A 49,806-nucleotide genomic window follows, 5' to 3' on the forward strand; every position below is an offset into this window, starting at 1 on the left:
GTCGTCGCACCCCTCCCCCATGTCCGCGGACCGGGGCTTCTTCGGCTCGCGGCCGTTCAGCCGCGTCAACGAGCTGCTGCTGCGGCAGGGCGCCCAGCCCGTCGACTGGCGACTGCCGTGAGCTGGGTCCTCGGCGTGGACTCGGGCGGCTCCGGACTGCGCGCGGCGCTCACGGACGCCAGGGCGCCCCGGCACGCCGAGCCGGTCTCCTCGAGCGGGCCGGTGCGCACCGGCACCGCCGGGATCGACGCGGAGCATCTGATGGAGCAGCTGCTCCCCATGGCGCGCGACCTCATGGAGAGCGCCGGGGCCGACCGGTTGTCGGCCGTGGTGATCGGCGCGGCGGGCATGGGCACACTCGGTGCCCGGCTGCGGGCCGAACTGCCCTCGGCGCTGGAGGACGCGCTCGGGGTGCGGCAGCTCGGCCTGGCCGCCGACGGTGTGACCGCCTACGCGGGCGCGCTCGGAAGCCGGCCGGGGGCCGTGGTCGCCGCGGGCACCGGAGTGATCGCTGTGGGCACCGATCTGGCCTCCTGGCGTCGCGCGGACGGCTGGGGGCATCTGCTGGGCGACTGCGGCAGCGGCGCCTGGATCGGCAGGGCGGGGCTCGAGGCCGCCCTGCGGGCCCACGACGGCAGACGGGGCGGCTCGGCCGCCCTGCTGGGACGCATGGAGGCGGTGTTCGGCACGGCTCCGGAGCTGCCAGAGCTGCTCTACCCCCGCTCCGACCGGCCCGCGATGCTCGCCTCCTTCGCACCGGAAGTCGCCCGGTGCGCGGACCACGACCCGGTGGCCGCCGGCATCCTCGCGCGAGCCGCAGAACACATCGCCGAAGCGGCCGCGGCCGTGTGCCCGGCACCGGGCGAGACGCCGGACGGCTGCGACGTGGCCCTGACCGGCGGGCTGCTCAATCTCGGCGAGCCGCTGCTCGAGCCGCTGCGCGCACGACTGGCCGGACAACTGCCGCACGCCCGCCAGGTCTCCGCGGACGGCGATCCCCTGTTCGGGGCACTGCGTATCGCAGCCGCACTGGCGGCCGGAGAACTGCGCCTGCCCGCGCATCCGACCCTGCTGCACATTCCCGGCGGACCAGGGCGGGACGACCACCGGAGCCCAACCGGATAAATCGGGATGGACGGTACTCCACCGCCCCCTCCCCGAACAGCCTGACAGACAAAACCAGTAGCATGCGGCGCCATGAGCTCCTCCACAGGGCCCGCACCCGGCCTGCCTGTACGAATGCCGCGACCCCGCCAGTCCGGGCGACACCGTCGTCCGGAACCCGTGGCGGCTCCTGAGGGCGCTCCTGCTCTCGTTCTCGCCGTGCCAGGCGCCACTGTGCCCACGACGCGCAGCCTGGCCGAAGAGGTCATCAGCATCGCCCGTTCCGAGCTGCCCGGCCTGGAGGTCGGCATCGGTTACCTGGAGGGCGACGACGCCGAGTACCCCTCGCTGGAGACCGTGCTCGCGCACACCGCCGCCCGCCGCACCGAGCGGTACGAGATCGCCAGGGCCGCCGGACGTGAGGTGGCGGAGCCCGAGGGTCCCGCCGCCGTCGTGGTGCCGCTGCTGGCAGGCCCGGACAACGCCCTGATGCGTCGCATCCGGCAGGCGGTCATGGACAGCCGCGCGGCCGCCGAGCTGACCGACGTCCTCGGCCCGCACCCGCTGCTCGCGGAGGCCGTGCACGTCCGCCTCTCCGAGGCCGGTCTGGCCCGCGCCGACCGCGCCCGGCTGTTCACGGTGGCGACCGCCGCCGACGGCATCATCCTCGCCACGGTCGGTGGCGAGGAGGCCGTGCAGGCCGCTGGGATCACCGGCATGCTGCTCGCCGCGCGCCTCGCCGTGCCGGTGATGGCCGCCGCGATCGACGAGGAGGGCTCGGTCGCCGCGATCGCCGAGCAGCTGCGGGGCTCCGGCTCCGTACAGCTGGCCCTCGCGCCGTACCTGGTGGGACCCGAACTGCCCGAGGGCCTGCTGGAAGCGGCGGCGAAGGACGCGGGCTGCGCGGCGGCGGAGGCGCTGGGCGCGTACCCGGCGATCGGCAAGCTGGTGCTGACGCAGTACACGGCCGCGCTGGGCATCGCCCCGCAGTCGCAGGGCGCGCAGCCCCGCTGACGTCGGCCGAGCGGCCGCAGCCGCCACGGATGCGATGAGGGGCATCGACATCACAGGGCCCGTGCCGGGCGACGCGTTCGCCGGCACGGGCCCTGCCTCGTCCGCGGGCGTTTCCCGGCGGCCTCGGGGCGGAAGACCGCCGCGATGTGGTGCCGTCGCTGCCGCAGCCGTACGAGCTGGATGCCATCCGTACGAGCTGGATGGCGGGATGGCGGGATGGGCGACGGGACGGTGATGTCGTACGTCTCCTCGCCGGCCGCCTCGAGCAGCAGGATGCGGCGCGGGCCAGGAAGACCGTCCTCCGGTCCGCACAGGGATCGGACCGCCGCCCGCGTCCCGGAGCGCAGCGGGACCGTGGCGGGCCGGGCTCGGCCGGGCCGCCGGCCCTCGCCGTGGGGGCACGGACCGCCGACCGCGGGTCCTGACGGCATGGTCCTCGGCCTCTGGAGGGCGAGCTCGAGCGCCCGGCGGGATGCGGGGCCGGCCGGACAGAAGGCGCCCGACAGGGCAGCGCCCGGATCCGGTCGCCGGCCGCGGACGTGTTCGCGTCGGTGATCGCAGTCAGGCTCCCGCGCTGCCGGGAACCGCGGTGTACGGCCCCGCCGGCTGTCCGGACCAGCACGGTCCGGCCGCGTGGCGCCCGATGGCCCCGTGGTCAGGCGAAGACGACGCAGGACGCCGCCGGGACGGGGAAGGAGCCGACGGGGCCGGGGATGCCGGTCTCCGGGTCGAGGGCGAACCACGTCACGTCGCCCGACCGCTCGTTCGCCGCGTACAGACGACGGCCCGTCGGATCGAGGGCGAGGTCACGGGGCCAGTGGCCGCCGCATGGGACGTTGGCGACGAGGGCGGCCCGCTCGCCCGTCCCGTCGAGGGACAGCACGGCGATGCTGTCGTGCCCGCGGACCGCGGCCCACAGGTGGCGGCCGTCGGGCGAGACGACCAGCGCCGACGGATACGCCGGGCCCGTCGTGCCCTCCGGCACCACCGCGGTCTCGGCGACGGGTTCCAGGAGGCCGGCCGCCACGTCCCATCGGCACACGGTCACTTCGGGCTTCAGTTCGCCCAGTACGTAGACGTGGCGCCCGTCGGGGTGGAAGGCGAGTTGCCGCGGTCCGGTACCGGGACGCAGCGCCGTCTCGTGGTGCGGCGTCAGGGCGTCTGCCGCGGTGTCGAGCGCGCAGATCCGTACGGAGTCGGTGCCGAGGTCGACGCTGAGGACCCAGCGCCCGGTCGGGTCGGGCAGCACCTGGTGGGCGTGGGGTTCGGCCTGCCGGTCACGGACCGGGCCGTCGCCCTCGTGTCGCATGACTCCTCCGACGGGCCCCGGCGCGCCGTCGGTCCCCACGGGCACGACGCTGACGCTGCCGGAGCCGTAGTTGGCGGTGAGCAGGTGTCCCTGGGAGACCGAGATGTGCGTCGGGCCGGAGCCGCCGACGGACATGCGCCGGCCGATGGGGCGCGGCGCCGCGCCGGTGGCGTCGAAGGCCGCGACCCCACCGTCCTCGGTCTCGGAGACCGCGTAGAGGACGGGGCCGGCGGGCGTGGCCACGGCGGCGAGGTACGAGGGATCGGCGACGGCGTCGGTGACACCGGTCTCCGTGAGCGCTCCGGTCGCGGGGTCCACGGCAGCGGTCACGATTCCGCGCCCGCCCGCCGAGGTGAAGGAGCCGATGAATGCCCGCCCCGCCCCTGCGCCCGTGTCCGCCATGGTGCCGTCCCCTCGTCACGTCGTCGGACGGGACGTTAGCAGTTCTGGTGCAGACCAATCGCTGCTCGGTCCGGATCGGGACGGTTCAGGCCGGAACGAGCGGGGCCCGGGGCGACGTCCGCACTGGAGCGGCCAGCTCGGCGAGCGCTCGTTCCAGGCTGTGCAGGTGTCCGAGGGCGGCCTCGGCGCCCGGGTGGTGCTGGAGCGCGGGCGGGGCGAGGTCGGCGGCCGCCGGGGTGGAGGGCGGCGCGACGAGCGAGTGCACCGCCGCCTCCACACGGCGGCAGGCCGCCGCGAGCCGGGCGTCGTGGGAGGCCTGCGGGTCCGCCGCCACGGCGGCGAGGCCCCGCACCTCGCGGGCGCAGTCGTCGAGGAGCGCGAGGACCCGGCGGGCCCGTGCCTTGCGGGCGCGCAGCGGTGACAGGGGATGCATCAGCGGCGCTAGCGACAGCCGGACCCGGGCGAGCAGACCTTCCAGCTCCGCGACGTGCGGCGCGGGGTCGGCGTCCGGCGAGCCCGCGAGGCGCACGGCGGCCTCCGCGGTGCAGCGGTGCACACAGCGCACGGCCTGCTCGATCCAGGCGTGGGTGGTGGCGTGCGTCGTGACGGGCAGCACGAGCAGCACGGCGAGCATCGCGCCCAGCGCGCCGACGGCCGTCTCCACGAGCCGGAGCACCAGAAGGGCGGGCTCGAGGAAGCCGAGCAGCCCGTACAGCAGGCTGACCAGGACCGTCACGGCGAACATCATCCAGCTGTAGGACACCGCCGCGGTGTAGAAGATGCCGAAGACGCACACGGCGACGAGTGCCGCCGTGGGTCCGGCCGCACCGTGCAGCGGAAGGGCGACGAGGACGCCGACGAAGCCTCCGGTCAGCGTGCCGAGGACCCGGCGGAAGCCGCGGACCAGCGTTTCGCCGCGCGAGGCGGTGTTGACGAAGACCCACCACGCGGCTCCGACGGCCCAGTACCAGCGGTCGCCGGACACGATCTGGCCGACGACCAGTGCGAAAGCCCCGCCGGCCACGGCCTGGACGGCCTGCCGCGTGGTGATACGGGCCAGGCCCGAGCCGCCGGGGAGCACCGGAGCGACCGGGGCGGGCAGCCTCCGCTCGTAGCACCAGACGCCGAAGCGGACGGCCGAGGACGCGGCGACGGCCAGGAGTACGGCGGCGCAGACCTCGGGCAGCTGGCGGGGGGCAGTGTGCAGGAACTGGGAGACGAAGAACGTCATGAAGGCGAAGGTGCCGAGCGCGTGTCCACGGGGCCCCCATCGCCGGGCGTACACCCCGGCACCCGCGACCGCGAGGAAGGCGAGGTCCCGGACCACGGCGTGGTCGTGCAGACCGGCGGCGAGAGCCAGTACGGGGAGACCGGCGACGGGCAGCAGCGCGGTCGTGACCGCCTGGCCGCCGACCGTGCGGTCCGTGACGGTGAAGAGGGCGAGCAGCGCCGCCAGGCCGCCGGTGACGACCGCGGGCAGTGTGAGCCCGGCGAGGCCGCACACGGCGACGGCCAGACCGATGCCGACCACGGACCGTGCGGCGCTGCGCAGGCGCAGACGCCCCGGATCCGCGGCGACGAACATCCTCTTCAGCACTGCTTACCGCCCCCGCTTCCTGAAAGGTTCTTCCGGCATGAAAAAGGCGCCGCGGAATCCGCAGCGCCATCGACGGCTCTATGACACCACCCTCGTGCCCAGTGGCTCAACCGGCACTCGGCCCGCTGGGCCATTGGCCCATCAGGGCACCCGTCCGGGGAGCCGATAGCCCGCCATTGGCGCACCGCCGCGGACACGATCACGTGCGCGCGGGCTCGCGTACGCGATGGTGTCCGCGACGGTCGGTGGGTACCCGGGACCTGCCCCGGGACGGCGCGCCGCGCAACGAGGCCACGACGCCGCCGCGGACGGGAGCACGGGAGGTGCGGTCCCATGGCCACGGCAACCGAAACGGTGACCGTCAGAACCGGCGAGGTCGCGCTGACGGGCGACCTGGTGGTGCCGGACGCCGCCAGGGGCATCGTTTGCTTCGCCCACGGGAGCGGGAGCTCCCGGCACAGTCCCCGCAACCGGGAGGTGGCCGCCACTTTGCAGCGGGCGGGTCTGGCCACGCTCCTCGTCGACCTCCTCGGCGAGGAGGAGGAACGCGTGGACCGGGTGACCGCCGAGCTGCGCTTCGACATCCCCCTGCTGGGTGGGCGGGTGACCGCGGCCGTGGACCAGCTCGCCGGCCGGCCGGACACCCGGGACCTGCCGCTGGGGCTTTTCGGCGCGAGCACGGGCGCCGCCGCGGCGCTGGTGGCGGCCGCGGCCCGGCCCGAGCGGGTGCGTGCCGTGGTGTCCCGGGGCGGGCGCCCGGACCTGGCCGGCCCGGCGCTGGCCGCGGTGCGGGCACCGGTCCTGCTGGTGGTCGGCGGCGAGGACCGGCAGGTGCTGGAGCTGAACGAGGAGGCGGCCGAGCGGCTGACCGCCGAGTACCGGGTGCACGTGATACCGGGAGCCACCCATCTCTTCGAGGAGCCCGGAACCCTGGAGGCGGCAGCGGACGCGGCGCGGGCCTGGTTCCTCGGTATGACTTCCTCCACGTGACGGCGGGCCCCGGACCCGAAGCCCGTCCCGACCCCGAAGCCCGTCCGCCCACCGGCCCGGAAGCCCGTCCGCCCACCGGCCCGGCGGCCGGGCCCGGCCGCCCGTCCGACTGTGCCCGTGCCCGCGTGGCCCCGTGCCCGTGGTCCCCTGCCCAGGGCCCCTGCCCCCGTGCCGCTTGCCCCAGACGCGCGAGCCGCGGCCCGTCCCCGGCCCGTATCCGTACGAAGTGTTAGAAAAGAGGCATGACCGGGCTGTTTCCTCGGTCCACTTGGCGGCAGGCTCTCCCCGTCGGCACGTCCGCCCGGCGCCGCCGCCCGGGCGCCGGGAGTGGAGCGCGATGAACGAGCACAGGCTCGACGCCCCCCGGCGCCCGCCGGGGGCACGGTCGCTGCTGGGCGCCCGCACGGTCGCCGGGCAGGTGTTCCTCCTGCAGGTCGTGGTCGCCGTGCTGCTGATCACGGCCGCGGTGATCGCCCTCGTCCTGCAGGCGCGGCACGACAGCGAGCAGGACGCGAAGAACCGGTCGCTCGCCACCGCGGCATCGCTCGCCCGTGCCCCGGGAGTGGCCCTGGCACTGAGGTCGCCGGATCCGACCGCCTCGCTGCAGCCGCGTGTCGAAGGCGCCGGCGAGGCCGCCGGCGTCGACTTCGTCACCGTGATGGCCCCGGACGGGACGAGATACGCCGACACCGATCCCGGACTGATCGGCCAACGGAGCGTGGGCATCGAGCGGGCCATGGCCGGGGAGGCGTTCACCGAGATCCACGAAGGTGCTCCCGGCCCCGCGGCCCGGGCGCTCGTCCCCGTCGTCGATGCCGACGGCAAGGTCATCGGCCTGGTCCAGGCGGGTGTCGGGATCGAGAACGTGGGCAACGCCGTGGACCGGCAGCTTCCGGTGGTCCTGGTCAGCGCGGCCGCGGCGCTCGCCCTGGCGACGGTCAGCGCCGCCCTGGTGAGCCGCAGACTGCGCCGCCAGACACGCGGCATCGGCCCCACCGAGATGACCCGGATGTACGAGCATCACAACGCGGTTCTGCACGCCGTGCGCGAGGGGGTGCTGATCATCGGGGGTGACGGCCGGCTGGTGCTGGCCAACGACGAGGCCCGCCGGCTGCTGCGGCTGCCGAAGGACGCCGACGGACGCCGTGCCGAGGATCTGGGGCTGGACCCGGGCGTCGCCGCGCTGCTGGTCTCCGACCGTGCGGTGACCGACGAGGTGCATCTGGCGGGGGACCGGCTGCTGGCCGTCAACACCCGGCCCACCGCGCCGTACGGCGGGCACTCGGGAACCGTGGCGACGCTGCGGGACACGACGGAACTGCGTGCGCTGTCCGGCACGGCGGAGACCGCCCGGCAGCGTCTGAGGATCCTCTACGACGCCGGGCTGCGGATCGGGACGACGCTGGACGTGGTGCGGACCGCTGAGGAGCTGTCGAGGGCGGCCGTCCCGCGATTCGCGGACTTCGTCACCGTCGAACTGCTGAACACGGTGCTGCACGGGGACGAGCCGTCGGGCGTGCCGACGGAGATGCGCCGTGCCGCGTTGACCGGCATCCGCGAGGACCACCCCTTCCAGCCGGTGGGTGACGTGATCCGCTTCCTCGCTCCCGCCACTCCGATGGCCGCGGCCCTGGCCGGCGGTCACGCGGTGCTCGAGGCCGATCTCACCGTCGCGGACGGCTGGCGGGCGCAGGACCCCGAAGGGGCGGACAACGCTCTCGCCTACGGCGTCCACTCACTGGTGACGGCCCCGCTGCAGGCGCGCGGAGTGGTGCTCGGCATGGTCAACTTCTGGCGCTCGCAGCGGGTGGAGCGCTTCGGGGACGAGGATCTGTCCTTCGCGGACGAGCTGGCCGCACGCGCCGCTGTCGCCATCGACAACGCCCGCCGCTTCACCCGCGAGCACACCATGGCGGAAACCCTCCAGCGCAGCCTGCTGCCGCATGTGCTGCCCGGTCAGAGCGCGCTGGACGTGGCCTACCGGTATCTCCCGGCGCAGGCCCGGGTGGGCGGCGACTGGTTCGACGTGATCCCGCTGCCCGGGGCGCGGGTCGCCCTGGTCGTCGGCGACGTCGTCGGCCACGGACTGCACGCGGCGGCGACGATGGGCCGGCTGCGCACCGCGGTCCACAACTTCTCCTCCCTGGATCTGCCCCCGGACGAACTGCTGGCGCGTCTGGACGAACTGGTCGGCCGGATCGACCTCGACGAGCCCGGCGAGGGCGGCGAGGGCGGCGACGGGATCACTGGGGCCACCTGCCTCTACGCGATCTACGATCCGGTCTCCGGCCTGTGCACCCTGGCGACGGCAGGACATCTGCCGCCGGCGCTGGTGACTCCGGACGGGAACGTCGACTTCCTGAAGGTGCCGGTGTCCCCTCCGCTGGGCCTGGGCGGCTTCCCGTTCGAATCCGCGGAGGTGCGGCTCCCCGAGGGAAGCCGCCTCGTCCTGTACACGGACGGTCTCGTCGAGCAGCGCGGCCGCGACCTCGACACCGGTCTCGAGGAGTTGCGGCGAGTGCTGGCCGCGAGCCCCGGCCGGACTCCCGAGGAGACCTGCGAGTCCGTGTGCGACGCCATGCTGCCCGCGACCCGCCGGGACGACATCGCACTGCTGGTGGCCCGTACCCGGCTCGTCGACGAGAGCCGGATCGCCACCTGGGACGTCCCCCGCGACCCCGCGGCGGTCGCGCCGGTTCGCGGGGCGTGCACCCGTCAGCTGGAGGCGTGGGGACTGGAGGAGGCCGGGTTCACGACGGAGCTGGTGCTGAGCGAACTGATCACCAACGCGATCCGGTACGGGACGGAGCCGATCCGGGTGCGGCTGCTCTACGAGCGCACCCTCATCTGCGAGGTGTCCGACGGCAGCAGTACGTCGCCGCATCTGCGGCGCGCGGCCAGCACCGACGAGGGCGGACGCGGTCTGTTCCTCGTGGCGCAGCTCGCCACCCGCTGGGGCACCAGATACACACCGACGGGGAAGGTGATCTGGACCGAGCAGCCCCTGACCGACGGGCGGCTGCCGGCGGGGGAACCCGACCTCGCCGGCTTCGAGTGGTGACGGCGGGCGGGCACGACGAGGCCACCGGCCCGCGCCGGGCTCTTCCGACCGGGCCGTTGGTACGGTTGAGGCCCTTGACCCGCGCCGTGAAAGGGCCGGAACGACCATGGCGGTGGACGAGCTCGACACCCGCATCCTGCGGCTGCTGATCGAGCAGCCGCGCACCAGCGTGCGCGAGTACGCCAGGATCCTCGGCATCGCCCGCGGCACGCTGCAGGCCAGGATCGACCGCATGGAGCGTGACGGTGTGATCACGGGCACCGGTCCCTTCCTCTCCCCCGCCGCGCTCGGGCATCCGGTGCTCGCCTTCGTCCACATCGAGGTGACGCAGGGGCATCTGGACGAGGTGGGCGACGCCCTGGCGGCCGTCCCGGAGATCATCGAGGCGTTCTCGATCACCGGGGGCGGCGACCTGCTGACCCGTGTCGCCGCGCGGGACAACGGACATCTCGAGGACGTCATCCAGCAGTTGATCAATCTTCCGGGTGTGGTGCGCACGCGCACCGAGACGGCACTGCGCGAGCGGGTTCCGCACCGGTTGCTGCCGCTGGTCGAGTCGGTCGGCCGGGGAGCCGGTGGTCCACGCTGACCGAGGGCTTGGCATGCTGGGCGGCATGAGCAGCGCGCGTACCCCCTCTGTCGTATTCGATCTCGACGGCACGCTCGTGGACAGCGAGCCGAACTACTTCGAAGCGGGTCGCCGGGTGCTGGCCTCGCACGGAGTGCTCGGTTTCGACTGGGACGAGCACGCCGGGTTCATCGGCATCGGCACACGGGAGACGCTGGAGATCCTGCGCGCCCGGTACGCCATCGACGCACCGCTCGACGAACTGCTGGACGCCAAGAACCGCGCCTATCTGGAGCTGGCGAGCACGTCCACGGACGTCTTCCCCGAGATGCGCAGGCTCGTGTCGCGCCTTGCGGAACACGGCGTCCCGATGGCGGTGGCCTCCGGCTCCTCCCGCGCCGCGATCGAGGCCGTGCTCGGGACCACCGGCCTCGCGGCCCACTTCGCGGTGACCGTCTCCGCGGAGGAGGTGGGCCGCGGCAAGCCTGAGCCGGACGTCTTCCTGGAGGCCGCCCGCCGCCTCGGCGCCGCTCCCGAGGACTGCGTGGTCGTGGAGGACGCGCCGCCGGGGGCCGCGGCCGCCCGGGCGGCGGGCATGCGGTGCATCGCGGTGCCGTACGTCGAGGGCACGGCGGGCGACACCGCGTTCCTGGCGGCGGACCTGCTCTTCCCCGGCGGGCAGCGCGAGTTCACGGCGGATGCCGCGTACGGGTGGATCACGGGCGGGGCGTGAGCCCGACCCGTTCTTCGGACGTACCGGGTCCCTCACCCAGCCAGCCGCGCAGCCGCTGGGCACGCAGCACGAGGAGCATCTCGAAGCGGCGGTCGGGGTCGTCGATCACGTCGCCCCACATCTCACGGATCTGCCGCAGCCGGTAGCGGGCCGTCTGGGGGTGGATGCCCAGTCGGTGCGCCACCTCCGGGGCGCCGCCCGCCGTCTCCAGCCAGGCCAGCAGGGTCTCCGCCAGGCGGCGGGACTGGGTGGCCGCGACGGTCCCGAGGGGTGCGAGGCAGCGGTGTGCCGCCGCGTCGATGAGTTCTCCCGAGGGGAGCAGAACCAACTCCTCCGTGCGCTCTGTGCAGTGCAGCACCTCGCCGTCCGGCAGCAGACCGCGCTCGATGAGGCGGACCGCCGTCTCCGCCCAGCGCAGCGACCGCGCGGCCGCCGCGAGCGGCACGGGCGGGCCTATGGCGCCCGACCAGCCGGCGGTGGCGCGGCGCAGGGTCTCCGAGCGGCCGGCGGTGCACGGCTCCGGTACGACGACGCGCGGCTGTTCGCTCTCCATGTCGAGGAGGATGCCCTGCTCGACCGCGGGGGCGACGGCTTCCCTGGCGGGACGTAAGAGGACGCCCACCGCGACGGTCGTGGGCAGCTCCCAGCTGATGCGGGCCGCCCGTTCCGCGAGCGTGCCTGCCGGGTCGCCGCGGTGCTCCACGAGCAGCAGGTCGATCAACTGGCGTTGCAGACGCAGCCGTTCACCGGCGCGCCGGGCCGCGGCCTCCGCGTAGCCCCGTACCGACTGTTCCACGAGGCCGTCCAGATACTCGAATCCCGATTCGGCGAGTTCGTACATGGCGGGTGCGGCGATGTCGATCTGCTGGCCGATCTCGGCGAACCGCCGCCAGGCGAGCCTGACTCCGAGCCGGTAGGTGGCCTGGAGCGAGTCGAGGCTGCGGCCGCCGCGGCCCTCGCCGCGGCCGAACTCCTGGAAGACGTCGGGCGGTACGCGAGGGTGCGCGGCGCCCGAGGCCAGGTTGTGCACGAAGCCCTCGATGGCGCGGCGGATCGCGACGAGCGCCATCGACTCGCCCGACTCGTCCTCGTGGAGTCTGAGCCGGGGGTACTCGCGCCGTATCGCGCCGAGGATCTCCTGCGCGAGTTCGCTCGCCCCGGCCAGTGCGACGGCGGCGAAACGGTCGACCTGTTCCTGGGGGACCTCGCTCCAGGCAGGACGCGTCATCGGGCCGGCGGGGCGGTGTCGTAGCTGATCAGGGGCGTGTTCGGCTGTTCCGGGGTGGTGTTCAGCGCGGCCACGATGCCCAGGGCCGTGCCCACGGCGAGCGCCGCGGCCAGTGCGGCGGTGACGACGGCGGCCAAGAGTCTGCGCATGTCGGGTCAGCTCCTTGCTGGAAGCGATCCCCACCCGTCGGCCGGCCCCCACCGGCTGAATGCACAGTGTTGACAGTACATTGACATTCCGTCAAGAGGCTGCCTACTGTCGTGAATCCTCCAGGGCGTGTCCACCGGACGCGCCCCAGGGCTGACCGGCCCGGGGTCCGTGCATCTCCCTGCGAAACTCTTCGATCCAGGAGTGCCGGATGCGCCGTACCGCTTCACCGACCTCACTCGTCCTGTTCGGGGCAGGGGTCTTCCTGCTCGTCCTCGCCCCACTGCTCGCCTGGTACGTGGCACCCCAGGCCAAGCGCACACCGATCGACGTCGACACCACGACCGTGTTCACCGGCACCGGCAGCTACTTCGACACGTCGAAGGTCGAGGTCGTGCACGGGAAGAGGATCACGGTGACCCGCCAGGTCCGGGGCGACGTGGCCGACAGCGAGAAGAGCGGCAACGCCGTGTGGGACGTCTCCACGTCCGTCGACACCGACGCCACGCTGCCGGCCGCCGACACCCGGGACTCCCTCCAGTGGACGCTCGAGCGCTGGGTGACCGACCGTGCCACCAACGAACCCGTGCACTGCTGCGACGAGTCACCGGTGTACGACGGCGAGGCCTACCTCAAGTTCCCCTTCGACGTCGAGAAGCGCTCCTACCGCTGGTGGGACGGCACACTCGGCGGCGTCGTCCAGCTCGAGTACAGCGGACTGAAGACGGTCCAGGGGCATCAGGGGCTGCGGTTCACCGGCAGCGTGCCGCCCACCAGGACCGGCGTGCGCCAGGTGCCGGGGCGGCTGGTCGGCAGGGACAGGACCCCCCAGGTGCTGGCGGAGGAGTGGTACTCCAACAGCGCGATCGAGCTGGTCGTGGACCAGCGCACCGGCCGGATCGTCCTGGCGGCCATCGGCCCCCGCAAGACGCTGCGCGCACCGGGGTCCGACAAGGACGCGGTGGTCCTGCTGGAGAGCGACCGGATCGCGTTCACCCCCGATACGCAGCGCCAACAGGTCGAGCTGGCCGCGCGCGACAGCGCCGGACTCGCCGCCCTCGGTTCCACCGCGCCCATCGGCGCCGCGGCACTGGGAGCGCTGCTCGCCCTCACCGGCGTCGTACTCGTCGCACGCGGTCGCCGTCGGGCACCGGACGGTGCGAACGCTCACTTGATGACGAATCAGCCCGCCTGAGTGCGGCTGAAGTTGTCATACCGGTGAGTAGCCGTGTGCCGACGGCGTGTCGAAAACTGGCTGTCCCCACCGAAGCACGGCCCCCCGGTCATCTCTCCCCCACCCCCTCCAATCGCGTTCGGCCGCCCCACCCCCCATGCCCCTCCGCACCCTGAAACGAGTTGGAGCACCCATGCCCCAGCACGTCCCTCCCGCGCTGCTCGACGCGCCGCAGCACTCCCCGGCCCACGCCCCCCGTCCGGCCCCGGCCCCGTCGGACGTCCCGGGGACCGCGCGGCACATCGTGTTCCTCGCCCATCGCGACCTCGGCAACGCCGCCGCCGGCGGCTCCGAGTTGCTCATCGACCAGCTCGCGCAGGGCCTCACCGACTCCGGCCACCGGGTCACCCTGCTGTGCGGCGGTCCCGCCGTGCACCGGGCCTACCGGGTTGTGTCCGCCGGGGGCCCGCTCGGGCACTACGTCGGTGCGCGTTCCGCCTTCGCCCGCCAGGTCGGTGAGTGCGACCTGCTGGTCGAGGTCTGCAACGGGATGCCGTATCTGGCCCCGTTGTGGCACCGCGGTCCGACCGTCTGCCTGGTGAACCACGTACACACCGAACTGTGGGACATGCGCTTCCCCGCGCCCGTCGCCCGTGCCGGGCGGCTGCTCGAGCACTGGGCGCTGGCCCGCGCGCACCGCGGCAACCTGATGGTGGCCGTCTCCCCGTCCACGTCCGCCGCCCTGCGGGCCATCGGAGTACCGGACCGGCAGATCCGCGTGGTGCACAACGGCGTCGACGAACCCGCGGCTCGCAGCCCCCGGTCGCGGACACCGCTGTTCCTGGCTCTCGGCAGGCTGGTCGACTACAAGCGCATCGACCTTCTGCTGCACCTGTGGGAAAGGGTGCGGCCGGTCACCGGCGGGAGACTCGTCATCGTCGGCGACGGGCCCGAACGCGCCCGGCTGGGACAACTGGCCGGTCAGGGCGTCCTGTTCACCGGCCATGTGTCCGAGGAGGAGAAGCACCGCCTGCTCTGCGAGGCGTGGCTGCTGCTGCACCCCGCGGCCGTCGAGGGCTGGGGGCTCGTGGTCACGGAGGCCGGGGCGCGGGGCACGCCCACCCTCGGCTTCGACGTCCCCGGCCTGCGCGACTCCGTCGAGGACGGTGTCACGGGGCTCCTGGCGCGAGGCGAGTCGTCGTTCGCCGCGGCGTGGTGCACCCTGGCCCTCGACGCCGACCGCCGTGAAGGCATGGGCAAGGCCGCCGCGGAACGGGCGGCCGGGTTCCGCTGGAGCAGTACGGTGCGGCAGTTCGGTGCCGTGGTGGCCGAAGCACTGAGCCGTCCGGCGCGCACGCCCCGGCAGAACGGCGCGGGCGCGTGAAGGACCCGTCGCTGCGCCGCTCCGTGACCCTGTTCCGGGCGTTCATGCGGGAGCAGGCCGATCCCGCCGCCGCCTACGGTCTGCTGGCCCGTGACGCGGCCGACCAGGTGGAGCGCTACATGAAGCTGGACGGCCGCCTCGTCGTCGACATCGGCGGTGGCAACGGCTGGTTCACCCGCGAGTTCAGGCGGCGCGGCGCCCGCGGCTTCCTCTTCGAGCCGGACCTCGCCGAGCTGGCCGCGGAGCCCGGCGAGGGAACCGTGGTCGCCGACGGATACCTGCTCCCGCTCGCCGAGGGGACGGCAGACGTCTGCTTCTCGTCCAACGTCCTGGAGCACGTCGCCGACCCGCGGACCTTCCTCAGCGAAATGGTCCGTGTCACCCGGCCCGGCGGTCTGATCTACGTCTCGTTCACCAACTGGCTCTCGCCCTGGGGCGGTCATGAGTGGGCCCCCTGGCACTATCTGGGCGCCGAACGCGCCCGCGCCCGGTTCGAGCGCCGCACCGGCGGGCCCGCGAAGCACCGCCTCGGCGAGAACCTGTTCCCGATCGGCGTCGGCTCGACGCTGCGTCACGTCAGAGCACGTGACGACGTCGACATCGTCTCCGCGCGCTCACGCTACTGGCCCGTCCTGCCGGAGATGGTTCCGCGCGTGCCGGTCCTTCGCGAGTTCGCCACCTGGAACCTCCTTCTCATACTCCGGCGGTGTTCATGACCAGCGCTGTGCACACCCGACCGCCCGCCCGGCCGACCACCCCTGGCCCGGCCCCGGACGGTTCACCCAGCCCCCGGTCCCGTCGCTGGCTGCTCGGCTTCTGGGCCGCGGTGCTGCTCGCGTTCCTGGCGGTGTCGCCGGGTCGTATGACGTTCGAGACGAAGCTGGGCGTGGTCGCCGATCCATGGCGGTTCCTGAGCGACCTGGGCCAGTTGTGGCACGACCGCTCCGGTTTCGGCGGCATCGCCGACCAGTACATCGGCTACGTCGTCCCCATGCTGCCGTTCCACGCGGCGGCCGACCTGGTCCATCTGCCGGTGTGGCTCGCGGAGCGGCTGTGGCTCTCCCTGGTGGTCACCACGGCCTTCTGGGGTGCGCTGCGGCTCTCCGAGCGGCTGGACTTCGGGTCCTCGCGCAGCAGGCTGCTGGGCGCCGCCGTCTACGCCCTGTGGCCCACGTACACGATCGTCGTCGGGTCGACGTCCGCGGCCGCCCTGCCCGGCGCGATGCTCCCGTGGGTGCTGCTGCCGCTGACGAATCCGCACACCGTGCCGCGGGTCGCCGCGGCCCGGTCCGCCCTGCTCATCCCGCTCATGGGCGGTGTCAACGCGGCGTCGACCCTGGCGTCGCTGCTGCCCGTCGGCCTCTATCTGCTGTGCCGTCCCGGCGGCCCGCGAAAAAGGGCGCTCATCGCCTGGTGGACGCCCGGAGTGGTCCTCGCGACGGCCTGGTGGATCGTGCCGCTGCTGCTCCTCGGCGTGTACGGCGAGAACTTCATGCCGTACGTCGAGTCCTCGCAGACCACCACGGCGACCATGTCGGCGACGGAGGTACTGCGCGGCGCGGGCAACTGGGTCGGCTATCTCAACTTCGGCGAGGCGTGGCTCCCCGCCGGCTGGACCGTCGTCACGTCGGCCGTCGTCGTCATGTGCTCCGCGCTGGCCGCCGCGCTCGGTCTCGCCGGCCTGGCCCGCCGGGACCTGCCGGAGCGCCGCTGGCTGGTGGTGACGGTGACGGCGGCCGGCCTCATCACCCTGGCCGGGTACGGCGGCGCGCTGGGCGGGCCGTTCCACGCGACCGTCCAGGACTGGCTGAACGGCCCGCTGGTGCCGTTCCGGAACGTCTACAAGTTCCAGACGGGGCTCGCGCTGGCCCTCGCACTGGGGCTGACGCATCTGACCGCCGCCCTGACGTACACCTCCGCGTTGCGCGGGCGGCGCTTCGTACCGGCGGCGGCCGCCGTCCTCGTACTGCCGGGCCTGTGTCTGCCGTACGTCAACGGCTCGATACTGCAGCCCGGTTCGTTCCAGCGGCTGCCCGCCTACTGGGAGACCACCGCGGACTGGCTGGCGAAGAACGCGGCCGACGACCGGGCCCTCGTGGTGCCCGCGACCGCGCACGGCATCTACACATGGGGGTCGCCCATCGACCAGCCGCTGGACGTCCTCGCCCGCTCGCCGTGGGCGCAGCGCGACTACGTCCCCTTCGGCACACCCGGCAACCGCCGTGCCATGGACGCCGTCGAGCAGGCTCTGACCTCCGGCGGCGAGGTGCCGGGCCTCAGCGCGTATCTGAACCGCGCGGGGCTGCACCATGTCGTCGTACGCAACGACCTCGACCCGGGTCAACTGGGGCACGTCCCGACCACCACCGTCAAACGCACCCTCGAGGCGTCCGGGTACCGGCGCGTCGCCGGCTTCGGCCCGGTGCTGACCGGCGGGCGGATCGCCGACAACACGCCGGTGCAGGTCGAGGGGCTGTTCCCGCGGCAGCGCGCGGTGGAGGTCTACGAGCCGCCCGCCGGTACCGAACGGCCCGGCAGGGCGCGGCTGACGCCCGTGTCCGAGGCGGCCGTCGTGAGCGGCGGACCCGAGTCCCTGCTCCCGCTGTCCGCGGGCGGACGGCTCGACGGCAGGCCCGCGGTCCTCGCCGGCGACAGGCTCCCCGGCGTGGACGGCCCGTCGCTGTACGCGGCGGGTGACGGGATGCGCCGGGCCGACACCCGGTTCGGCCTGGTCAACTCGAACACCTCGCACACGTACACCCGTGAGGAGCGCAACTCCCCCGAGGCCGTGCAGGACGCGGGGGCGGCACCCCGCCAGATCCTGCCCACGAACGGTCGTCCGGAGCACCAGACCACGGCCGTGCTGCGTGGTGCCGAGTCGGTCACGGCGTCGTCTGTGGGGAACTGGCTGTTCCATCTGCCGCAGTACGACCCGGTCAACGCGTTCGACGGCAACCCGGACACGGCATGGGCGGAGGGCTCGCCGGGCTCGCCCAAGGGCGAATGGGTCAGGGTCGGCTTCACGGGGCCGACGCGCATCCCCGCCTCTGTGCTGCTGACCCCACTGCCCAGCGGGAACGTCCGGGCCGCGCCGACGTCCGTCCGTGTCGAGACCGACCTGGGCAGCCGGGTCAGCCCGCTGCGGCCGGACGGTTCCGTCCAGCGGGTCGCCGCCCCCGAGGGGACCGCGCGGTGGCTCAAGGTGACCATCCTGGACTCGCAGCAGGGCCGTCCCGGTCTGACCGGTGCCGGCTTCGCCGACATCGCCGTACCCGGCGTCCAGGTCACCCGGATGCTGGAGCTTCCGCGGGACGCCCCGAAGGACGCCGCCGGATCCGTCGTCTACTCGCTGCGGCGCGGCAGTGATCCGGGAGGTCTGTCGGCGGTGCCCGCGGAGGTGGGACTGCACCGGCAGTTCACCGCGGCCCGCTCCGGCGAGTACACCGTCGCGGCCACCGCGGAGCCGGTGCCGGGCGACGCTCTCGACAAGCTGCTGTTCGAACTCACCGGGCGGCGCGACAAGATCGTCACGAGCGCCGACTCGACCGCGGACCTGGGGACGAACCTCAGCCCCCGCAACCTCACCGACGGCGACCTCACCACCGCGTGGATCGCCGGCGAACGTCCTGTGCTGCACCTGTCCTGGCCCGGGAAGACCGCGGTCGGTGAAATCGTCTTCGCGGCGGCGGGCGGACTGTCCGCCCGTCCGGAGCAGGTCCGGATCAGTTCCCCCGACGGGACGGCGGTGGCCGCCGTCGACGAGAACGGCCTTGCCCGCTTCTCGCCCATCACCACCGACCGGATGGACATCACGATCTCCCGGACGGCCCCGCTGACACTGCACAACCCGGTCGCCGACGACCAGTTGCAGCTGCCCGTGGGCCTCAGCGAGGTCCACATCCCGGCGCTGGAGAAGTTCCGCGCACCGCAGCCGGACCCCGACAGCACCTTCGCCCTGCCGTGCGGCAAGGGACCGGTGCTCTCCGTCGACGGGCGGTTCCTCGAGACCCGCGCCGAAGGCCGCGTACGGGACCTGACCGGTCACCGTCCGATCGAGGTCACCCTCTGCACGGACGGCAGCCGGATCCCGCTCGGCAGGAGCACCCACACCGTCGAGGCGGGCGACCTCGGCCCTCTGGCCGTCACCGGCGTCACACTCACCACCGGCGCCCCGCTGACCGGCGGCACCGGCCCGGCCCGCGGCCTCGATGCGCCGAAGGGCGAGGGCGACCGGCGTTCGGTGCGGGTCGGTCCGGGCGACGCCTCGTATCTGCAGATCCACGAGAACCACAACGCCGGCTGGAAGGCCACCCTGAACGGCAGGGAACTGACACCGCTGCGGATCGACGGCTGGCAGCAGGCATGGCTGGTCCCGGCGGGCGGGGGCGGCACGGTGACGCTGGAGTACGCACCGTCGCGGATGTACCGGGCCGGTCTGATCGGCGCCGGGGTGCTGCTCGTCGTACTGGTCGGCCTCGCCCTCGTCGGGCGGCGGCCCCGGGCGGCCGACGAGGCGCCGGCGGCGCCGCCCGGTCCGGGGCTGCTGGTCGGCACCGTGGTGCTCACTCTGGTCGCCGTGGTGGTCGCCGGGCCGCTCGCCGCTCTGGTGCCCGTACTGGCCGTGGTCGCGTGGCTGCGTCCGGCGTTCCTCGTGCCACTCGCGTTCACGGCGATGGCCGGGGCGGGAGCGGTGGCCGTGCTCGGCGGCGGCGAAGGGCTCTCGCCGGGCAGCGGCGCGTACGGACCCGTGGCCCAACTCCTGGCACTGACAGCCCTGTTCGCGGCCCTGGTGACCGTGGGCCGGGAACGCGGCGGCCGGCCCGGTGCGCACCGGGCCGGTGGCGGCGGGCAGCCGCCGCACCGACCCGGAGGGAGTGTCTGATGGCGACGGTCGAACGGCCCACGTCCCCTGCCGCCGCGACCGGCAGGGAACTGCCGCGCGTGCCCTTCCCCGTTGTCGACGAGATCGCACGGCACTGCGCGCAGGACACGGAACCCAACACGGTGCACATCGAGATCCATCTCCCCGGACGGGTCGAACCCGGCCGCCTGCGAGCGGCGTTCGGGCAGGCCCTCGGCCGGTATCCGCGGGCGCTGATGCGCGAGCGGAGGCGCGGCCCGCTGGCACGGCGCTACGAGTGGGAACTCACCGGCACACCCGACACGGAGGTGGTGGTCTTCCCGCCGAGGGCGCCCGGCGCGCTCGCCCGGGCCCGCGAACGCGCACTCGCCGACGCGCCGCCGCTGACCGTGTCACCGCCACTGCGGCTCGAGGTCGTGGAGGAGCCGGAAAGAGCCGGCTGCGTACTCCTGTTCACGCTCAACCACACCGCGCTCGACGGCCCGGCGTGCCTGCGGCTGGCGGCGACGGCCGCGGAGATCTACAGCGGTGCGCCCGCTCCCGTCGTACCCCCGCCCGCCCGTCCCGCACCCGGCGCGCCGTCGCACCGCGCCGCGGGTCCTTCCCTGCCGGCCAGACCGGCCCGGGTCGCTGCGGGAGCGCCGGGGCCGGTGCCGGGGAACTCGATGCTCGTCACCGAACTCCCCGTGCCACGGAGGGAGCCGGGCGCCGCCTGCACCGTCAACGACCAGCTGATGGTGGCCACCGCCCTGACCGTCGCCGACTGGAACCGGGCACACGGCGCGCCGGGACGCCCACTGCGCATCACCATGCCCGTGGACGACCGCAGCCGGGGCCCGGAGATGCCGATCGGCAACGGCACCAGACTCGTGGAGGTCGGCTTCACGGCTGCCGAGACCGACGGCCAGGACATCCGCGCGCTGTTGTGCCGGACCGCGGAGCGCACGCGCGCCCTGAAGGCACGGCCGCGTCCTCAACTGGGAAGCGCGGCCCAGCTGCTGACGGCACCGGTGGTCCCGGTCGCCGTACGGGCCGGCCTGACCAGGGGGCTGCGGCTGCTGGCCGCTCCATGGACGTCGACGACGCTGCTCAGCAACATCGGCCGGGTGCCGTACCCGCTGGACTTCGGCGACGCCGGACGGGCCACCGCGGTCTGGTTCTCCGCACCCGCCCGGATGCCACGGGGGCTCACCGTCACCACCGCCTCGACGGGCGGCCGGCTCCACCTGGTGCTGCGCTGGTCGCGCGCGCTGCTCGGCGACGACGACGGCGTACGGCTGAGCGAGCTGTTCGCCCACCATCTGCGAGCGACGGAGGTCCGGTGACCAGCGACGGCGCGCCGAGCCTGCGGGACTTCTACGAGGATCCGGCCGTCCCCGTCGCGTCGGGCGACGCCCGCAGCAGACGTCAGGCTCGGCTGCTGGCCGACGCACTCGGCGCCGTGCCGGGGCAGCTGGTGGTCGACGTCGGCTGCGGTGACGGCAGCGCGGCCCAGGTGGCGAGGCCGATCCTCGCGGGCCACCGGATCGTCGGTGTCGACTGGTCGCACGACGCGCTGCGCCGCGCCCGGTCCCGTATGGGGCATGTGGTGCGCGGCGAGCTCGACCGGGGGCTGCCGTTCGCCGACGGGTGCGCTGACGCGGTGCTGTTCAGCGAGGTCATCGAGCATCTCGTCGACCCGGACCACGCCCTGGAGGAGCTGCGGCGCGTCCTGCGACCCGGCGGCCATCTGATGCTGTCCACCCCGAACCTCGCGGCCTGGTACAACAGGGCGCTGCTGCTCGCCGGGGTGCAGCCGGTGTTCTCCGAGGTGAGCCTGCGCGGCATCCACGGCCGGCCCGGTTCACAGGTGGTGGGCCACCTGCGGCTGTACACGGCCCGTGCGCTGCGTTCCCACCTCATCGCGTCAGGTTTCCGGGACGTGCGGATCACCGGGGCGCCCTTCCACGGTGTGCCGCGCGGGATGCGGCTGCTGGACCGGGCGGCGTGCGCGGTGCCGGGCGCGGCCTCCATCCTCCTCGCGCACGCCCGGCGGGGGTAGCGATGTGGTGGGGTGTGGGCGCGGCGCTGATGGCCAACCTGCTGTACAGCGTGGGATTCGTGCTGGAGAAGCGCGCCCTGGGGAGGCTGCCGCCGCTCTCCGCCGGCAGACCGGTGCGCGTCGTCCTGATCCTTTTGACCAGCCGGCCGTGGATCGCGGGCTCGCTCGCCCTAGCCGCCGGTTTCGCGGCCCAGCTGGTCGTGTACCGGGCGCTGCCGATCGCGGCCGCGCAGGGCATCTTCGTCTCGGGTCTCGTACTGCTCCTGCTGCTCTCGTCGGCGGTGCTGGGCGAACAGCAGTCGGGGCGCGAGCGCTACGCCGTCGGCGCCGTGCTCGTCGCGCTGCTGATGGTCGTGGCCTCGGTCCGCGAGGGCGAGGACACGGTGAGCAGCGGGGCTCCCTGGGCGCTGGTGCTGCTGGTGTGCGTGCCCACCCTCGCCGCGGGGGTGTGGCTGTACGGGCGGGTCGAGCAGCGCTCGAGGAAGCGGCACCGGGTTCCGACGAACGGCATCGGCTACGGCGTGGCCGTGGGCCTGCTCTACGGTGTCAGCTCCCTGGCGATCAAGGGCGCGTCGAGCCGCCTGACCACGGCGGACATCGGCGACGCGGCCCGTTCCCTGTTCACCTCCCCGTATCCGTATCTGCTGCTGTTCACCGCGGGGGCGGGTCTTGTCATGTCGCAGGCCGCGCTGCAGCGGTGCCGCGCGTCACTGATCGTGCCCGTCTGCACCACGGTCACCTGCCTGTTCACAGCCGTGCTCGGGACGCTCACGTTCGGGGAGCGGCTGCCGGAGGACCCGCTCCTGCTGACGCTGCGGGTGGCGGGCACCGCGCTGGCGCTGTCGGTGCTGCTGGCTCTCCCCCGTCATGACCCGAGTCCGTGAGCCGGGCGAGCGCGTGCCCGCGCCCCGGCCCCGCGCCCCGGCCCGTGAGCCCGTGAGCCCGTGAGCCCGTGAGCCCGTACCAGTGAGCCCGAAGAACGTCCCCGGAAAGGCAGCGCGTCGAAAGGCTGCACGGCAGGACCCGACAGAACCGCAGGACCCGCAAAACCCGCAGGACCTGAACCGCAGGACCCCGAACGACAAGGACGTTGCCATGGACCCCGACGACCCGCTGCTCGCCATCCTCGCGTGCCCCCTCGACAAGGGCCCGCTGACCCTGCTGTCCGAACAGAACATGCTCTACAACCCGCGCCTCCAGCTCAGTTACCCCATCGTGGACGGCATCCCGCAACTGCTCCCGTCCTCCGGCAGCCGGGTCACGGAGGACGACCACGCCAGGTACTTGCGGACGGCGGCGGAGTGACCACCCTCGCGGCGGCGGTCGCCTCCCGCCTGCCGACCCGCTGGGTCGGCTCCGCGGCCTGCGCCCTCTACCCGCGCTTCGAGCCCGAGCTGGACCGGCTGGCCGACTTCTGCCCGCCGGGCGGCACGGCGATCGACATCGGCGGCTGGTTCGGCCCGTGGTCGCGCCGGCTGGCCACACGCTGCGCGCACGTCGTCACCATCGAGCCGGTGCCCCATCTGGCCCGGCACCTCCGGGCGACGCTGCCGGGCAACGCCCGCGTCGTCCAGGCGGCGGCCAGCGACCGCGAAGGCACCTCACGGCTGTGGCTTCCGGCGGGCGACCGTGGAGACCGGGGCGTCTCCTCGCTCGCCCGCCGGGACATCCACACCCACAGCGTGGACGTCACCTCCCTCACACTCGACAGCCTCGGCCTCCACGACGTCTGCTTCGCCAAGTTGGACGTCGACGGGGAGGAACTCCCCGCGCTGCTCGGCGCGTCGGCGCTGCTGCGCAGGGAACGCCCCGCGCTCCTCGTCGAGCTGGAGACCCGTATCCGCCCCGTCGCGCCCGTCGTCGCGCTGCTGACCGGCCAGGGCTACCGGGGCTGGGTGCTGAACGCCCGCTCGTGGGTGCCGCTGGCCGACTTCGACCTGGCGGCCCACCAGTCGAGGACCGAGCACCTCGTGCACCGGGGGCTGCTGCGCCGTGCGCTGGTGCCGCGGAACGCCAGGTACATCAACTCCGTGCTGTTCCTCCCGGAGGGACGGGTTCCCGGGAGCACGACCACGTTCTAGGACCGGCGTTCCGGATGTCCCCTGCCGCCGCGACGTGTCCAGTCCGGGCACCGCGATGTCTCCAGTCGGTACCGGCCCCGTCACGAGCCGGGTGAGCCGGGTTCCCCCCTGCGGATGATGCCGGGGGCCTGTGCCATACTCAGCGCGCTCACTGCCCGTCCGAAGTCGTGGGGAACACACCCTTGAAGCCCGTGCCCGCCGTCCTCGGCGCCGGACCCGTCACCGCTGCCGTCGCCGTCGTTCCCGTGTGGACCGCCGCGCCCGGTGAGACCCCGGCCGGGGCGACGCCCGGCAACCGGTGGTGCAGCGGGACGTGAGCGGCATAGAACTCACCACCCCCTATCTGGACACGGACGCCGACCAGCTCTCCTTCACGCTGGGCATGCCCGCGCGCGAGGCACTGGCCGTACGTGATCTGACGATCGGCGGACTCGACGTCCAGCTCAGGCTCCTGGGCGCCTCCCATCAGGTCTTCGCGGGACCGGTCAGGGAGACCGTGGCCTGCCTGCCCGGTGTCGCGGGAGGTCTGCCGGACTCGGCGGCCCAGGAGTTCGACGACTGGCACTACCACTTCGACGCCCGGGTCCGGAACTTCGCCGCGGCGGACTTCAGCGAGCAGGTGGCGCGGATCCGCGAACGGTCCGACGCCGCCCCCGACGCGCTGTGCGGGATCTTCCCGGGCTCCCCGGAGGCGGTCACCGCGCTGGCCGTGGAGCGGCACGGCACCGGCCTGGGCTGGCGCACTTGGCACACGTACCCACAGAGCCGCCAGATCGTGGCGACGCACACCCGGCTGGAGGCCCGATGAAGACCGCCCGACTCATCAGCGTGACGATGCTCGCCCTCGTCGCGCTCACCGCGTGCGGCGACGATCCGGAGGACACCAACACTGTGCCGTCCAGCTGGATCAGGCAGGAGTACAGGAGCAGCGGCGCCGGCTATGCCGACAGCAGCGACTCGACCACCAAGGTCGCGAAGGAGATCGACGGCCACACCGCGGCCCGTGACCGCATCGACGACGACGGCAAGGTCTTCCTCCGTTACCGGGACGACATCGTCGCCATCACTCCGCGGACGAGCGGCGGCAGCCACATCGACATCGACGACTACCGCACCGGGTACTACCGCTGGCAGTCCAACATCCGGTCCGTGTGGCCCGACCCCAACAGCAGCGAGTTCCGCGGCGGCGGCCCCGGGTCCGGCAAGTAACCGCCGGCCGCGCGCACCCTCGCTCCGAACCTCTCCCGCAACTCCCACGAACGTCCCGACACTCCCCGACTTCGTCCCCGAAAGGCACCCCCGTGGCAGAGATCCTCGAGTCGGCAGGCATCGCCGTCCTGTACGGTCTGGCCGGCTTCGTCGTGATGGCGGTCGGCTTCATCGCCCTCGACCTGGTGACCCCCGGCAAGCTCGTCCATGTCGTGTGGACGGAGCGCAACCGCGGCGCCGCGGTCCTCCTCGCCGGCCAGACGATCGCGATCGGTCTCGTCATCGACCAGTCGATCCGGGCCAGCGAGTCCGAGCAGGGCCTCGCACTCGGTCTCGTCAGCACGCTGCTGTACGGCCTCTCCGGAGTCGTCGTGATGACGCTCATCGCCATCATCGTGGGTCTGCTGACCCCGGGCCGGCTGGGTCACGCCGTGCTCGACGACAACGGTGACCGCCCGCACCCCGCCGCCTGGGTCCAGGCCGCGATGTACATCGGCACGGCCTTCATGGTCGGCGCCGCCGTCTCCTGACGCACACCATGAGCACCACCACCGCGGACCGCATCGCTCCGGCCGCCACTGGACACCCGCCCACCGCCCATACGCGGGGGGCCCGGGTGCTGCTGCTGTTCGCGGTGTTCCTGTGCGCGGCCTGCGGGCTGGTGTACGAGCTGGCGCTGACGGCGCTGGGCAGTTACCTCATCGGCAACTCCGTGATGCAGACCTCCGTGGTCATCTCCGTCATGGTCTTCGCCATGGGTATCGGTTCGCTGGCGGCCAAACCGCTGCAGCGGCGGGCCGTCGGGGCCTTCGCACTGGTGGAGGGGCTGCTCGCGCTCGTCGGCGGCCTCTCGGTGCTGGTCCTGTACGTGTCGTTCGCCTGGCTGCGGATCTACATGCCGTCGATGGTGGTGGTCACGTTCGTCGTCGGCCTCCTCATCGGAGCCGAGATCCCCCTGCTGATGACGCTGCTGCAGCGGATCCGCCGCCAGGAGGCGGGCAGCGCCGTCGCCGACATGTTCGCCGTCGACTACATCGGAGCGCTGGTCGGCGGCCTGTGCTTCCCGCTGCTGCTCCTGCCCGCCTTCGGCCAGCTCAAGGGCGCGCTGGTGGTGGGCGCGGTCAACGCGGTGGCCGGCGTCGTCGTCGTCCTGTGGATCTTCCGCAGGCAGACCCGCCGCGTCGTACGGGTCTCGCTGCTGGCCGGTATGGCGGGCGTCCTCGCGGTGCTCGGCACGGTGTACACGCTGGCGGACGACATCGAGGTGACCGCGCGGCAGCAGTTGTACCGCGACCCGATCGTCCACGCCGAGACCACGTCGTACCAGGACATCGTCGTCACCCGGTCCACCGCTTTCACCGGGGAGTCCGACATGCGGCTCTTCCTCAACGGCGACCTGCAGTTCTCCTCCGTCGACGAGTACCGCTACCACGAGGCCCTCGTCCACCCGGCGCTGTCAGGGAAGCGTTCCTCCGTGCTGATCCTGGGCGGCGGCGACGCCCTCGCGCTGCGTGAGGTCCTGCGCTACGACGACGTCGAGAAGGTCACGCTCGTCGACCTCGATCCGGCGATGACGCGGCTCGCCCGCGATTTCGGGCCGCTGCGTGAGCTGAACCGCGACGCACTGGCGGATCCCAGGGTCACGGCCGTCAACGCCGACGCCTTCAACTGGCTTCGTGACGCCACCGGTCGTTTCGACACGGTCGTCATCGACTTCCCCGACCCGGACAACGCGGCGCTGGCGAAGCTGTACTCGGTCGAGTTCTACCACCTGCTGGGGCGCGTACTGCACCCGCAGAGCCAGGTCATGGTGCAGGGCGGCTCCCCGTTCTTCGCGCCCAAGTCGTACTGGTCCATCGCCACGACGATCCGCCAGGCCGGCTACCGCACCACCGAGTACCAGGTGGACGTTCCCAGTTTCGGGAACTGGGGCTTCATCCTGGCCGTCCCCGGCGCCGACGGCCCGGCACCGGCGCTGCGCCTTCCGAAGAACGCGCCGCCCCTGCGGTTCCTGGACGACGCGGTCCTCGAGGCGGCCGCCGTCTTCCCGCTGGACCGGCGTCCGCAGGATGTCAGGGCCAGCACCCTGATGGACCCCGTGGTTCTGGAGTACACGCGCAACGAGTGGGAGAACTACTGATCCCGCCGTGCGCGCGGCCGGGACGGCGGCGTGCCGGCGCGCGGGGCCTTGCCCCGCACCCCGGCACGCGGTGACGACCGGTCAGACCACCGGCGCTCCGTACACACCCATCTCGTATATCGAGTAACCCCAGGTCGTTCTGCGCTGCACTCCCTGCATCCGGACGTACCGCACGGCCTCGTCCGCGGTGAGACGTATGACGTCGTTCCCGCAGCTGTCGGGGCGCTGTGTGGAGACCGTGGTCCAGTGCGTTCCGTCGTTCGAGGTCTGCACGGTGTACTGCTTCGCGCAGGCGTTCTCCCAGGCGAGCGTCACCGCCGCGACCCGGGCCGGGGTGGCGAGCCTGATCTGCACCCATTCGTCGTCGGCGTAGCCGGATGCCCAGCGGGTGCCCATCAGCCCGTCGTTGACGTGCCGCGGGGCGAGGCGGTCAAGGTCCTGTTCGACTCCGGAGGCGGTGGCGGTGCCCTTCACCGCCAGGTTCTCGCCGCCGCCCGCGACGTCCCACAACTGCAGTCGGACGCCTGCCTGCACGAGGAACGCGTCGAGCACCCCGTCACCCACCTTGGGCTGGACGCTGCCCCAGCTGTTGCGGGGCGGATCGACTCGTACGGCGCGGGCCTGCCGCTGGAGCTCCTCCGACTCGCCGAGCAGCCGTTCGGAGCCGGCCTTGTCACCGGCCTGGCGTGCGGCGAGAGCGTCCAGCATCGTCACCATCGCCCTGCCCCACAGTTCGGTGGCGTCCAGCCAGGGCGCGGCGTCGACGGTGAAGCCCTCCTCCACGGCCCCGCCGCGGATGGTGGCCGGTGCCTGCTCGACGGCGTGCGCCCGGGGGTGGAGCGCCTCGAGCGCCTGCTGACGGTTGCCCTCGTCCCAGGTCTGCCAGAACGAGGCGATGTGCCGGGCGAGTTCGGGGGCCTGGGGCTGCCACGGGGTCGCGCCGAAGGTCGGCGCCAGGTGCTCGAGGTCGCCGAGCACGAGCAGTGCCTCGGTTGCCGCGCGGTCGCCGCCGGCCAGGTGGGCCATGGCGCGCGGCCAGCTGGTCGCCGCGGAGTAGGCACGGTCGTTCCAGGCGAAGTCGGCGGCGCCGAATACGGCGACCTTGCTGGCGTAGGGCTGGTTCATCGGGTTGGCGACGATGCCGGAGAGATGACCGGACAGCCCCGCCTCGCGCTTGTCGTACGGTGCGAGCAGCAGCCGGCCACTGGTGTTGCCGAAGTCGTTGACCGGATAGTTGTCCCATACGAAGACCTTGCGCCCGAAGAGCCTGGAGACGGCCTCGGCCTCCTGGTTGGTGATCTTCGGTGGTACGACGTCGGTCCCTGTCCACATGACCACGACCGCGGGGTCGAGGGTGGCCCGCATGGTCTGCTTGTAGCTGGTGTCGGTCAGGTCGCCGTACTCGGTCGGCACCATCTGCAGCGGCCGGGCGCCCTCGTGAGTGGTGATGAAGGTGCGCTGGACGTCGTTGAGCAGATCGACCTGTGCCTTCGCCGCCGCCGTACGGCCGGGGGCGCCGAACGCCGCCTCGTCTCCGGCGCAGTTCCAGCGGGTGTAGCTGATGTCGTCCAGCGGGATGGAGAAGGCGCGTGCGCCCAGGTCGTACAGCGCCTGGAGCTTCGCCTTCAGGTCCTTCCGGTGGGCGGGGTCGGAGTAGCAGATCGACCCGCCGGGAGAGACGGCGAAAGTGAAGCGCACATGGTTGGCAGTGGCCCGGTTCACGAGTTCGCCGAGTTCGGCGAGCTTGTCCGCGGGGTAGGGCTCGCGCCACTTGCCGCGGTGGTACGGGTCGTCCTTCGGCGCGTAGATGTAGGTGTTGGCTTTGACGTCCCCGTAGAAGTCCATCTGGTCGAGGCGTTCCGCATGTGTCCAGGGCTGGCCGTAGAAGCCTTCGATGGTGCCGCGCAGCGGCATCGACGGGAAGTCGGTGACCGCCGCGCCCGCGACCTTCCAGCCGTCGGCGGCTGGTACGAACAGCTGCCGCAGTGTCTGTACGGCATAGAACTGGCCTGCGGCGTCGGTGCCGCCGAGGGTTATCGCGGCGTGCGGTGCGCCGCCGAGGACCCGCAGGGCGTAGCCCTCGGCGTGGTCCGGCACCTCCGTGTCCGCGAGTGCGCGGGCGATGTCGGGCCTGGAGGCGGGCCCGAGCCGTACGGTCAGCAGGCCGGCGGCGGCCGGGGGAAGACTCCCGGGGGCGACGACGTCCACCGTGTCGGCGCCGTGTGCCGTCAACTCCTCGATCAGCCGGGAGCGGGCGGCGGGGTCGGTGCCGCTGTCGGCCACGAGCAGCACCCGTCCGGTGACGACGGCGTCGGGGCCGGTGCGGGTCAGTGTCTGCGGCGTCGGTGAGACCGGTGGCACGGCGGTTCCGGGAGCGGATGCGGCTGCCGGGCCTGTGCCCGTCGCCTGGGCGGGCGCAAGGACTCCGAATGCCATCACGCTTGCGATCGCGAAGCACAGGGTGACGTCGGTCGTGCGGGATCTGCCTCTTTGCACGGGACCCTCCGAAAGATGGTCTGGACCATGAAGTCGCCTTTGCGGTACCGATGATGCTCGATCGACGGACATGGCATAAGACGTCTGGGGTCTAGACCTCTTGCAGCCGTGCCTTTACTCTGGCCAACTCCTCCCGGGCCCCCGCGCCCGCCCGTCACGTCTGCGGCACACCCCACGCACCGGCCTCTCCCGGCCGCCACGGCCCGGACCGGCGAACACGAATTGCCTACCGAGGGGTAGGCCCGCCCCGGCCGCTTGCTATACGGTCCGTCCAACAGCTTGCTAGACAGTCCGTCTAACAAGGTGCGGCAGCACCTGCCCGACAGCGTTCCGAGGAGCCGCAGCATGGCCGGCAGTACCGTTCGACCGAAGACGCAGGACCGGACCCCGCAGCACGACGTCGCCCGGAGGTTGCTCGACTCGGCCGCGATGCTGGCGTACGACCCCGCCACCGAGGTGGACTGGGAGACTCCGCTGGACAAGGACTTCCACGGCGCGAGCCCCGAGTGGAGCACGCTCTACGGCACCGCCTACTGGCAGGAACTGACCGATGCCCAGCGCAAGGAGCTGACCCGCCAGGAGGCCGCGTCGGTGGCCAGCACCGGCATCTGGTTCGAGATGATCCTTCAGCAGATGGTCCTGCGAGACATCTACGCCAAGGACCCGACCGACGCGCGGTTCCAGTGGGCACTCACCGAGATCGCGGAGGAATGCCGGCACTCCATCATGTTCGCCCGTGGGGCCCGGAAACTGGGAGCGCCCGCCTACCGGCCGCACCGCGTCGCCGTCGAACTCGGCCGTGCGTTCAAGACGCTGGCCTTCGGTGAGACCGCGTACGCCGCGATCCTCGTCGCCGAGGAGGTCCTCGACGTCATGCAGCGCGACTGGATGCGCGACGAGCGGGTCGTGCCGTTCGTCCGCACCATCAACAACATCCATGTGGTCGAGGAGTCACGGCACATGAAGTTCGCGCGTGACGAGACACGCAAGCGGCTCGCGGGCGCCGGCCGGCTGCGCCGCCACATCAACTCCTTCGTGATCGCCGTCGCCTCTTACGTCATCGTCACCAGCATGGTGAACAAGAAGGTCTACGCCCACGCCGGGCTCGACGAGAAGCGCGCCGTCCGCGAGGCAGGGGCCAACGAGCACCACAAGTCCATGATGCGGTCCAGCTGTTCGGGGCTCATGGAGTTCCTGGCCTCCGCCGGTCTGCTGACCGGGCCCGCGCTGTTCTTCTACAAGCGCGCCAACCTCATCTGACCCGAAGGCCAGAAGGCCAGAAGGCCCCGAGGGCCCCGAGGGCACCCGACGGCCCCGAAGGCCGAAGCGATCCGATCCATCCGATCCGTTTGATCCATCCGAGGCGAGCCGAGCTGACGACATGACGTATGCCATCACCCAGACCTGCTGCAGCGACGCCACCTGCGTCGCCGTGTGTCCGGTCAACTGCATCCACCCCACCCCGGAGGAACGGGCCTTCGGCAGTACGGAGATGCTGTACATCGACCCCCGGTCGTGCATCGACTGCGGGGCGTGCGCGGACGCCTGCCCCGTCGACGCCGTCCTCCCGGTGGACAGCCTGTCCCCCTCGCAGCAGGAGTACGCCGGTATCAACGCCGCGTACTTCGAGGACAAGGCACCCGAACCCGTCGACGACAGCCCCAACTTCCACGCCTGGGGCGAACCGGCCTTCCGGCGCACCCTGCCGTCCGACTTCGCACCGATCCGGGTGGCCGTCGTCGGCACCGGCCCGGCCGGCATGTACGCCGCGCAGGATCTGCTGCTGCACACCAACGCCGAGGTGACGCTCGTCGACCGGCTGCCGGTGGCCGGCGGTCTCGTACGGTACGGCGTGGCACCGGACCACCCCGGGACCAAGAAGGTCGGCGAGACCTTCGCCCGGTTCCACGCCCACCCGCGGGTGCGGATGCATCTGGGCATCGAGGTGGGCAGGGACATCAGCCCGGAGGAGCTCGCGGCCCACCACGACGCGGTCGTCTACGCCGTCGGCGCCTCCAACGGCCGTCGCCTCGGGGTCCCGGGCGAGGATCTGTCCGGCAGCATCTCCGCGACCGAATTCGTCGCCTGGTACAACGCCCACCCGGACGTCGCGCCGGACGCGTTCGACCTGTCCGCGGAGCGGGTGGTCGTGGTCGGCAACGGCAACGTCGCTCTCGACGTCGCCCGGATCCTGGTCTGCGACCCGGACACGCTGGCCAGGACCGACATCGCCGACCACGCACTCGCCGCGCTGCGCGCCGGGAAGGTACGCGAGGTGGTGCTGCTCGGTCGCCGCGGTCCCGAGGACGCCGCGTACACCCGGTCCGAACTGCTCGCCCTGCGGCACCTGTCCGGGGTCGAACTGGTCGTGGACGACCACGACCCGCGGATCGGCCGGAGCATCGACGCCGCCGGGCCCGGCGACAAGGCCGCCGACCTCCGCGGGATCATCCGTCGCACGCCGGACTGGTCGCTTCCGCCCACGCCCGGCCGACGCATCGTGTTCCGCTTCCACTCCGCGTCCGAGGAGGTGCTCGGCGACGACGGCGTGCGCGCCGTCCGGACCACCGGACCGACAGGGGCGCGGGACATTTCGGCGGGCATGCTGCTGCGGGCCGTCGGCTACCAGGGCGTTCCGATCCCCGGTCTCCCCTTCGACGAGGCCACCGGCACGGTGCCGCACGAGGCGGGCCGCGTGACCGGCCGGACCGGGACGTACGTCGTCGGCTGGATCAAACGCGGGCCGTCCGGCGGTATCGGCGCCAACCGGACGTGCGCCGCGGAGACGGTCGGTTCACTCCTCGCCGACGCCGTCGCCGGCACGCTCCCCGCGCCGTCCCGACCGGAGAAGGCGTTCCGCCGGCTCGTACGGAGCCGCAACCGCCATGTCGTCGACGCCCGCGGCCTGGCGGCGATCGAGCGGGCCGAGGTGGCCCGGGGACAGGACGACGGCAGACCGCGGGTGAAGCTGACCACGGTCCGCGAGCTGGTGGGGGCGGCGAAGCGCGCCCGCCTGCTGCCCCGTTGAGTCGGCCGCCGCACCTGATCCCCCGTTCCCCGGACCGGGGCGATCAGGTTCCGCCGCGGTCGTGTCGCAGTCATGTGGCCGTACACACACGCGTGTCCCGCCGGACCTTGTCCTGACGCGATGGTGCGACTCGGGCAGGCGTCGGAGCCGTACTGCCCGGCCCGTGGGCCGGGCCGAGCGGCAAAGTCGGCCTGCCTCAGGAGAGTTGGCCCACGGTCACGCTCGGTGGGCCCTCACCGACGGTGGACACTGACGGCATAGCCGCCGCCGTCGTAGGGGTCGGCGTCCCAGGTGGCGAACCGGTCGACGAGGGTGAGGCCGACCGTGGCGCAGGAGTCGTCGTAGTCCGACAGCGTGAGGCTGGGCGGCACCGGCAGGTGGGCTTCGTCCAGGCCGAAGCCGGCGACCAGCAGGCCGCCCGGACGCAGAGCCGCGGACAGGCGCTCAACCACCGTCGTCTCGGTACCGGGGGCGAGCAACGGGAGGACATTGCCCGCGGCGACGACAAGGTCGAAGTCCCCCGCGATGCCGTGCAGGGCCGGCTCGAACTCGGCAAGATCCAGCTGGAACCAGGGCAGTTCAGGCGCCTGCTTGCGCGCCACTGCCAGCATCGACGCGTCAAGATCCAGGCCGACACAGTCGTAGCCGAGTTCCGCGAGCCGGATCATGACGCGTCCGGTGCCGCACCCCGCGTCCAGCACCCGCGCTCCGGCGGGCACGAGAGCGGCGCAGAACCGCGCCTCACCGTGCACGTCCTTGCCGCTACGGGCCAGGTTCGCGAATCGTGCCGCGTAATCGTCCCCGGACGCGTTCCCGGTCAACTCCGTCCAGCGGTTCATGAGGCCAACTATAGGACGCCCGCGGTGCTGCGCGAAGAAGCGGCTGGACCGGTTCCCGGCTCCAGCCGTCGATCTCGTGTCCGTCATCGACGCGTGTCTCCGAGAGCCAGACGCTTAGATGAAAATGATTCCCAATAGCGATATGGTGAGGCTGTCCGGCCGAGGACGCCGGACTGGAGGGGGGCCGAAGCCATGCCCGGAACGCCGACACGGCCGCGCGTTCCCCGGCGGACACGACACGACGTGCTGCCGCCGCGACGGCGGCCGCCTGCTGAGTGAGGCACGGTGATCGCCCCGGGCACTCACGAGGAAGCGGAGCCGACGCCGAACGCGGTACCGGAGGCCGTGCCCGACGAGGCATCCGCCAAGCTCACCACGGTCAACCCGTCGATGGCGGCGCTTGTTTCGGCGGAGACCGGTGTCGTGGTCGACCCGTCGACCGGACGGGGCGACGGGGCGATAGCCGAGACGCCCACTCGCTGATCTCCCTGCACGACCCGCCGGGCGGCAGCCGAGCCGCCCGGCGCACGACCACGGCGAGGAAGAAGGAGACACGCACCATGGCACGATCCCTGACGGCCGCCGAGGCCGCCCCGTGGGTGGAACGCTGGGAACTCCAGCAGCAGCATTACGCGACCGCCCGCGCCGAACGCTTCCATGTCGTCGCCGACGTGGTGGCGCACGCCTGCCACCGCAGCCGACGGCCCGTGATCGCGGACCTCGGCTGCGGCCCGGGCTCACTGGCCGCCCGGCTCGCCGGTCGGCTGCCGAACGCCCGGCTCGTCGGCGTCGACCACGACCCGTTCCTGCTGGCGCTCGGGCAGGCGGTGCACGGCGCGACCGTCACCTTCGTCGACACGCGGATCGGGCGGGGGCCGTGGGCCTCGGCGCTGTCCGGGGACGGCCTGCTGGACGCGGTGGTGTCGACGACCGCCCTGCACTACCTGCCGGCCGACGAACTGGCCGCCGTGTACGAACAGGTCCACGACCTGCTGCGGCCCGGCGGCGTACTGGTCAACGCCGACCACCTCTTCCAGGACGAGGCGCCCTTGCGCGAGCTGGCCGCCGCCGTGGGGCGCGGTTCCGCGGCCCGACGCGACGGAGGGCCCGCGGAGGACTGGGCCGCCTGGTGGACGGCGGCCGCCTCGCACGACGGCTTCGCGGAGCTTCTCGCGGAGCGGTCCCGTCGCGTCACCGGCCCGGACGGTGACAACGGGCTCGGCGTCCGGGAACACGCGGAGCTGATGCGCCGGGCCGGATTCACGGCGGTGGGCACGGTCTGGCAGTGCGGTCACAGCGTGGTCCTGGCGGCCGTCCGGGGACGGGAATCCGACGCAGTGTGACGGGAGATCAGGTGGCGCGCGTCCGGACAGAGCCCGAAGCCCCGCTCGAAGCCTCACCCGAAGCCCCGCCTCACACCCCGCTCGAAGCCTCACCCGAAACCCCGCCTCACACCCCGCCCGAAGCCCCGCCCGGATCGATGCCCGCGAGAGGCCGTGCCGGGCGGGACGGAGGCGAGGACGGTGCTGCCCTCGACCTGACTCAGCCGTCCGTGGGTGGTGCGTCCTGGTAGGGGTTGCGTGGCTGGGCGACAGGCTTCAGGGCGCCCACGTCCATGGTCGGGACCGGGTGCTCGGCAGTGAGGTCCTCGGCCCGCCCGACACCCGTGACCTCGACCCAGGTGTCGTCGGCGGGTGCCTTCACGCCGTGCATCTCCACGCGCAGCGTGCGCGCGTCACCCGCACAGCAGTTGACCTTCAGGCGGTTGAGGTACCAGGTGTCCGGGCTCCTGCCGGCGGTGACGAACCCGACCAGCCGAACCTTCCGGCCACGCAGGCTCATCGAGTCGTACACGGCGCGTCCTATGAACTCCTCCAGGGCCATGGGGGTCGTCGGCGCATCGGCCAGCTCCTCGTAGGTGGTCCGCTCGACGCGGGCCGCCGCGCCGTCCCGCGAGGCGGTGTACGAACCGAGAGCCGGCGGGGCGACGAAGAGGAGCGTGAGCGCCGGCACGGCGAGGAGCCAGGCGACGCGCGTGGCGCCGCCGTGGTCGTGCCCGTGCTCGGCGTGTTCGTCCGCGGGATCGTGCCAGTGCTTCCGGCCGGACGCGTCCCGCCGCAGCACCGGTTGCCGCAGGCGGCGGGCAACCTCGGCCCCTGTCCCGGCGAGGCCCAGCAGGACCAGCAGGACGCCGGAGGCGACGAGGTACGGCCAGAGCCCTTCCTTGACGTACCGCAGGTACATGTCGCTGCGGACGGTGGCGCGGAGCAGTCCCGCGCCGGTCAGCACCAGCAAGAGAGGCAGGGCGACTTCGCTCAGCGGGCGCGGGTGTCCCGCAGGGGTGGGGGGTCGTCCGGTCACAGGAACACGCCTCCGACGAGTACGCAGCACAGGACGGCCACGACGAACGTGCCGGCGCAGAACCGCACCGCGAACGCCCGTCCGAAGGTCCCCGACTGCAGGGCGATCAGCTTCAGGTCGACCATCGGCCCGACCACCATGAACGCGAGGCGGGCGGTGGGCGAGAAGCCGGTGAACGAGGCCGCCACGAACGCGTCCGCCTCCGAGCACACCGACAGGAGCACGGCGAGCGCCGCCGCCACGAGGACACCCAGCCACGGTGATCCGGAGAACACCTCGAGGACGGAGGGCGGTACGAGGACGTTGAAGGTCGCCGCGGCCATGGCGCCGACGACCAGGAATCCGCCCGCGTGCAGGAAGTCGTGCTGCAGCCCTCGCCGGAAGGCCGCCGGCCGGCTCGCCGCCGACGCGTGCTCGGCGTGTCCCGTCGGCAGCCGCAGCCACTCCGCGCGTCCCAGCCTGATCCACAGCCAGCCCATGACGATCGAGGTGACAAGTGAGGCGCCGAACCGGGCGGCCACCATCTCCGGGCTGCCGGGAAACGCGATGGCCGTCGAGACGAGCACCACCGGGTTGACGGCGGGCGCGGCGAGCAGAAAGGTCAGCGCCACCGCGGGAGCCACGCCCCGCCGCATCAGGCTGCCCGCGACCGGCACCGAGGCGCATTCGCACCCCGGGAGGACCACTCCGGCGGCGCCGGCGACCGGAACCGCGAGCACCGGGTTGCGGGGCAGCGCCTTGGCGAAGGCCTTGGCGGGGACGAAGGCTCCGATGGCCGCAGAGACGACGGTGCCGAGAAGCAGAAACGGTACGCCTTGGACGACGACGGCGACGAGCAGCGTCCGCCAGGCCGCGAACGCCGCAAGCCCGAACAGCCGCTCCAGCCACGGCCCGGCGAGCACCGCGACCACCGCGGCCCAGACCAGTACGGAACCGACCGCGTTCTTCCGCGCGCGCGGCTCCTCGGTGCCGACTCCCCCGCCCGGAGGCCCGAGTTGCCGTGGTGGTGATGCCGTCGCCGAGACCTCGGTCATGTCGCGCCCCATCGCTCTGGTCCGCCGCGGTTCGGTGGAACGGTCGAGCCCGCTCCGTACCTCACCCGGCGCGAGCGGGCACACAATAGCCGACGACAATCATGTTCATCTACGCCTTCACCGGCGTCGCCCCGACATCGACGCATCGGGGGCGCGCTGGACGGAGCACGAGCATCGGCCCGAGATGGTTGATGATGCGGCCCGCCGCCGACTTGGACACCCCGAACAGCAGGGCGAGCCGGCGCCTCGTCAGGTTCGTGCGCCAGTAAGCCGCGACCGGCAGAGCCCGGTCCTCGAACGGAAGGCCACACGGCCGGCCCTTGTGGACCGCATCCGCACCCTCACGCCGCAGCACTGTCACCAGCTTGCCGAACAGGCGCGGACCCAGCCCGGTGAACGGGGCTGTCCAGGACGGTACCGACGCCGTGGTCACAGCAGCCACACTGCGATCGACTCAGAGATCGACATCATGGGATGATGATCGTCATGTCAGGTCAGGTCTGGTTGTCACTCATATCGTTGGGCGGCGTTGTCCTCGGCGGCATGTTGTCCTACCTCGTCCAGCACAGGGCTCAGCGGTCAGCGGAACGCGCTGAACAGGAACGGCAGCAGATCGCGTTGTCAGAAACCCGGCGCGCGGAGCGGCTGTCACTCCTGGAGCGATTCATCGAGGTGTCGGCAGAGGCGGAACGCTGCGCGTACACCCGGCCGTCCGACTGGGAGGACACCGACGCCTGGTACCTCACGACCCGGGATGTGATGTACCGCTTCTGGGTCGCGGACCGGCTCATCCGCATCCAGTTCCCCCCAGCCGTGCATGAAGCGGCACACACACACTTCCTCGACCTCAACCGAACCGTCTGGGAAGGCTTGCCCGACGGCGAGAGCGCGCGGGACTACCTGGAGGGCAACCGATCGGCCTTTCTCGACACTGCTCGCGCCGTCATGGGATAGCCACCGCAGAGGTGCGGACGCGCGGGTCAGTGTGGCCCGGCGGCTATGAGTCCTTCCAGTTCGGGGTCGACTCTCGGGTGAGCCTGCGGCTTGTGAATGGGTCGTGCTGATCGACAGCTCCGCTTGATCGCGGAGGCCATGGAGGTCGCCGGGGCTCTTGGGGTCGCGGTGTGGCTTCGCGGTGGATGGGCGTGGGCCGTGCCCGGCCGTCGCCGGTACCGCCAGCGCTGCGACCGCGCCATGCGGGGCCGACGGAAGCGCGAACACCCACGCACCAGCCATGCGATCCAACCCCCGTGCCGCGTGCAACCATCCGCGACCGCCGACGGTCCCACCCACAGCGTCCCGCCTCAAGGAGCCCCGTTGCGCATCCGCATCGTCCTCACCCTCGTCGGCCTTGCCATCGCCATCACCGGCCTCGTCATCTACGGCCAGGCCCAGACCGACGCCGGCACCATCGAACAGCGCCGGATCAACAACTCGGCCGAAGCCTGGGCCGACACGCTCGGCTACGAGTACGAGGGCGAACGGGACGCGTGGGAGACCGAATGGGACGCCCGCGTGGCGGAGGAGGACAAGACGTTCGGTCTGGTCCTCCTCGGTGTCGGTGTCGTCGTGGGCGGGGTGCCGTGGCTGGTACGCCGCAGCTGACCCCCGCCGTGTCACAGGCAGTAGAGCGGATGGTCCCGGTACTGCTCGCACATGGCCTTCGCCACCGGGCAGGGCACCGGCACCGCGCAGGTCGGGCTTCGCCGTCTGCCCGACCATCGGCAGTCCAGCCGGCAAGACCGGCTGCGGACTCCGGATGCCCTCCGTAGATGCCTTCGTCTCCGTAAGCCGTCCAGATCGATCCCCCGCGATCGGTCACCAGAGCAGGAATGTCGTCGCCGATACAGAAGGTGGCTTCTTGGGCACCGCTTTCCAGAGAGAGCACCACGGCGTTCGGGCTCCATGCTCCCGACTCCTCCTTGCCCGCTCGACCGCTTGCGACGAGGAGTCGGGCCTCTGGGAGAAGAGCGATGTGGCTCGGCCCGACCGGGACGTTCTTGATCGGTCGACGTTGAAGCGACCCGTCAGCCTGGCGAATCACGAGCACCGCATCGAAGGGGACGTGCGGGCTCCGTCCCACCCAGCCCTTCACGTAGCGGCTTCGGCGTAGGTACTGCCGATGGACGAGCAGAACAGCCAGCTCCCCCGTCGGGCCGGCGGTCCACCACAGAGGGCGTCGTCCGGCCCGGAGTTCCGTCGCAGACGGCTTCCAGACCCTCTGCAAATCGACCGTCGACACCGCATCCCCCTGCTCCCGGCCTCAGCACCCGCACGTAAGCACTGATGGGAGGAGTGTATTGATGCCAGAACAGGCATCACCCCGGCGTCGCGCATGCACGAAGCCGCCCCGATCGCCACCACCGAACCCGAAGCCGCCGGGTGAACTCACCGTGGAACGGCCGCTCACCGGTGAGGCGGGGCTGCCGGTCGGCCCGGTTCTGCAGTAGGTGTTCGAAGTGCGCGCTGTCCGGTCAGCTGTGGATGGTTCCTGCCCGTGACGCCGGGATCCGCGGGCTCCCCACGGCGTCGTCGCACCGTGCTGGAGGAGCACGCCCGTACCACCGCACTCGCCGTGCGTCACTGGCTGGCCGGTCTGTCCGCCGGCTGAACATCCGTGCCGTGTCAGGAAGGAGTCCGACGGGTCCTCTGTACGGCGTGACCGGCTGTCCCGTCACAGCTGCTGCGAATGAGTGGTGGCAGCAGCCGCGATCGTTTCGGCCAGCGCGGCGGGCCGGGACAGGAACGGCGAGTGCGACGTGTCGAGTTCGGTGACGGTGGTCGGGGAGAGTGACACCGCGTCGATCTCCTTGACGAAGCGGCGCTGCATCGCCGGGGGGATGGAGTTGTCCCTGGTGCAGACGACATAGCCGTGCGGGATGCTGCCGTAGCGCCGCTCGGTGACGGTCAGTGCCTCACTCAGGATCCCCAGCGGGGCGTCCGGGCTGAGCAGGGCGATCGCGGCGTCCGCCGTGAGGGCGTCGACGTCGTTGTAGAAGGCTTCCTTGATCTCGGCGCGTCGGTCCGGATCGCGTGGGTCGACGCGCAGCGCGCCGATCCGGGCCGGGTCGCCCACAATCAGCGGCGGCACATGCGAACCGAGCATCTCCGGGAAGGTGTTGTAGGCGCCTGCCGGTATTCCGCTCACCGGGGCGTACGCGGACACGTAGACCAGAGCGCCGACGAGTTCCGGAGCGAGTTCCGCGACCGCGGTGGCGACCGTTCCTCCCATGCTGTGCGCCACCAGGAGACAGGGCCGGCCCGCGCCGATCGTCCGTATCCGGTCGGCGAGGTCGGCTGCCGCGGAGGACGCGGTCACATGCGCCACCGGCGACGGCTCGGCGGCGAACGCCGTCGCGTCGAACGGCCGCGCCCCGTAGGCGCGTGGTGCGCGGTTGCGCAGTCCGTGTCCGTCGAGGTCGACCGCGACTGATGGGGTTCGCCGGGCAGCCAGCTGCTCGGCCACCGGGTTCCAGCACCAACTGCCGTGCCAGGAACCGTGCAACAGGACGACAGGCATGGGGTTGGTCATGGTGTTCCTCACTCGTCTCCGGCTGGAAGGAGCGGGGCGGGCACCGTGTCCTTCCAACCACTTCGGCTGCTTCAGACGTCGGTCCTCGAGCCCGCGGGGCTGCGATCACTCGTGCCAGGTACGACGACCCGACTGCCGGAAATGTTCCTTCCGTTGTCGTGACAGGGCACACATCCGCACGCGGTGACGGGGAGCCGCTCGGTCCTGACGGTGGCCCGAACCGGGAGAACGGCCCGTTCGCGAAGTTCGCTCCTGACGGCGGTGCCGAGGGCATCGCCCTGCGCGCACAGATGAGCCGGATGCTGGGCGAACTCGCCGCTGAGCCGACCGGTTGTCGTTCCCTCGTCGCCCTGCGGGTCGACGAACTGGACGGCTACCGCGAGGAGATCACCCGCCAGGAGCCGTCCTCGTGCACGGCCCGGTCCGGCCCCCATGACGGACCACAACCGCGCCGCCCACCTCATGGAGCCGGCAGGCAACCTGGGCGAGCTCCAGGAATGGCCGGCCCCGAGCGGATGAGCTGACGCGACCGCAGCGCACGCCGGGGTGGACGCGTCCGCGGACGCCCTCCGGCACAAGCATGATGCACGGCCGGGCCCCGTGATCGGGGCTCCGCGGCGGGACTGCGGGCTTGGTGCGCCGCCCGGCCCCACCCGGCGCCCGGCTGACAGACGGCGTGAGTTCAGACGCCGGCCTGATCGGCGGGGCCTCGCCTGCGTCCGACCCGCCGTGCACGTTCACCTTCGAGAACGGCCTTCCTCCGGACAACCAGTGGAAGTGGGTCAAGAACTGCGAGGCCGAGGCATTCACCGCCGAGCAGGAAGTCGGTGGCTCCCGGCATCGTGACGCGCACTTTACGCGCGCCGACGACGAGTTGGGGCCGCGACCGTTCTCCCGACCGACCCGGGGCGCCATCATCAAGCAATTCTAACAGTGTTAAGTAAATCGAATACTGCTAAACCTTCCTCTCCTTGACTACCGTCGCTCACGGCGATGAGGAGTGCGACGACGCACGGCCACCTCGATGCGGCGTGGACTCTCCACACGCAACGTGCCGTGCCTACCACCGAGCTCCTTCGATCCGTTCCGACCAGGTGCAAACAAAGGAGATCTCGTGTTCGAACGCTTGGCCGAGCTGGCGATCCGCCGGTCCCGGCTGGTACTCGTCATCGCCGTCGTGGCCGTGGCCCTCATGGGCTTTGTGGGCGGCGGCGCGTTCACCAAACTGCTGCCGGGCGGCTTCGACGACCCGAGCTCCCGGTCCACTCGGGCCGCCGAGGTCATCGACGACAAGTTCGGCGGAGAGACGAACCTGGTCCTGCTGGTCAGCTCCCCCGACGGTCGGGTCGACACCCCGGCCGCCCAGCAGAGCGGGCAGGCTCTGATCGCCGACCTCAAGGACGAGAAGAACCTGGCGAACATCTACTCCTACTGGGACACGAAACTCGACGACCTCCGCTCCGAGGACGGGACCCAGGCCTTGGTCCTCGCGCATGTGAAGGGCGAAGAGGCGGAGTTGCAGGAGAACGCCCAGAGCGTCATCGACGCCTACTCCGGAACCTACAAGGACACGCTCGAGATCCAGGCCGGCGGCGGCACCGCCGTGAGCGCCGACATATCGACACAGGTGGTCTCGGACCTGGTGCTGGCGGAGATCATCGCCATCCCCCTGACCCTGCTCCTGCTGCTGTTCGTCTTCGGCAGCGTGGTCTCCGCCCTGCTGCCGCTGGCCATCGCGATCATCGCCATAGCGGGTGCCTTCGCCCAACTGTCCATCCTCGGCGGCATCACCGAGGTCTCCAACACGGCGACCAACCTGGTCACCGCCCTGGGCCTCGGACTGGGCATCGACTACGCCCTGCTGATGACCAGCCGGTTCCGTGAACAGCTCGCCGCAGGGGCCTCCGTGGACGACGCCGTCCGCCGGACGGTGAACACCGCGGGCCGCACGGTCGCGTTCTCCGCCGCCACGGTCGCGGCCGCGCTCGCCTCGCTCATGGTCTTCCCCCAGTACTTCCTCCGCTCCTTCGGCTACGCCGGCGTCGGCGTCGTCGCCATCGCGGCGATCAGCACCCTGCTGGTGATGCCGGCCCTGTTCGTCACCCTGGGGCACCGTGTCGACAAGGGCCGGATGCCCTGGGCCAAGCGGCAGCAGCCCAGCGCTCAGCAGTCCGTATGGGGGCGCATGGCCCGTACGGTGATGCGGCGGCCCGCGCTGACCGCACTGCCCGTACTCGCCGTCCTCCTGGTGGCGGCCGCCCCGCTGATCGGCATCACCTTCGGCACGCCGGACCAACGCGTTCTGCCGGAGAACGCCGAAAGCCGCCAGGTCACCGCCATGCTCGACAGGAACTTCGACGGCAACGACGCGTCGGCCCTCCGCATCGTCATCGACAAGCCGCTGGCCAAGGACCCACTGACCTCGTACGCGGGTGAACTGGCCGCCCTCGACGGTGTCATCCGGGTCGAGACGAGCGTGGGCACACACACCGCCGGCAGGTCCGCGCCAACCGGTCCCGGCAATCCCGCGCTCGGCAGGCCCGACGCCCAGCGGATCAACGTGGTGAGTGACCTGACCCCGAAGTCGTCCGAGGCCGAGGCCCTGGTCGAGGACGTACGGGCGGTGGCGGCACCCGACGGGGCCGAGGCGCTCGTGGGCGGGGCCGACGCCGAACTGGTCGAAGCGAAGGACTCCATCAGCGGCCAGCTGCCGATCGCGGTGGCCCTGGTCGTCCTCACCACCTTCGTCCTGCTCTTCCTGTTCACCGGCAGTGTCGTGCAGCCGCTGCGGGCCCTGGCCCTCAACCTGATCAGCCTCGGGGCGACGCTCGGCGTCATGACCTGGATCTTCCAGGACGGCAACCTGTCCTCCCTGCTCGGCTTCACGCCGCAGCCGATGGAAGTGTCGATGACGGTGCTGATGTTCTGCATCGCCTTCGGCCTCTCGATGGACTACGAGGTGTTCGTCACCAGCCGCATCAAGGAACTCCACGACCAGGGCGAGGACGACGAGTCCGCCGTGGCCAACGGCCTCGGCCACACCGGACGCATCGTTTCCGCTGCGGCCCTCCTCCTCGCCGTGAGCTTCTTCGCCTTCGGCACAGCGAAGATCACCTTCATGCAGATGTTCGGCCTCGGCAGCGGACTGGCCATCCTCGTCGACGCCATCGCCGTACGCGGCGTCCTCGTCCCCGCCGCGATGCGCCTGCTCGGCCGCTCGGCCTGGTACGCGCCGCCCATCCTGAAGAAGGTGCACGGACGGTTCGGCCTGAGCGAGGGCGGTCCCGAGTCCGTGCCGGCGGCCGCGGCGGAACCGCCGTACGCGAAGGCGACGACGGAGGTCTGACCACTCGGTCCTTCAATGTGCGGGCGGGCCCGCCGGCGGACTCTCGCCGGCGGGCCCGCCCGTTCCGCCCGTGAGGCCACCCAACGGTGTCAACCCCCCGCAGGGCAGCGTGTCGTGACCTGGGGGCGGCACCGGCCCGATCGTCGGCAGCAGCCCCGCGGGCAGAGCCGTGGATACCGAGAATCCGTGACCCACGCTGGGCGAAGGAAGGGGTTGACAGCGCTCACTCCACCTGACGCTGCCAGGTAGAAATAACAAGATTCGTGCTTCTTGTCGGGTGTGCAGGAATCGTCATACGGTCAGGATCATGAACGCAGACGAACCGGCCGCCGCCCCACTGACCCTGCGTGAACGGCGATGGACCGTCGCTGTCCAGGAGATCCTGACCGCTGCCGAAAGCCAGATCGCCGAGGACGGGCCGGCCGCCCTGTCGCTCAGGGCGGTCGCGCGGAGTCTCGGCATGACTGTGCAGGCCCTCTATCACTACTTCCCGAGCCGGGACGATCTGGTCACCGCCATCGTCTCCAAGGCCTACGAGGAGCTGGCCGACGCCGTCCAGCACGCGGTTGACACCGCGCCGCAGGACTCCGAGGGCGCCGACGGCTCCCGGATGGTGATCGCGGCCGAGAGCTACCGGCAATGGGGCGTCGACCATCCGGAGTTGTTCCAGCTCATCTACGGAGCGCCCCTGCGGCACTACGCGGCACCCGCGGAGGGCTCGAGCACCCGGGCCGTCCGCCGGATGAGCGGGATCTTCATGAACGAACTGTTCCGGGGCTTCACCAGGGAGCAGCTCGCGGCCGCCGACACCCCCGCTCTCTCACCCGAGTTGAAGCGGCACATGGAGGGTCTGTCGCCGGACGCTCTCGGCCGGATCCCGTCCCCCGCGGTTCCCATTCTGCTGAGCGCGTGGGGACAGATGCACGGCCTGGTCGTGCTGGAGGTGTTCGGGCACACCTCGTTCATCGGCGCGCACCAGGCCGAGCTGTTCCGCATGTCGATGCGGGTCATGCTTCACGACGCCCGCCGCCGGATTCCGGCCGACGGAACGCCGACGTGACCACACGGTGGCCTCAGGACGGCCTGGCGGACACCTGCGCCGGCCCGCTTCCGGACGGGCCCGGTGGTCCTCGGCGAAGGCGTAGGCGAACGCCTTGTCCGCGGCGGGGAGATCGCCGGCGAGCCGACGTCGTACGTGCGGCGGATGCACGGCCGTATCGGTGCCCGGACGAGACCTGGACGTCCACTCGCGCACGGGGCGAGTCACCGCTGTACGGAACAATCTCCGAGCAAGGTCGTGCAGGCACCATGGCCGGGGCCCTCAACGCCGCGACCAGAGCCTGCGTATCCCCTTGACGACACGAATGGTTCGCCACACCGCACTGAGCGGCTGAACCCTCACCCGTCGTCCACGGCGTGACTCGCGGGGCTCACGAGCCGTCCGTCGTCCCCGTATCGACGTACGGGTGAACAACGTGGGAGCGATTCACCGCGAAGGGAGGAACGGTCTGTGGAACCAACCGCACACACACCGGAAGATCTGATCATCAGCACGGTCACCGGCGCCACACTGGACGCCGCGTTCGCGTATCACCGTGCCAACCTCGGCGAGTTCATGCTGCCCCTGGCGCCGACGGCGTTCCGGCAGATCGTCGAGGACGATCAGATGCTCGCCGTCGAACGTCGTGGAGAGATCGCGGGGATCTGCTACGTCAAACCCGACGGCAAGGAACTCGACACCGTCGCCAGGTGGGAGTTCGGCGGCCTCCACCTCTCCCCCGTCCTGCGCGGCCGGGGTCTCGGGACACTGCTGAGCACCGTCGCGATCACGTCCGTCACCCACGCCGACCGCAAGCCGGTCATGGGCTACGTTCATCGGGACAACTCCGAGGGGATGGGACTGCTCGTCCACCGCCTCGGGTTCGTCGTCACCGATCGGACGGTCAGGCTCGGCCCGGACGACGCGCCGGGACACCTGCGCCGCGACAGCGCAGGCTTCGCGACCGCCGGCGTTCTCCGGCTTCCCGACGCGGCGATCGAACGTCTCGCCGCTCGCCTGGAGCACCTCGCCGACGGCTCACGCGGCTCCTCTCTGCCGGTCCTGCCCCGGCTCTCCGACGGCCTCTTCCCCTCAGGGCCGCATGCGGTCGTTCGGCGCCTGCGGATGTGAACGAGCGTCCTCGTCAGAAGCGGTGTGCGGTGACGGCACCGGACACGGAGCACAGCGAGGAGACGGGTCGATGTCCGGACATGGTCGTCCGGGAGCGCGCCGCTGCGGTCGTGAAGGCGGTCGCACAGCCTCGGTGTCGTGGTGATGGTGCTGAGGCCACGACGCAGTCCTGGGCGGGACCACCGGATGGACCGGGACCACCGGATGGACTGGGAGCAGCAGGAACCCGCCTGGCCCACGCGTGTCGGTACGTTGTGAGCACATGGCATGGAACGCACTGCCTGTCGTGCACACCACCAGCTGGGCGGTCCGGGCGTTCTGCCCGAGCGTCGAATACGGGAGGGCCGACGTGCGATGCGGCGGCGTCGGAAGAGACGCCTCCGAGCGCGGCGGTGCGCGTGGTTGTGGCCTGTAGCCCCCTTGCCCCGGACGGCGGCCCTGTAGTGCGCTGGCCCTCATGAAGACAGGGAGCATTGCGACACTGACCGCCGCCCTGATCGTCGCCCCCCTCCTGGCGGGGGCACCGAACCAGCGCGCCGAAGCGGCTGAACCCGGCGACGGCGATCCGCCGCCGGTGGCCGGTTCCCCTTTCGTGCCGGGAGTGGATCTCGACACGGTGACGATCCCGGAACTGCAGGCTCGGATGAAGCGCGGGTCGTTGACCTCGTCAGCCCTGACCCAGGCATACCTGTGGCGGATCGAAGCCGTCGACCCCAAGATCAACGCCGTGCTGCGCACCAGCCCGACGGCCCTGCTTCAGGCCGCTGCCAGCGATGTCCGGCACCGTCGTGGCACGGTCCGCGGGCCGCTGGACGGCATTCCCGTCCTGCTCAAGGACAATGTGAACACACACGACATGCCCACGACCGCGGGGTCGCTGGCGCTGGCCGGGAGCCCGCCGGACACCGACGCCGCCCTCGTGACACGGCTGCGTGCGGCGGGCGCCGTGATCCTTGGCAAGGCCAACATGTCGGAGTGGGCCAATTTCCGTGCGGCGAAGCCGACTTCGGGCTGGTCGGCGGTGGGCGGGCAGACCAGGAATCCGTATGTGCTGGACCGGAATCCGTGCGGATCGTCCTCCGGTTCGGCCGCCGCGCTCGCCGCGTCGTTGGCGCAGGTGGCGATCGGCACCGAGACGGACGGTTCCATCGTGTGTCCGGCCGGGATGAACGGGGTGGTCGGTCACAAGCCCAGCCTCGGGCTGGTCAGTCAGTCCGGTGTGGTGCCGATCTCCGCCGAGCAGGACACCGCGGGACCGATGGCGCGCAACGTGATCGACACCGCGCTCACCCTTGCGGTGCTCAGCGACCACGACACCCTCCGCGCCGACAGCCCCCGCGGCCTCGTGGACGAACTCGCGCGCCCTGGTGGGCTGCGCGGCAAGCGGATCGGCCTGTGGCGGCTTCCCTCGCTCGGACCGGAGGTGGATGCCGTGATGACCCGCACGGCGGGAAGGCTGCGGTCCGCGGGAGCAGAGGTGGTCGAGGTGACTCCTCCGTACCAGGAGCGGCTCGCCGAACTCGAGTTCCCGGCGCTGCTGAGTGAGTTCCACCGGGACATCAACGCCTACCTCGCCACCCGGGAAGGGCCTGGCAACCTCGCCGAACTGATCGAGTTCAACCGCACCCACCCGGCGGAGCAGGCCTGTTTCGCCGGCCAGGAGCTGTTCGAGGCGGCGCTCACCGCGCCGGATACCAGCACCCCCGAATACCGCGCCATGCGGGCCGAGTTGAAGGATCTGTCCCGGCGTTCCATTGACGAGACCATGGCCGCCCATGACCTGGACGCCATCGCCTCTCCGACGAACCCGCCCGCCTGGACGACCGACTGCGCGCGGGGCGACAACGACGTGATCCCGTCCTCCACCCCGGCTGCCGTGGCCGGGTACCCCTCGCTGTCCGTGCCGGCCGGGTTCGTGAACGAACTGCCGATCGGTCTGCTCCTGATGGCCGGTGACCACCAGGACGCCGGGCTGCTGTCACTGGGGGCCGCGGTGGAACGTCAGCTGGACGCCTGGCGGGCACCCCGCTATCTGCCCTCGACCCGACCCCTCCCGCCCTCCACGCCGGTCCAGTGACAGTGCCCGCCTCGGCCGAGTGGCCCCGAGGGGCGGGTCTCCGCACCATCACGCGAAGGTGCGCCCGCGTCTTCGCGTGACGCCGGCCCGGTGATGTCGCCGACCGGCCGGCACCTCGGCACAGGTGCCGGACGGGCCGGTCCGTTCCGCATGCTCCCGCGCCTTGTGGCGCGCTCCCCGAGGCGTCAAGGGCCACGCGTGTGCGGGCTGTTGCGCCGGCGCCGACGTCACAGGGGACGGACGATGAGGAACATTCGACGGAAGCGAGCGGCGCCCCGCTTCACTCGGCACGCGAGATCAGGCCCAGCCGCGGGAGCTGGGCCTGACGGCCGGCGCCACGTCAGGGGCAGGGGACCAGGAAGCAAACTTCAGACAACCGGGCACTGCCATCATCGACAAGGTGGGGAAGCCGGCCCGTGGCAGGACGACGCCTTGCCACGGGCCGTTCCTCGTATCGTGAGGCGCCGTGAGGCGCTGAGGCGCCGTGAGGCGAGTACGACCCGCTACGCGTCGCTCCGCCGAGCTCCACGGGGTGCCCTTCTCCGGCTGACACGTGCGCGGAGCGGGGCGCCGCCTTCGGCAACGACCGTGCGACCCGCGCTGTTTTCGAGGATGGGGTGGACCGTCAGGCCGTCCGGCTGTCGGCGACGACCGGTGTCGCCGAGCGCGACCTGACGATGCTGCCGCCCGAGGGCCTTCCCGCCCCAGCGGTGAAAGGGCCGGCGCTCCCGCCACGACGAGCGGCTCCCCGGCACCGGCCCCGCGGTCGCGGTGTTCCTGATCCGCGCGGACACCGGACGGAGGCTCGCGTCCTGCCCACCACACGCCGTCCCTCCTCTCCGGCGCCCGCCCCCCGGACGGGCGCCGAGCGGGTGACGCGGCGGGTGACGCGGCGGGTGTACCGCGTCGAGGCTGCTGCGGACGCGGTGGTCACAGGGCTCGGGACCACGGAGATCACGACAACCTGCCGTGGACCGCTGCGGACAGAGCCCGTTCGTGGACACCGCACCGTCGCACCACCCGGTGGAGGTCATCCGCCTCCGCCCCCGACTTCACGTACGCCTTGCCGGCCGGCGTGCTGTCACGACGCCGCCCCAGCGCTCGGCGAAGGTTCCCCACAGTGCGCGCAGCCGTTCCTCCTCTCGTGCCACACGGGCGACGACGGAGGTCGGGGAGAGGCCGAGCGTGGTCAGCGGGCCGATGTCGGACGTGCCCCAGGTGGCGATGTCGTCCGCCAGGACCTCCGGATGGAACTGGACGCCCCATACGGCTGTTCCGATGCGGTAGGCCTGATGGGCGCAGCGTTCGCTGGTGAGGAGAGGGACGGCGCCGTCGGGCAGGACGGACGTCTCCTCCCAGTGCCACTGCACGGCGCAGGGGGGAGGGTCCAGGTCCGTGAGAGGGGCGAACAGTTCGTCGCTCGCGGCGGGTGGGAGGGGGGTCAGGCCGCACAGGCCCACCTCGGGCCGGTCGGAGTGCCCGACCTTGCCGCCGCAGGCCACGGTGAGCAGTTCCATGCCGAGGCAGATGCCGAGGGTGGGCAGGTCCTGTGCCGCCGCTTGGCGCAGGAGGCCGAGTACGGAGGGCAGCCAGGGGGCCCGGTCCTCGTCGTAGGGCCCCATGGACCCGCCGAGGACGAGGAGTCCGTCGTAGCCGTCCAGGTCATGGGGAAGGGAGTCGCCCGCCCAGGGGCGTTGCAGGTCGAGGGCCAGTCCCTGTGCGACGAGGCGTTTGCCGAACTGGGCCGAGCCCGTGCCGTTCTCGTGCTCGACGACGAGTACGCGTGGCGTGCTCATTAGAGGACCATCCCTTCTGCAGCCCTCACGGGTAGGGTTGTGACCTCTCGGTCCCGGTGGGTGCATGGCTTGGCGTGCGCGCTG

43 protein-coding genes and 1 pseudogene (1 of these 44 running past the window's edge) are annotated in these 49,806 nt (G+C 72.0%); 33 read left to right on the forward strand and 11 right to left on the reverse strand.

Features of this window, described 5'->3' with window-relative positions; all coding sequences use genetic code 11:
* From ACFYV1_RS25845 to ACFYV1_RS25855, 3 genes are all read left to right on the forward strand, one after another.
* Positions 1-121: the 3' portion of a uracil-DNA glycosylase gene (locus tag ACFYV1_RS25845; RefSeq protein ID WP_389397961.1), read on the forward strand. The gene continues 557 nt to the left of window position 1, outside the view; only the last 121 of its 678 coding nucleotides appear in the window; its start codon lies beyond the left edge, outside the window; it ends in the stop codon at positions 119-121.
* Positions 118-1,125, forward strand: coding sequence for an N-acetylglucosamine kinase (locus ACFYV1_RS25850; RefSeq protein ID WP_389397962.1), 1,008 nt, complete (start codon positions 118-120; stop codon positions 1,123-1,125). The genes ACFYV1_RS25845 and ACFYV1_RS25850 overlap by 4 nt, the downstream gene beginning before the upstream one ends.
* A gap of 72 nt (positions 1,126-1,197) precedes the next feature.
* Entirely contained in the window at positions 1,198-2,118 is a 921-nt protein-coding gene (locus ACFYV1_RS25855; RefSeq protein ID WP_389397963.1) for a sirohydrochlorin chelatase, read from the forward strand.
* 655 nt (positions 2,119-2,773) lie between these two features.
* Here the strand turns inward: ACFYV1_RS25855 and ACFYV1_RS25860 are convergent.
* Both ACFYV1_RS25860 and ACFYV1_RS25865 read right to left on the reverse strand, forming a co-directional pair.
* Positions 2,774-3,829: a lactonase family protein gene (locus tag ACFYV1_RS25860; RefSeq protein WP_389397964.1), complete on the reverse strand. Its 1,056-nt coding sequence runs from the start codon at positions 3,827-3,829 to the stop codon at positions 2,774-2,776.
* A gap of 85 nt (positions 3,830-3,914) precedes the next feature.
* A complete protein-coding gene (locus ACFYV1_RS25865) occupies positions 3,915-5,426 on the reverse strand; it encodes an FUSC family protein (protein ID WP_389397965.1) in 1,512 nt (503 codons plus the stop codon).
* A 333-nt stretch (positions 5,427-5,759) separates the two neighbouring features.
* On the opposite strand from ACFYV1_RS25865, the gene ACFYV1_RS25870 reads away from it, so the two are divergent.
* The 4 genes from ACFYV1_RS25870 (at position 5,760) to ACFYV1_RS25885 (ending at position 10,778) form a co-directional block, all read left to right on the forward strand.
* Positions 5,760-6,416: a dienelactone hydrolase family protein gene (locus tag ACFYV1_RS25870; protein WP_389397966.1), complete on the forward strand. Its 657-nt coding sequence runs from the start codon at positions 5,760-5,762 to the stop codon at positions 6,414-6,416.
* A gap of 337 nt (positions 6,417-6,753) precedes the next feature.
* Positions 6,754-9,477, forward strand: a complete 2,724-nt coding sequence (locus ACFYV1_RS25875) for a SpoIIE family protein phosphatase (protein ID WP_389397967.1) — start codon at positions 6,754-6,756, stop codon at positions 9,475-9,477.
* Positions 9,478-9,583: 106 nt separating this feature from the next.
* On the forward strand, positions 9,584-10,066 hold the full coding sequence (locus tag ACFYV1_RS25880; RefSeq protein WP_389397968.1) for an Lrp/AsnC family transcriptional regulator: 483 nt from the start codon (positions 9,584-9,586) through the stop codon (positions 10,064-10,066).
* A 25-nt stretch (positions 10,067-10,091) separates the two neighbouring features.
* Positions 10,092-10,778: an HAD family hydrolase gene (locus tag ACFYV1_RS25885; protein WP_389397969.1), complete on the forward strand. Its 687-nt coding sequence runs from the start codon at positions 10,092-10,094 to the stop codon at positions 10,776-10,778.
* Here the strand turns inward: ACFYV1_RS25885 and ACFYV1_RS25890 are convergent.
* A complete protein-coding gene (locus tag ACFYV1_RS25890; RefSeq protein ID WP_389397970.1) occupies positions 10,762-12,006 on the reverse strand; it encodes a helix-turn-helix domain-containing protein in 1,245 nt (414 codons plus the stop codon). The genes ACFYV1_RS25885 and ACFYV1_RS25890 overlap by 17 nt on opposite strands.
* Positions 12,003-12,155: a hypothetical protein gene (locus ACFYV1_RS25895; RefSeq protein WP_389397971.1), complete on the reverse strand. Its 153-nt coding sequence runs from the start codon at positions 12,153-12,155 to the stop codon at positions 12,003-12,005. The genes ACFYV1_RS25890 and ACFYV1_RS25895 overlap by 4 nt, the downstream gene beginning before the upstream one ends.
* 209 nt (positions 12,156-12,364) lie before the next feature.
* Here ACFYV1_RS25895 and ACFYV1_RS25900 point away from each other — a divergent pair, with 209 nt between their 5' ends.
* From ACFYV1_RS25900 to ACFYV1_RS25965, 14 genes are all read left to right on the forward strand, one after another.
* Positions 12,365-13,348 (forward strand): DUF3068 domain-containing protein, encoded by a 984-nt coding sequence (locus ACFYV1_RS25900; RefSeq protein WP_389397972.1) that lies wholly within the window; start codon positions 12,365-12,367, stop codon positions 13,346-13,348.
* A 172-nt stretch (positions 13,349-13,520) separates the two neighbouring features.
* Positions 13,521-14,711, forward strand: coding sequence for a glycosyltransferase family 4 protein (locus tag ACFYV1_RS25905; protein WP_389397973.1), 1,191 nt, complete (start codon positions 13,521-13,523; stop codon positions 14,709-14,711).
* Positions 14,708-15,427 (forward strand): class I SAM-dependent methyltransferase, encoded by a 720-nt coding sequence (locus ACFYV1_RS25910; protein WP_389397974.1) that lies wholly within the window; start codon positions 14,708-14,710, stop codon positions 15,425-15,427. The genes ACFYV1_RS25905 and ACFYV1_RS25910 overlap by 4 nt, the downstream gene beginning before the upstream one ends.
* On the forward strand, positions 15,424-19,593 hold the full coding sequence (locus tag ACFYV1_RS25915; protein WP_389398012.1) for an alpha-(1->3)-arabinofuranosyltransferase family protein: 4,170 nt from the start codon (positions 15,424-15,426) through the stop codon (positions 19,591-19,593). The genes ACFYV1_RS25910 and ACFYV1_RS25915 overlap by 4 nt, the downstream gene beginning before the upstream one ends.
* Positions 19,593-20,897 carry a condensation protein gene (locus ACFYV1_RS25920; protein WP_389397975.1) on the forward strand — a complete coding sequence of 435 codons (1,305 nt, stop codon included), beginning with the start codon at positions 19,593-19,595 and terminating at the stop codon, positions 20,895-20,897. Before ACFYV1_RS25915 ends, ACFYV1_RS25920 begins: the two co-directional genes overlap by 1 nt.
* Entirely contained in the window at positions 20,894-21,613 is a 720-nt protein-coding gene (locus tag ACFYV1_RS25925) for a class I SAM-dependent methyltransferase (protein ID WP_389397976.1), read from the forward strand. Before ACFYV1_RS25920 ends, ACFYV1_RS25925 begins: the two co-directional genes overlap by 4 nt.
* A 2-nt stretch (positions 21,614-21,615) precedes the next feature.
* Complete coding sequence (locus tag ACFYV1_RS25930) at positions 21,616-22,497, forward strand: hypothetical protein (protein WP_389397977.1); 882 nt, start codon at positions 21,616-21,618, stop codon at positions 22,495-22,497.
* A 211-nt stretch (positions 22,498-22,708) separates the two neighbouring features.
* The gene (locus ACFYV1_RS25935; RefSeq protein ID WP_389397978.1) at positions 22,709-22,918 is read left to right on the forward strand and encodes a Trm112 family protein; all 210 of its coding nucleotides are present in this window, start codon (positions 22,709-22,711) and stop codon (positions 22,916-22,918) included.
* Complete coding sequence (locus tag ACFYV1_RS25940) at positions 22,915-23,694, forward strand: FkbM family methyltransferase (RefSeq protein WP_389397979.1); 780 nt, start codon at positions 22,915-22,917, stop codon at positions 23,692-23,694. Before ACFYV1_RS25935 ends, ACFYV1_RS25940 begins: the two co-directional genes overlap by 4 nt.
* Positions 23,695-23,876: 182 nt before the next feature.
* Positions 23,877-24,011, forward strand: coding sequence for a hypothetical protein (locus ACFYV1_RS25945; RefSeq protein ID WP_389397980.1), 135 nt, complete (start codon positions 23,877-23,879; stop codon positions 24,009-24,011).
* Complete coding sequence (locus ACFYV1_RS25950; RefSeq protein WP_389397981.1) at positions 24,008-24,502, forward strand: DUF2617 family protein; 495 nt, start codon at positions 24,008-24,010, stop codon at positions 24,500-24,502. Before ACFYV1_RS25945 ends, ACFYV1_RS25950 begins: the two co-directional genes overlap by 4 nt.
* Entirely contained in the window at positions 24,499-24,903 is a 405-nt protein-coding gene (locus ACFYV1_RS25955) for a DUF4247 domain-containing protein (RefSeq protein ID WP_389397982.1), read from the forward strand. The genes ACFYV1_RS25950 and ACFYV1_RS25955 overlap by 4 nt, the downstream gene beginning before the upstream one ends.
* A 92-nt stretch (positions 24,904-24,995) precedes the next feature.
* Positions 24,996-25,433 (forward strand): DUF350 domain-containing protein, encoded by a 438-nt coding sequence (locus ACFYV1_RS25960; protein WP_389397983.1) that lies wholly within the window; start codon positions 24,996-24,998, stop codon positions 25,431-25,433.
* 8 nt (positions 25,434-25,441) lie between these two features.
* Positions 25,442-27,043 carry a polyamine aminopropyltransferase gene (locus ACFYV1_RS25965; RefSeq protein WP_389397984.1) on the forward strand — a complete coding sequence of 534 codons (1,602 nt, stop codon included), beginning with the start codon at positions 25,442-25,444 and terminating at the stop codon, positions 27,041-27,043.
* Between the two features lie 81 nt (positions 27,044-27,124).
* Here the strand turns inward: ACFYV1_RS25965 and ACFYV1_RS25970 are convergent, their stop codons facing one another.
* Positions 27,125-29,404: a beta-N-acetylglucosaminidase domain-containing protein gene (locus tag ACFYV1_RS25970; RefSeq protein WP_389397985.1), complete on the reverse strand. Its 2,280-nt coding sequence runs from the start codon at positions 29,402-29,404 to the stop codon at positions 27,125-27,127.
* 480 nt (positions 29,405-29,884) lie between these two features.
* Here ACFYV1_RS25970 and ACFYV1_RS25975 point away from each other — a divergent pair, with 480 nt between their 5' ends.
* On the forward strand, positions 29,885-30,799 hold the full coding sequence (locus tag ACFYV1_RS25975) for a diiron oxygenase (RefSeq protein WP_389397986.1): 915 nt from the start codon (positions 29,885-29,887) through the stop codon (positions 30,797-30,799).
* Positions 30,800-30,920: 121 nt separating this feature from the next.
* Positions 30,921-32,567, forward strand: a complete 1,647-nt coding sequence (locus ACFYV1_RS25980; RefSeq protein WP_389397987.1) for an FAD-dependent oxidoreductase — start codon at positions 30,921-30,923, stop codon at positions 32,565-32,567.
* A 233-nt stretch (positions 32,568-32,800) separates the two neighbouring features.
* Here the strand turns inward: ACFYV1_RS25980 and ACFYV1_RS25985 are convergent, their stop codons facing one another.
* Positions 32,801-33,406 (reverse strand): class I SAM-dependent methyltransferase, encoded by a 606-nt coding sequence (locus ACFYV1_RS25985; RefSeq protein ID WP_389397988.1) that lies wholly within the window; start codon positions 33,404-33,406, stop codon positions 32,801-32,803.
* Between the two features lie 285 nt (positions 33,407-33,691).
* On the opposite strand from ACFYV1_RS25985, the gene ACFYV1_RS25990 reads away from it, so the two are divergent.
* Both ACFYV1_RS25990 and ACFYV1_RS25995 read left to right on the forward strand, forming a co-directional pair.
* Entirely contained in the window at positions 33,692-33,889 is a 198-nt protein-coding gene (locus ACFYV1_RS25990; RefSeq protein WP_389397989.1) for a hypothetical protein, read from the forward strand.
* A 77-nt stretch (positions 33,890-33,966) separates the two neighbouring features.
* On the forward strand, positions 33,967-34,749 hold the full coding sequence (locus ACFYV1_RS25995) for a class I SAM-dependent methyltransferase (RefSeq protein WP_389397990.1): 783 nt from the start codon (positions 33,967-33,969) through the stop codon (positions 34,747-34,749).
* A 199-nt stretch (positions 34,750-34,948) separates the two neighbouring features.
* Here ACFYV1_RS25995 and ACFYV1_RS26000 read toward each other — a convergent pair whose 3' ends face one another.
* The 3 genes and pseudogenes from ACFYV1_RS26000 to ACFYV1_RS26010 form a co-directional block, all read right to left on the reverse strand.
* A complete protein-coding gene (locus tag ACFYV1_RS26000) occupies positions 34,949-35,767 on the reverse strand; it encodes a TIGR03943 family putative permease subunit (RefSeq protein ID WP_389397991.1) in 819 nt (272 codons plus the stop codon).
* Positions 35,764-36,801: a permease gene (locus ACFYV1_RS26005; RefSeq protein ID WP_389397992.1), complete on the reverse strand. Its 1,038-nt coding sequence runs from the start codon at positions 36,799-36,801 to the stop codon at positions 35,764-35,766. The genes ACFYV1_RS26000 and ACFYV1_RS26005 overlap by 4 nt, the downstream gene beginning before the upstream one ends.
* Before the next feature lie 151 nt (positions 36,802-36,952).
* Positions 36,953-37,243: pseudogene (locus tag ACFYV1_RS26010) on the reverse strand (transposase family protein); the annotation flags it as partial.
* A 35-nt stretch (positions 37,244-37,278) separates the two neighbouring features.
* Here ACFYV1_RS26010 and ACFYV1_RS26015 point away from each other — a divergent pair.
* Both ACFYV1_RS26015 and ACFYV1_RS26020 read left to right on the forward strand, forming a co-directional pair.
* Positions 37,279-37,755: a hypothetical protein gene (locus tag ACFYV1_RS26015; RefSeq protein WP_389398013.1), complete on the forward strand. Its 477-nt coding sequence runs from the start codon at positions 37,279-37,281 to the stop codon at positions 37,753-37,755.
* Between the two features lie 363 nt (positions 37,756-38,118).
* Positions 38,119-38,406, forward strand: a complete 288-nt coding sequence (locus ACFYV1_RS26020; protein WP_389397993.1) for a hypothetical protein — start codon at positions 38,119-38,121, stop codon at positions 38,404-38,406.
* A 1,069-nt stretch (positions 38,407-39,475) separates the two neighbouring features.
* On the opposite strand, the gene ACFYV1_RS26025 is transcribed toward ACFYV1_RS26020, so the two are convergent.
* Positions 39,476-40,333 (reverse strand): alpha/beta fold hydrolase, encoded by an 858-nt coding sequence (locus ACFYV1_RS26025; protein WP_389397994.1) that lies wholly within the window; start codon positions 40,331-40,333, stop codon positions 39,476-39,478.
* Positions 40,334-40,491: 158 nt separating this feature from the next.
* Here ACFYV1_RS26025 and ACFYV1_RS26030 point away from each other — a divergent pair, with 158 nt between their 5' ends.
* From ACFYV1_RS26030 to ACFYV1_RS26055, 6 genes are all read left to right on the forward strand, one after another.
* Positions 40,492-40,857 carry a hypothetical protein gene (locus tag ACFYV1_RS26030; RefSeq protein ID WP_389397995.1) on the forward strand — a complete coding sequence of 122 codons (366 nt, stop codon included), beginning with the start codon at positions 40,492-40,494 and terminating at the stop codon, positions 40,855-40,857.
* Between the two features lie 152 nt (positions 40,858-41,009).
* Entirely contained in the window at positions 41,010-41,264 is a 255-nt protein-coding gene (locus ACFYV1_RS26035) for a hypothetical protein (protein ID WP_389397996.1), read from the forward strand.
* 183 nt (positions 41,265-41,447) lie between these two features.
* Positions 41,448-43,679: an MMPL family transporter gene (locus ACFYV1_RS26040; protein WP_389397997.1), complete on the forward strand. Its 2,232-nt coding sequence runs from the start codon at positions 41,448-41,450 to the stop codon at positions 43,677-43,679.
* Positions 43,680-43,986: 307 nt separating this feature from the next.
* Positions 43,987-44,739, forward strand: coding sequence for a TetR/AcrR family transcriptional regulator (locus tag ACFYV1_RS26045; RefSeq protein ID WP_389397998.1), 753 nt, complete (start codon positions 43,987-43,989; stop codon positions 44,737-44,739).
* A 450-nt stretch (positions 44,740-45,189) separates the two neighbouring features.
* Entirely contained in the window at positions 45,190-45,849 is a 660-nt protein-coding gene (locus ACFYV1_RS26050) for a GNAT family N-acetyltransferase (RefSeq protein WP_389397999.1), read from the forward strand.
* 457 nt (positions 45,850-46,306) lie between these two features.
* Positions 46,307-47,926, forward strand: a complete 1,620-nt coding sequence (locus tag ACFYV1_RS26055) for an amidase family protein (protein ID WP_389398000.1) — start codon at positions 46,307-46,309, stop codon at positions 47,924-47,926.
* A 1,052-nt stretch (positions 47,927-48,978) separates the two neighbouring features.
* Here the strand turns inward: ACFYV1_RS26055 and ACFYV1_RS26060 are convergent.
* Positions 48,979-49,722 (reverse strand): type 1 glutamine amidotransferase, encoded by a 744-nt coding sequence (locus ACFYV1_RS26060; RefSeq protein ID WP_389398001.1) that lies wholly within the window; start codon positions 49,720-49,722, stop codon positions 48,979-48,981.
* Positions 49,723-49,806: the final 84 nt, after the last annotated feature.

This window comes from Streptomyces sp. NPDC003023 (assembly GCF_042888225.1).
Classification (GTDB): Bacteria; Actinomycetota; Actinomycetes; order Streptomycetales; family Streptomycetaceae; genus Streptomyces.

Excerpts from the sequence above, each read along its gene's own strand:
- ACFYV1_RS25855 (WP_389397963.1), top strand. The coding sequence starts at position 1,198 with ATGAGCTCCTCCACAGGGCCCGCACCCGGCCTGCCTGTACGAATGCCG.
- ACFYV1_RS25860 (WP_389397964.1), bottom strand. The coding sequence starts at position 3,829 with ATGGCGGACACGGGCGCAGGGGCGGGGCGGGCATTCATCGGCTCCTTC.
- ACFYV1_RS25870 (WP_389397966.1), top strand. The coding sequence starts at position 5,760 with ATGGCCACGGCAACCGAAACGGTGACCGTCAGAACCGGCGAGGTCGCG.
- ACFYV1_RS25875 (WP_389397967.1), top strand. The coding sequence starts at position 6,754 with ATGAACGAGCACAGGCTCGACGCCCCCCGGCGCCCGCCGGGGGCACGG.
- ACFYV1_RS25880 (WP_389397968.1), top strand. The coding sequence starts at position 9,584 with ATGGCGGTGGACGAGCTCGACACCCGCATCCTGCGGCTGCTGATCGAG.
- ACFYV1_RS25885 (WP_389397969.1), top strand. The coding sequence starts at position 10,092 with ATGAGCAGCGCGCGTACCCCCTCTGTCGTATTCGATCTCGACGGCACG.
- ACFYV1_RS25890 (WP_389397970.1), bottom strand. The coding sequence starts at position 12,006 with ATGACGCGTCCTGCCTGGAGCGAGGTCCCCCAGGAACAGGTCGACCGT.
- ACFYV1_RS25895 (WP_389397971.1), bottom strand. The coding sequence starts at position 12,155 with ATGCGCAGACTCTTGGCCGCCGTCGTCACCGCCGCACTGGCCGCGGCG.
- ACFYV1_RS25900 (WP_389397972.1), top strand. The coding sequence starts at position 12,365 with ATGCGCCGTACCGCTTCACCGACCTCACTCGTCCTGTTCGGGGCAGGG.
- ACFYV1_RS25905 (WP_389397973.1), top strand. The coding sequence starts at position 13,521 with ATGCCCCAGCACGTCCCTCCCGCGCTGCTCGACGCGCCGCAGCACTCC.
- ACFYV1_RS25915 (WP_389398012.1), top strand. The coding sequence starts at position 15,424 with ATGACCAGCGCTGTGCACACCCGACCGCCCGCCCGGCCGACCACCCCT.
- ACFYV1_RS25920 (WP_389397975.1), top strand. The coding sequence starts at position 19,593 with ATGGCGACGGTCGAACGGCCCACGTCCCCTGCCGCCGCGACCGGCAGG.
- ACFYV1_RS25930 (WP_389397977.1), top strand. The coding sequence starts at position 21,616 with ATGTGGTGGGGTGTGGGCGCGGCGCTGATGGCCAACCTGCTGTACAGC.
- ACFYV1_RS25935 (WP_389397978.1), top strand. The coding sequence starts at position 22,709 with ATGGACCCCGACGACCCGCTGCTCGCCATCCTCGCGTGCCCCCTCGAC.
- ACFYV1_RS25955 (WP_389397982.1), top strand. The coding sequence starts at position 24,499 with ATGAAGACCGCCCGACTCATCAGCGTGACGATGCTCGCCCTCGTCGCG.
- ACFYV1_RS25965 (WP_389397984.1), top strand. The coding sequence starts at position 25,442 with ATGAGCACCACCACCGCGGACCGCATCGCTCCGGCCGCCACTGGACAC.
- ACFYV1_RS25975 (WP_389397986.1), top strand. The coding sequence starts at position 29,885 with ATGGCCGGCAGTACCGTTCGACCGAAGACGCAGGACCGGACCCCGCAG.
- ACFYV1_RS25980 (WP_389397987.1), top strand. The coding sequence starts at position 30,921 with ATGACGTATGCCATCACCCAGACCTGCTGCAGCGACGCCACCTGCGTC.
- ACFYV1_RS25985 (WP_389397988.1), bottom strand. The coding sequence starts at position 33,406 with ATGAACCGCTGGACGGAGTTGACCGGGAACGCGTCCGGGGACGATTAC.
- ACFYV1_RS25995 (WP_389397990.1), top strand. The coding sequence starts at position 33,967 with ATGGCACGATCCCTGACGGCCGCCGAGGCCGCCCCGTGGGTGGAACGC.
- ACFYV1_RS26005 (WP_389397992.1), bottom strand. The coding sequence starts at position 36,801 with ATGACCGAGGTCTCGGCGACGGCATCACCACCACGGCAACTCGGGCCT.
- ACFYV1_RS26015 (WP_389398013.1), top strand. The coding sequence starts at position 37,279 with ATGATCGTCATGTCAGGTCAGGTCTGGTTGTCACTCATATCGTTGGGC.
- ACFYV1_RS26025 (WP_389397994.1), bottom strand. The coding sequence starts at position 40,333 with ATGACCAACCCCATGCCTGTCGTCCTGTTGCACGGTTCCTGGCACGGC.
- ACFYV1_RS26045 (WP_389397998.1), top strand. The coding sequence starts at position 43,987 with ATGAACGCAGACGAACCGGCCGCCGCCCCACTGACCCTGCGTGAACGG.
- ACFYV1_RS26055 (WP_389398000.1), top strand. The coding sequence starts at position 46,307 with ATGAAGACAGGGAGCATTGCGACACTGACCGCCGCCCTGATCGTCGCC.
- ACFYV1_RS26060 (WP_389398001.1), bottom strand. The coding sequence starts at position 49,722 with ATGAGCACGCCACGCGTACTCGTCGTCGAGCACGAGAACGGCACGGGC.